This window comes from Agrobacterium sp. 16-172Ci, from assembly GCF_053522725.1.
Map to the genome: position 1 here is coordinate 114536 of NZ_JBNWBW010000004.1, position 57671 is coordinate 172206.

A 57671-nucleotide genomic window follows, 5' to 3' on the forward strand; every position below is an offset into this window, starting at 1 on the left:
GGCCATTTGCTGACGGAATCCTGTATCGTCGGAGAAAGCGGCATTTCCGCCCTTGTGACCTCGCTCGACAGTTTTGTGCTGCAGCAGTCCTTCGATCCCGAAACCAATATTCCCCTTCTTCAACCCAGGAACCGCACGGAGCCCGCCGATGAACACGCATAACACTGTCGAATCCGGCTCCATGGGCCGCGTGGCCTATGCCCGCATTGCGCCCAATGAAGACCTCGTGCTCGGCGTCGAGAAACTGTGCCTGGCCGAAGGTTTCCGCAACGCCTTCGTGCGCGGCGCGCTGGGCAGTCTGGTGGATGCGTGCCTCGGCACCCGCACCGGTGCGTTTTTGCAGATAAGCGGTCCTGCCGTTGAAATCGTTTCGATTGCCGGTGAGGTGCGCGCCCAGCCGGATGGCTCCCTGCGCGCCGCGCTGACCGGCGTTGTCGCCGACACCGATGGCGCGGTTTACGGCGGTCCCTTCATCGCCGGCGCCAACCCGGTGTGCATGACCTTCGAGGTGACGCTGGAAGAATGGTTGCCTGCGGAAAAGCCGCAGGCGGCGTGAGGTACGGTAAGGCGGGCGGTGGAGTTGCACGGCGCAACTCATGCCGCCGCCCCCTGTCTTTCGGTCAGAAGCAGCTCGAAAGTGACGCAGACCGGGTTTTTGCCGCGCACCAGCCGCCCGCCGCTGATCTGCGTGGTAAGATCGACCATCGCAATATCCAGCATTGCCCGTTCGCCACCCGTGGCGGCGGGGTGGATGCGGCCATTGCGGATGAGGATTTCGCTGGCATAGGCGGTGAGACTTGTTCCGTCTTCATAATCCGCGCCGATCAGGCTGCCGATACCATTGACCTCGGCCTGCCGCAGGTCGAACTCTCTGCAGGCGGCTTCAAGCGCCGTGCAGATATCGGTATTGGGCCGAACGGTGCACAACAGCGCCCGGAGCCCTGCATCCTTCCGGTTGCGCGGCTGAGCGATGGGCGTGAAGAGGGGGAAATTGGTTTCCTCATCCTTCTGCACGTCCAGAATTGCGCCATCCAGCGCCAGCGCCTCGAGCGGCGTTTCCCCGGCAAATTCGGACTCCAAAGGCAGCAGGTGGCCCATGGAGAGAACGCCTTCGGCACTTTTCCACGAACCGTGGCAGTGCAGGAACGGCTGACCGTCGCGCCGCCCCATATGCAGGCCGGCATCGATGATTGTGCCCCCCGGCATGGAGAAAGTTTCGCTATACCAGGCGGCATGCGCGTCATCGGGTGCCGCTGCGGGCATGACATAGTGCAACCGCTTCATCGGCACATTTTTCAGTCTGACATAACCCCCATAGAAACCCTGTTCGACAAAGGCTTCTGCAATCGCCTCATTGACGCAGACACCGGGTCTGGCATTCAGCCTGACCGGATGGGCGTGGCAACCGACGACTCGGAAGCGTTCGGGTGTTGCCGGCCCCGGATGGACGATGCTGCGCGGAAGCCCCTTCGGGGGCGTTATCGTCATACCGCAAGCCCTGCGGTAATGAAGCCGCCGTCTACGGCCAGCACCTGACCGTTGATGTAGCTCGCGTCGTCCGACACAAGGAAAGCCACGGCAGAGGCAATCTCGTCCGTCCTGCCATAGCGGTGCATGGGAACGCGGCTGTGCCACTGGCTGCGAACATTCTCCGTATGAACCGCCTGGGTGAGGGGGGTATCGACGGGGCCGGGCGCAATCGCATTGACGCGAATGCCCGATTGCCCCAGTTCGTTTGCCATAACCATCGTCAGAAGATTGACGCCGCCTTTTGAAGCGCCATAGGCGCTGCGACCACGATTGCCGCACATGCCGGAAACCGAGCTGATATTGACGATCGAACCGGAAATTGCGCGGTCCAGCCAATAACGCGCGGCGGTGCGGGCCACGGCGAAACTGCCGACGAGATTGACGTCAACGATACGACGGAATTCTTCCACGCTGGTATCGACCGAAAGCTTGTCGATGCCGATGCCGGCGCTGTTGACGACGGCCACCAGATCGGCGCCGTCTGACGTCAAGGCGGCGAAAGCCTCTTCTATCGACGTCTCATCCGCCACGTTGCAGACGATGCCGCGCGAAGCATCGATGCCGAGTTTTTCGCAGGCCGCATCCAGCGCCTCACGCTTGAGATCCAAAAGCCATGGCTGCCAGCCGCGCGCCATCAACAGCTGCGCCGTGGAAAAGCCGATACCCGATGCGCCGCCGGTGATGGCGACAGCGCCTTTCATCTCTCTCGTCTGCTGTGTCATACCGTCTCCTCCCGGTTATGCGTTACGGCCTTCAGCCAGTCAGTTTTTCCTCAAAAACCGGCATCTGGCCGCGCTTTTCCAGCTCCTCGCGGATCATCTTCTTGGTGATCTTGCCATAGGCGGATTTCGGCATGGCATCCCAGAACACAATGGCTTTCGGCAGCTTGTAACGGGCCATCTTGCCGTCGAGATAGGCTTTCAGGTCGATGCCGGCGATATCCGCGCCCTCCCGCGCCACGCAGACGGCGACGCCGACCTCGCCCCACACCGCATCCGGCACGCCCAGAACTGCTGTCTCGCTGATATCCGGATGCATGAGGATTTTTTCCTCGATCTCGCGCGGATAGATGTTCGAGCCGCCGGAAATATACATGTCGGAGGCGCGGCCGGTGATGTAGACGAAACCGTTCTCGTCGCGGTGACCAAGATCGCCGGTGCGGAACCAGCCGTCGCGGAAGGCTTTGGCATTGGCATCGGGATTATCGTAATAACCTGCGAAAACAGCAGGGCCGATAACGCAGATTTCGCCGGTTTCACCGGCCTGAAGCTCCTCGCCCGCATCGTTCTGGATTTGCACTTCCATGCCGGTGCGATCGAAACCGCAGGTGCCGATCCGTGCCTCCGGGCCGTCCTCGGCGTTGTGGAAGGAAGGCGGCAGCACGGTTATGTTGCCGGTCACTTCGCCAAGGCCGAAATATTGCACCAGCACCGGGCCGAGCTTGGCGAGCGCCCGTTTTTGATCGGCGCGATACATGGGCGCACCGGCATAGATGACGTAGCGCAACGAGGAATGATCGAAACGATCCACGGAAGGGTCTTCGATCAGCATTTTCAGAATGGTCGGCACGGTAAAGGCATTGGTGACGCGCCATTTCTCGATCAGCGCCCACACCGCTGGCACATCGAGTTTTTCCGCAGCCGGAAGCACCGTTTTTGCCCCATGCGCCACCTGCACGAGCTGGTGAATGCCCGCGCCGTGCGAAAGCGGCGCAACGACGATGGAAGCGTCGCCCGGTCCGGTGCCGGGCATCAGATCGCAAAGATGGTTGGTGATGACGAAGGCCATCTGGCCATGGGTCAGCACCGCAGCCTTGGGCCGACCCGTCGTGCCGGAGGTGAAGAAGAACCAGCAGGGATCGTCCCGATCCACCGCCTCGCTTTTTACTTTCTGGCCCAGATGGCGGGCCACGATAGTATCGTAGTCCTCGCCAAATTCGGCCGGGCCAATGGCGATGGTGAAATCGATCGCGGTTGCTTCGCGGCTCGCCCTTGCATGCTCGGGAAAAGCGCTGGCGCAGATCATGCCGCGTGCGCCGCTGGCTTTTGCCAGATAAGCCACCTCATCGGGCGACTGGCGATAATTGGTCGGCACCCACACCGCGCCCACGCGGAAGCAGGCGAACATGGATTCGAACATCTGGTTGTTGTTGGAAGACTGCACCAGAATGCGGTCACCTTTCCTGACGCCGAATTCGGTTACCAGCGCCTGCGCCATGGCATCGACGCGGGCGTCCATTTCAGCCCATGTCCAGCTCTTGTCACCCCATACGAAGCCGATGTCGGCGGGGTTGCGGCGCGCTGCCTGGGTCAGGAAATGCGAGAGATTCATGACCCGCGTGGTCGAAGGCGCAACCCCGCCCGGAGGATGTATCGTCATTTCACGCGCTCCATGATCGAGACATAGTTGGCAACCGCAGTTCCCCCCATGTTGAAAACACCGGCGAGCGAGGCACCGGGAATCTGCATGTCGCCCGCTTCGCCCATCAATTGCATCGCCGCCATGACATGCATGGAGACCCCGGTTGCCCCAACCGGATGCCCCTTGGATTTCAGCCCGCCGGAGGGGTTGATCGGCAGGCGACCGGTTTTCAGGGCCGTGCCTTCGCGCACCACCCGGTGCCCTTCACCGGGCTTCGCCAATCCCATCGCCTCATATTCGATGAGTTCGGCAATGGTGAAGCAATCATGGGTTTCGACGAAGGAGAGGTCGTCGAGCGTCGCGCCTGCGAGTTCCAGCGAACCTGCCCAGGCGCGGCGCGCGCCCTCGAAGGCCAGCGGATCGCGGCGGCTGAGCGCCAGAATGTCATTGACATGCTTGCGGCCCCGGAAACCGATGGCCCGGTTGAGTGTCGCTGCGGTTTCCTCATCGGCCAGAATGATGGCGGCGGCGCCATCGGAAATCAGCGAGCAGTCGGTGCGGCGCAGCGGGCCTGCGACGTAAGGGTTCTTATCCGATACCGTGTTGCAGAAATCGAAGCCGAAATCCTTGCGCATATGGGCGTAGGGATTGACCGCGCCATTGGCGTGGTTCTTGGCGGCGATCATCGCCAGTTCTTCCGAGCGATCGCCATAGCGCTGGAAATAAGCCTGGGCGATACGTCCGAACTGGCCGGCAAAGCCGCCGGAAATATCGGCTTCTTCGGCACGGTAGCAGGCGGATAGCAGGATTTCACCCACCTCGGCGGTTGGCAGCGCCGTCATTTTTTCGGCGCCGACAACGAGCGCGATGCGCCCACGCCCGGCCTCGATGAAATCCATGGCGCTGTAAAGGGCGGCCGATCCTGTCGAGCAGGCATTCTCGAAACGCACGGCGGGCGTGTAGGCGAGGCGCTCATCGCCCATGGCCACCAGCGCGCCCTGAAAATCCTGTTTCGAGAAACCGTTATTCATCACGCCGACGAAAATGCCGTCTATATCGCCGACATCGACGCCCGCATGGTCTATGGCTGGCGCCACGACCGAAGCCATCAGTTGTTCGGTATTTTCAAGGGCCGATTTGCCGAAAGGCGAATGCGCCCAGCCGACGATCTGCGCTTTGCTCATTTGCTCGTTCTCCTTGTTTGCCGTTTCGCGTCGCCTTCGCCGCGCGTGCGGGCGCGGCTGGCCATCATTTCCGCAATGCGTGTCTCGATGCGGGTCACTTCCTCGCGCAGCACCGCCGCCAGTTCCGGTTGGCGCTCCGGCCGCATGCGGCTGTCGACGGCGGCAATGCTCAACGCCCCCGCCACTGCGCCATCCGGTGTCCGGATGGCAACGCCGATACCCCAGGAATTCGAGAGGATCAGACCCGGATTGAGCGAATAACCATTGGTTCGCGTCAATTCGACATCGCGGCGCAGTCCGTCCAGCGTGATGCCGGGATAGTTCGCGGCAATCAGCCCGCTATTGGCGGCAATGACGCTTTCCACCTCGGCATCGGGCAGCGCCGCCAGCATGGCGAGCGATCCCGCGCCAATGCCCAGTGGGTGCTCGAAACCGGCCTGAAGCGCGTGGGTGCGCACCGGCCAGGTGCCTTCTTCGCGATAGAGGCATAATGCGAACGTGTCGCGACGCACGGAAAGGAAGCTCGAATCCTCTGTCCGGCGGGAAATGCGCGTCAGACTGTCCTGGGCCATCTGCAGCAAGCCGAAACGGCGCGATGACAGGCTGCCGAGCACATAGGCTTCCTCGCCCAGATAATAACGCCGCGTTTCCTCATCCTGCTCCACCAGGCCTGCGCGGATCAGCGCCAGCAGCAGGCGTCGGGCCGTGGGCTTGTTCAGCCCGCTTTCGGTGACGATGACCGAAAGCGCCACACCGCGTTCGGCATGACGCCCCACCATGGAGAGCAGCCCTAGCGCCCGGTCTACCGCGCGTGCGCCTGTCAGGTCGTTTTCCATCGGGATCATCGTGGCCATATCAGGAAAACGCTCCCACCGCACAGCTTTGCCCGCCATCGACCGGCAGGCAGATTCCGGTGATGAACTTGGCTTCATCGGACGCCAGAAAGACTGCCGCGCGGGCGATATCGAAGGCATCGCCCATGCGGCCTACCGGGACTGCAGCATTGCGCGCCGCCACCATATCCTCGACGGAGGCATATTGATTGCTGATCTGTTTGTAGATCAGCGGCGTGTTTATCATTCCGGGCAGAACGCAATTGGCGCGAATGCCCTGGCGGGCATATTGCATGGCCAACGCCACCGTTGCCTGGTTTACGGCGGCTTTCATGGCGTAATAGGCAAAATAGGGATAGCCGGTCCAGCGAATGGAGGCGAGAGAGGAGATGTTGACGATGGCCCCGCCGCCCTGCGCCAGCATCACCGGCAGCACCGCCTTGGCGGTGCGATAAACGGAGCCGATATTGAGATCGACCGAGGCTCGAAAGCATTCCTCATCCAGCTCGACCGGGCCGCCCATATGGGTCACGCCGACATTGTTGTGCAGAATATCGATGCCGCCGAAGACCTCGCAGGTCCGTGCAACCGTGGCAGATACGGAATCGAGTTCCGTGACATCGGCAGCAACCGCAATCGCCTCGAAACCTTCGCCGCGAATGATCTGCGCGGTTTCCTCGGCCGCGTCAGCGGAGAGGTCGACACAGGCCACGCGTGCGCCTTCGCGGGCAAATTGCACGGCCGCAGCCTTGCCATTGCCAAAACCCGGACCAGATGATCCTGCGCCAAAAACTATGGCGCGTTTTCCCGTCAGGCGACCTGTCAAAACAGTCTCCATTACAATCGTCAGAAATAGTCGGGTCGGCCCCGCTAGAGTGTTTCCACTTTTCCTGGAAATGCTCTCAAAGCGGGGCCAATTATTCAGCGGACCGGTCAGGTCAGGCTGGCGCCAACGGCCTTTTCGAGAATGGCCCAGGCTTCATCGCCATATTTGCCCTTCCATTCGGAATAGAAACCGGCTTCCTTGAGGGTTGCACGGAAGAGTGAGGCGTCGGTGTCGTTGAAGGTCATGCCCTTGGCAATCAGGTCTTCCTTCACCGAGGCATTGAGCTTCGCCACATCGGCCCGCTCCTCCTTGCCGGCTTGATTGAGGTTTTTGGCAACGATGGCGCGCAGGTCATCCGGCAGGCGCTCCCAGGCGCGCTTGTTCGCCAGGAACCAGAAGCCGTCCCACATATGGTTGGTGACCGAGCAGAATTTCTGCACTTCGAACAGCTTGGCGGTGGAAATGATCGCCAGCGGGTTTTCCTGGCCATCGACAACGCCGGTCTGCAAGGCGGTGTAGACTTCAGCGAAATTGATCGAGGCTGGGGCCGACTTGAAGGCCTTGAACATCGAGGTCCAGAGCGGGCTTACCGGCACGCGGATCTTGAAGCTTTCGAGATCGGCCGGCGTGGCGATGGGCTTGGACGCGCTGGTGATCTGGCGGAAACCGTTATCCCAGATGGTGTCCATGGCAACGAGGTTCTGTTTGGCGATTTCGCCGCGCACATATTTGCCGAGATCGCCATCCATGGCCGCCCAAACCGAATCGTAGTTCGGGAAGGCGAAGCCGATGCCGCTGATGGATGCATTCGGCACTAGCGTCGACAGGATCAGTGGCGAAAGCGTAAAGAATTCAACGCCGCCAGAGCGTACCTGGCTCAACACGTCGGTATCAGCGCCCAACTGGCTGCTGGGGAAGATGTTGATATTCACCTGGCCGTCGGTTTCCTTGGCGATACGGTCAGCCGCTTCCTTGGCGCGGATGTTCATGGGGTGCGCGGCGGGCAGGTTGTTGGCATATTTATAATTGAATTGCGCAGCGCGGGCGCGCGACACAAAAGCGGTGGCAAGAACGGCAGAACCGGCGCCGGCCAACACGGTACGTCTGTTGATATTCATTGCTTTCTCCTCCCAAAATAAAAGCATGTGTCATTCATCGGCGTGGCGGGTGGACCCGCCACGGTCTCAGAGCAGAATTGTCGAGAAGCCCGGAACTGCTGCAATCAGCAGCAGACCGATGACCATGGCTGCAAGATAGGGCCAGATGGCGCCCATGGCCTCATCAGGCGAAACATTGCCTATCTTGCAGGCGATATAGAAACCGATGCCGATGGGCGGCGCCATCAGGCCGATATTCATCGCGACAACCACCACCATCGAATAATGGATGTCGTTGATGCCAAGCGTGCGGGCGATGGGGAACATGATCGGTGCGAGCAATACGATAGCCGGCAGGCCTTCCAGCACGCAGCCGAGGATCATGAAAATCAGGATCGATACGACCATATACGTCATCCATCCGCCCGGCAGATCGGTGATCATCGCGGTCAGCTGGAAGGCAAAGCCGCTCTGCGTCAGGCCCCAGGCCATGGCCGAGGCGCAGCCGAGGATCAGCAGGATCGCCCCGGAAAGGGCTGCCGTCTCCACCAGCATGGAATAGAGCTTTTTGAGGCTGATGCCGCCATAAAGCACCGCACCGATAATCATCGCATAAAGCACGGCAATGGTGGAAACCTCGGTTGCCGTCGCCACGCCGCCGCCGACGAGGCTGCGGATGAGGAAGGGCAGAACCAGCGCTGGTGCGGCAATCAGCGCCGCCTTGCCGACCAGCGGCCACGGGGTGCGTTTTGCGCCTTCCATGTTTTCATGCCGCGCCTTCCAGCGGGCGAGCACGGCCAGTACCAGAAGCAGCACCATGGCGATCATGAAGCCGGAAGTGAACAGGCCGGCAATCGACACGCCCGCCGCCGAACCGAGAACGATCAGCACGATGGAGGGCGGAACCGTATCGGCCATGGCGGCGCCGGTGGCGAGCAGCGCAATCATTTCCTTGGGCTTGTGGCCACGGCGCTTCATTTCCGGAAACAGCGCCGGTGCAACCGTTGCCATGTCCGAAACCTTGGAGCCGGAAATGCCCGAGACCAGAAACAGCGAGCCGAGCAGCACATAGGACATGCCGGCGCGAATATGCCCGAACATCGAGGATAGCAGCTCGACAATCGCCCTGCCCATGCCGGTGGCATCGAGCACACAGCCCAGCAGCACGAAAACCGGAACCGACAGCAGAATGATGCCCGACATGCCCTCGTCAATGCGCCCGATCATCACGATGGTCGGAACCCAGGTGGTAAAGGTCAGGTAGGCGAGGGTTCCAAGGCCAAAACAGAAGGCGATCGGTACGCCCAGCACCAGAAACACCGCCACGAACAGGCCGAGGAAGATCGCCAGATTGAAATTGCCGAAAGTTTCGAGCGTCGGCGATGCCAGATAGAGCAGGCCGGAGACGACCGCGACGGTGACAACGGCTGCGATGATGTCCCGCAGATTTTCCCTGCGGAAGAGATTGTTGAGGACCAGCAGCAGCATCAGACAGGCGCCAACCGGCAAGGCCGCGGCGCGGAAGGACATTGGAATATTCAGCGCCGCCGAGGTAACGACCCATTCCTCAATGGCATATTCTATCGCCGGCTTGATAATCGCCGCAAGAAATGTCGCCACCAGCACCAAAGCGAGTGAATTGACATAACCCAGAATGCGCTGCGGAAACATGTTGAGAAACAGCGTCAGTCGCAGGTGTTCGCTACGATCGATGGCAATTGCCGCACCCAGCATGGCAAACCAAAGGAAGCTCAACGACGCCGTTTCATCGATCCAGACGATTGGCAAATGCAGGGCATAGCGCGATGTCACGCCCAGCAGAAGCAGGCCGATCATCACCGCCAGCAGCACGGCCGCCACGGCCTCAATGGGTCGCATGAACCATGAGCCTGTTACCGGCCCGGTATGCAAAAGCTCTCCATCGAGTACAAATACGTCGTCATTCGCGTTTGCGGTCATGGTCATCGGGGCCTCCTCTCCCACAGAACAACCTTCGCAACGGACTGCGGCAGACAAAGAGAATTATCCGCGCCGAGGCCAATATCATGACCGACGCATCAGGATATATCTGTCATTGCCAGACCGGCCAGACCCCTCCAAAAAGCCTGAAACTAGCGGTATATTGCCTCCACAATATGGACCGTTAAAAAACTATGCATTCGGGATACACAGGAAAAGTGCCAAAATCAACTGTATAAATGCAGTATTGCGCGGTTTTCATCGCATACTTATAGGTCCACATAGTGGATCATACTATAATTGGTTGAAATTTATCTGTGATGTAACGAGCGCGCAGCAATTTCCGGGGCTTTCCGGAAGCCCATCGAGACGAAAGCGCTTATGATGCCGGGCGATCCGGATGGTCTGGCGCTATGCGCTGAAGAAGTCGGAGAGCAAATCCGCTGCCTATTGCGGCAATGACGGTCTAAAGTCGTCAGGTTGCACGACTTGAGCGGATAAGGCTGCCCGTGGTGGACATGCTTCCACTCAGGCGATGCACAATCAAAACGGTGGAGAATTATCAGTCGGGTAAAATGAAAGACGATTGGGTCCGGGTGACGGAATACGGACGATCTTGCTTTATCAAACGAAGCAGCCGCCCTTTAAGGCGGCTGCTGTTTATCTGATGTTCTCTGTCAGCCTCAGGCTGCCTTTTCGAGTTCCTGCTTCCAGTTACCCTTGGCGGCGAGGCTGTTCATCGCGGCGCGGTGCGTGAAGGCGCGCTGGCCGGCGGCGACATTTTCCTGCTTGCCGCCCCATGTCTTGAGGGCCGTATCCTGAAGCGCGCGGCCATAGGAATAGGTCAGAGACCAGGGCAGGTCGTAGCCGGCATTCATGGCGGAGAGATGGGCGGTCGCCTCTTCGGAGGACTGGCCGCCGGAAAGGAAGGCTATGCCAGGAACGGCGGAAGGCACGGTCGCCTTCAGAACCTTCACGGTCTTTTCCGCCACTTCCTCGACGGAAGCCTTGCGGGCCTTCTTGCCGTCGATGATCATATTCGGCTTGAGGATCATGCCTTCAAGGTTCACACGGGCGTCGAACAGGTCCGCGAAGACGGTCTGGAGAACCCATTGCGTGACTTCCGCACAGCGGTCGATGTCATGCGTGCCCGGTTCGCCGTCCATCAGCACTTCCGGCTCCACGATCGGCACGATATCCGCCTGCTGGCAGAGGGCGGCGTAGCGGGCGAGCGACTGGGAGTTTGCCTTGATAGAACCCCAGCTCGGACGCTGCTCGCCGATGGTGATGACGCCGCGCCACTTGGCGAAACGCGCGCCGGCCTCATGATACTTGCGCAGGCGCTCGTAAAGACCGTCGAGGCCTTCGGTAATGAATTCATGCGGGTGGAAAGCCATCGGCTTGGCGCCGATATCCACCTTGATGCCCGGCAGGCTGCCGGCCGCCTTGATGATATCCACGAAAGGCGTGCCGTCGGCGGCCTTCTGGAAAAGGGTCTCTTCATAAAGGATGACGCCGGAGATGTATTTCTTCATGGCGTCGTCGGAACGGAACAGCATCTCGCGATAATCGCGGCGGGCGGTCTCGGTGGACTCCAGATTGATGCTGTCGAAACGCTTTTTGATCGTTCCCGTGGATTCGTCGGCGGCGAGCAGGCCCTTGCCGTCGGCGACCATTTTGATTGCGATGTCTTCGAGACGTTCGGTCATTTGCTATTCTCCCAAGGCACAATAAATTTCCGATAACAGAAGTTCCAGGGCAGGGAAATGGCACGCTAACTCATTGAAACGATTGAAATGATTTCAATCGTTTGAAACTTTTCCTCCCGGTGCCGCTTACCAAAAAGCAAGGCCGGACAAGCATGGCTTGTCCGGCCTCGTGTCAGGCAAGTAGGGTGAGTTTACTTGGCGGCGGTCAGGATGGCAACGCCCGGCAATTCCTTGCCTTCCATCCATTCGAGGAAGGCGCCGCCGGCCGTCGAAACATAGGAGAAATCCTCGGAAACGCCGGCGTGGTTGAGCGCGGCAACGGTATCGCCGCCGCCGGCGACGGAGACGAGCTTGCCGGCCTTGGTGCATTCCGCCGCGTGTTTTGCGGCAGCCACGGTCGCCGCGTCGAAGGGCTCGATTTCGAAGGCGCCGAGCGGGCCGTTCCAGACCAGCGTTTCGGCGCGGGAAATCCAGGCCTTGATGCTTTCAACCGATTTTGGGCCGACATCGAGAACCATGGCATCAGCGGGAATGGCGTTGATGTCGACGATTTCATTGGCCGCACCGGCCTTGAATTCGCGAGCGACGACGCCGTCCTCCGGCAGCACGATGGCGCAGCCGGATGTCGCAGCCTCGATCATGATCTGCTTTGCGGTCTCGGCGAGATCATGCTCGCACAGCGATTTGCCGACCTGCGCGCCGCGGGCGGCGAGGAAGGTGTTGGCCATGCCGCCGCCGATGACGAGGGCGTCGACCTTCTTGACGAGGTTCATCAGCAGATCGATCTTGCTCGAAACCTTGGCGCCACCGACGATGGCGACGACCGGACGGACTGGCTGGCCGAGGCCCTTTTCCAGAGCCTCAAGCTCGGCCTGCATGGTGCGGCCGGCATAGGCGGGCAGGTGGCGCGCCAGGCCCTCGGTGGAGGCATGGGCGCGGTGGGCGGCGGAGAAGGCGTCGTTCACATAGATATCGCCATTGGCTGCCAGAGCTTCGACGAAGGCCGGATCGTTCTTTTCTTCGCCCTTGTGGAAACGGGTATTTTCCAGAAGCAGGATATCGCCATCGTTCAGTTTAGCGACGGCGTCCGCCGCCGGTGCGCCGATGCAGTCGGTCGCGAAGGAAACGGCGTGATCCAATACTTCCTCGACGGCGGGTACGATCTGGGAAAGCGACATGTCGGCCACCGGTTCGCCCTTCGGACGGCCGAAATGGGCAAGCAGAATGACTTTTGCGCCCTTGGAGGACAGTTCCAGAATGGTCGGCGCAACGCGTTCGATACGGGTTGCGTCCGTCACCTTGCCATCTGCGACCGGCACGTTGAGATCAACGCGGACGAGAACGCGCTTTCCGGCAATGTCGTTGAGGTCGTCGAGGGTCTTGAAAGCGGGCATAGGTCGATCCTGATTTGTTGCGAGTTCGGCACGGACCATACTATGCCTGATTGACGACGCAAGCCGGTCAGGCCTCATTTTCTCTTACTGTATTCGCAGCGGCGGGGGCGCTTTCTTCAACGCTGGCGGAGCGTGGCTGGCGCTTCTCTGCCAGATGGTTGCGCACACGATTGAGGATTTCCGAAAAGCTGATGAAGATCGGCAGGCTGGTCGCCGGTTCCACCGGCTCGAGGGAGATGCCCACACCGGTTATCGCCTCGTGTTCGTCCAATGTGCGAACGATCAGGACGATGGAGCCGAGGCGCACGCGGTCGGCATAATCGGCCTTTCCGGCAAGGCGCGCTTCGATGAGTTCTGCGACGCTCATCGCCTGTTCGGCGGGCGAAAGCAGGCCGGGACCATAGGCTGCGTCCAGCTCCTTTGCCGGACGGGCGGGCAAGATCGCGAAGGTGCCGAAGAAATCGGCGTCGTCATCGGCAACCGGCAGGGCGCTGGCGAACAGTCGGTCGATAAGGCGGGAATAGCCGGGCGCGATGAAGAGGTAGACGAGATCGTTCTCCCGCAGCCGCCCGGCATATTGATAGCGGATCGATTTGCCGTCGCGCACCACCAGCGAGGGCATGGCCCAGCGCGGAATACGTTCGCCCTGCATGATGGCGCTGCCCTTGGCGACCCGGTAGGAGATCAGTTCATGATTGGCGGTGCCGGGCAGGTCGACTTCCAGCTTGTCCACCTCACCCATGCGCGGCGGCACGATCAGCCCGAGCCTTGTCGCCACCGGCTTGATGGTCCAGCCCTGCACCAGCAGCGACACCAGCACGATGATGAAGGCGGCGTTGAAATAAATCTGCGCATCGTCAAGCCCGCCGAGAATGGGCATGATGGCGAGCAGGATGGAAACCGCGCCGCGCAGGCCCACCCATGCCACGAAGGAGGTTTCCTGCTGGGTATAGTTGAAGGGCATCAGGCTCAGCCACACTGCAAGCGGGCGGGCGACGAAGATCAGGAAAAGCGCGAGCAGCACGGCCGGAATGGCGATTGCCGGAAACTGCGACGGGGTGGCGAGCAGGCCGAGCATCAGGAACATGATGATCTGGGCAAGCCAGGTCAGCCCCTCATGGAAACGGCGGATGGTTTCCTTGGCGAAGATCCGGCGGTTGCCGGCAACAATGCCTGCCACATAGACCGCCAGAAAACCGCTGCCGCCAATTGTGCCGGTGAAGGAAAAGACGAGCAGCGCCAGCGCCAGCACGAAGATGGGCGCAAGCCCCCGGTCGGCGGCGAAACGGTTGACGACGGTGGCGATCATGACACCGCCGAGCAGGCCGAAAATCACGCCAAGGCCCATCTGCTCGATGAAAAGCAGCAGAAAGCCGCTATCGATGCCGGCCAGCCCCTGGCCCTTGGCGATGATTTCGACCAGGGCAATGGTGAGGAAGATCGCCATCGGATCGTTGGTGCCGGATTCGACTTCCAGCGTCGAGCGCACCTGATCGCGGATATGGATGCCGCCGATGCGCAGCAGGAAGAACACGGCCGCCGCATCGGTGGAAGCGACGATGGCGCCGAGTAGCAGGCCTTCCAGCCAGGAAAGCCCGAGCAGGAGAGCTGCCGCGCCGGCAAAAAAGACGGATGTGAGGATGACGCCGATTGTGGCGAGAGCGACGGCGGGTGCCGCCGAAAGCCGGAAGGACTGGATGGACGTGCCGAACCCGGAATCGAACAGGATGACGGCAAGCACCAGCGAGCCGAGCATATAGGCCAGCGGATTGTTGGTGAATTCGATGCCGAGGCCGTCCACACCGGCCCCAAGGCCGATCATCAGGAAAAGCAGCAGCAGCGGCGCGCCGAAGCGGAAGGCGATAAGGCTCGAAAAGGCGGCGACGAGAACGAGAACGGTTGCGACCAGCAACAGAAGATAAAATGATTCCACGTCCACCGCCTCATTCAAACCGCGTTGATAGACCGCAACCCGTGGCGCAATGAATGCTCTGCGCGTCTGCAGTCAATGCCCCACGGGTTGCGGTCTGTCAGCGCTGTTTCGGGTGGCGTTGAAAGGCGACGCAAGGCGGGGTGTATCGAATGATACGGCAGGGCCGAAGTGCATTGCGCACGACCGTTATCCCTGTGTTTCTTGTCCGTCCCAAAGTGGACCAGACAAAGGCAGGAAATTGAAAACTTGGAGGCACCTGATAGGAAAATCGAAATAAAAAATCCGGCGAGATTGCTCCCGCCGGACCTGCATCCATTAATGCGTCTTCGTTAGATGGTCTTCGCGAAGGCGACGGCCGTGTCCGACATGCGGTTGGAGAAGCCCCACTCGTTGTCGTACCAGGACAGGACGCGCACGAAATTGCCTTCCATGACCTTGGTCTGGTCGTTGGCGAAGATCGACGAATGGCTGTCGTGGTTGAAATCGCGGGAAACAAGCGGCTCGTCCGTGTAGCCGAGGATGCCCTTCAGCTTGCCATTGGCGGCAGACTTGATCGCTTCGTTGATTTCCTCAACCGTGGTGGCGCGCTTGGCAATGAACTTGAAGTCCACGACCGAAACGTTCGGGGTCGGAACGCGGATCGACGTGCCGTCCAGCTTGCCCTTGAGGTGCGGCAGAACGAGGCCAACGGCCTTGGCAGCGCCTGTCGAGGTCGGGATCATGGACAGGGCTGCGGCGCGGGCGCGGTACAGGTCCTTGTGCATGGTGTCCAGCGTCGGCTGGTCGCCCGTGTAGGAGTGGATCGTCGTCATGAAGCCATGGTCGATGCCAACGACGTCATCGAGAACCTTCACGACCGGCACGAGGCAGTTGGTGGTGCAGGACGCGTTGGAAATGACCAGATGGTCCTTCGTCAGCTGGTCGTCGTTGACGCCGAAGACGACGGTGAGGTCAGCGCCGTCAGCCGGAGCCGAAACGATGACGCGCTTTGCGCCGGCCGTCAGGTGAGCGGCAGCCTTGTCGCGGGCGGTGAAGATGCCTGTGCATTCCAGGGCGATGTCAACGCCGAGTTCCTTGTGCGGCAGTGTTGCCGGATCGCGAACGGCCGTCACCTTGATCGGCTTGCCGCCGCCAACGATGATCGTGTCACCTTCTACCTTCACATCGGCCGGGAACTTGCCGTGGATCGAATCGTAACGCAGCAGGTGGGCGTTGGTCTCCACCGGGCCGAGGTCGTTGATGGCAACGACTTCGATATCGGTGCGGCCGGATTCGACGATGGCGCGCAGGACGTTGCGGCCGATGCGGCCGAAGCCGTTAATGGCAACTTTTACAGTCATTTACAGTCTCCCGAACAAGAATGGGCGTGGTCTTTGCTGAATGGTGAGGGCCTGGGAAGCCCTCACGCAAGTTTTGCCTCGACTGCGGCGACGACGGCTTCCGCCGTGATGCCGAAGTGCTTGAAGAGATCCTTCGCCGGTGCGGACGCTCCAAAGGAGTGCATGCCGACGAATGCGCCGTCGGAGCCGATGAAATAATCCCAGCCCTGGCGGATGGCGGCTTCGACCGCGATCTTCACCGGAGCCTTGCCGATGATGGCGTTGCGATAGGTTTCCGGCTGTTCCTTGAAGAGCTCGAAGCAGGGAACGGAAACGACGCGGGCGGAAACGCCCTTGTCCTTCAGCGTTGCGGCGGCCTTCAGCGCCACTTCGACTTCCGAACCGGAGGCGAAGATCGAAACCTTGGCGTCGCTGGCGGAGACGAGTTCGTAGGCACCGTAAGCAGAGAGGTTCTTCTCTTCATATTCCTTGCGTGAGGGCGCAAGGTTCTGGCGGGTAAGCGCCAGTGCGGAAGGACGATGCTTCTGTTCCAGCGCGAGCTGCCAGCATTCCGCCGTCTCGGTTTCATCCGCGGGGCGGAAGACGAGCAGGTTCGGAATGGCGCGCAGGGCTGCGATCTGCTCCACCGGCTGGTGGGTCGGGCCGTCTTCGCCGACGCCGATGGAATCATGCGTCAGAACGTGGACGACACGGATGCCCATGAGCGCTGCAAGGCGGATCGACGGACGGCAATAATCCGAGAAGATCAGGAAGCCGCCGGCATAAGGAATGAGACCGCCATGCAGAGCGATGCCGTTCATGGCTGCTGCCATGCCGTGTTCGCGGATGCCGTAATGCAGGTAACGGCCGGAGAAGTCCGTCGGCGTGATGGACTTCATCTGGCTGGTCTTGGTGTTGTTGGACGGCGTCAGGTCAGCCGAACCGCCGACCATTTCCGGCAGGACGCCGTTGATGACTTCGAGCGAATCTTCCGAAGCCTTGCGGGTGGCGACCGTCGGGTTGTTCTCGATTATCTTCTTCTTGAAGGCATCGATGGCGCTGTCGAAATTGCCGGGCAGGTCGCCGGCGAAGCGACGCTTGAATTCGGCCTTCTTGCCGGCTTCAGCGGCTTCAAGGCGGGCTTCCCAGTCCTGGCGGGTCTTGGTGGAGCGCAGGCCGGCGAGACGCCATGCATCGAGCACATCTTCCGGAACGACGAAGGCTTCGGCTTCCCAGTTCAGGTGCTTGCGGGTGGCGGCGATTTCTTCGGCGCCGAGCGGGTTGCCGTGAACCTTGTGGGTGCCCTGCTTGTTGGGCGCGCCGAAGCCTATCACGGTCTTGCAGGCGATGAAGGTCGGGCGGTCGGACTTCTGCGCAGCTTCGATGGCGGCGGCAATCGCGTCCGGATCATGGCCGTCGACGCGGATGGTGTTCCAGTGAACGGCCTGGAAGCGGGCGATCTGGTCGGTGCTGTCGGAGAGGCCGACTTCGCCGTCGATGGTGATGTTGTTGTCATCCCAGAACAGAACGAGCTTGTTGAGCTTCAGGTGGCCGGCAAGCGCGATGGCTTCGTGGCTGATGCCTTCCATGAGGCAGCCGTCACCGCACAGGACATAGGTGAAGTGGCTCTGCAGGTCGGAGCCGAATTCCTCTTCCAGCTTGCGCTCGGCAATCGCCATGCCGACGGCGTTGGCGATGCCCTGGCCGAGCGGGCCGGTTGTGGTTTCGATGCCGGTCGCGTGGCCATATTCGGGGTGGCCGGCGGTCTTGGAACCGAACTGACGGAAGCGCTTGATCTCGTCGATCGTCATGTCCTCGTAGCCCGTCAAATAGAGCAGCGAGTAAAGAAGCATCGAGCCATGACCTGCCGACAGCACGAAGCGGTCGCGATCCGCCCAGAGCGGCGCCTTGGGATCGAATTTCAGGTAACGGGTGAAGAGAACGGTGGCGACATCAGCGGCGCCCATCGGCAGACCGGGATGGCCGGAATTGGCCTTCTCCACTGCATCCATGGCAAGAAATCGGATCGCATTTGCCATCCGGTTGTGTTTGTCGCGAGAAATCATGGCTTTTCCGTCTGTTTCCGGGTGAAAGGAGATAGTTTTACGCAACTATCCAAAAAGCGGGTTGATCCATAGCAGGTGAGGCCGGCAAGTCAATAAATCCACGGGCGTTTGCGGTTCGCTGAGGGAGAAAAAATCGTTTAGAAAATCGGGCATCCTGACAAAATCCGTGCGATAGGCGTTGCCGCCTCTTCGTTCATCCACAGAGCAAAACGTCTCAATGCACTGGTTTGATTGACGGGATGGTAAATCGGGTAATAACCTCGTGATTGTTGAAAAGGCCTGAAACCGGACGATTCGGCCGGTGGCGTGCGAGTTGGAAAAAACGATGTCGGCTGACAAGACCGTACAATCTGCGCTGACGGAGCTGAATGCTGCCATCACAAATCTCGAAAATGCCATCGATATGCGTATCGAGCGGCAAAGGGAGACGGGCGAGATCGATAACGAGGTCAAGCGGGTCCATGTCGACCGCGCAAGGCTCGCGCATGAGCTGGATCAGGCCGAGTTTCGCGCCAATCGTCTTGAAGAAGTCAATCGCGAGGTTTCCCGCCGGCTGGTGACGGCGATGGAGACGATCCGCGCGGTGCTGGATCGATAGGAGCGGGCTCATGGCGCAAGTCACAGTTATGATCGACGGCAAGGCCTATCGCATGGCGTGCGAGGCGGGGCAGGAAGACCATCTGACCGATCTCGCAACGAGGTTCGACCGGTATGTCGGGCACCTCAAGAGCCAGTTCGGCGAAATCGGCGATCTTCGCCTGACCGTTATGGCGGGCATCATGGTGATGGACGAGCTTTCCGAACTCAATCGCAAGATCGAGAAGCTGGAAGGAGAGGTCGCCTCCCTTTCCCGCAACCGCGACGGCATGGCCGAGCACCGGGCGAAATCAGACGAGATGGTGGCGCTCGCCATCGGCGATCTGGCCGACCGCCTGAACGGGATTACCGAAAAACTGCTGGCGCGGCCGAAGCCCGCCGCGCATTGATGGCCTGAAGGGTTCTGAGGCGGCAAAATTTCGCGCGCTGCCCTCTGGCGGTTTTCTCCGATCCGTCCTATATCTTCTATGCGTTCTGCGCTTCCCGACAGGAACCACAATCCCTGGGGCCATACTCGATCCAAAGGGAGCTGTCCCTGGCCAGTCCCGTGGGGCTGGACACACGGTGCCCACCTACTTTTGTAGGCGCCCAGGATCGTAAATCTCCATCGGTCGCCGTGGATCGCGCTTGAAGTTTCGGATCAACCTCCGGGGCTTCCCTGTATCCTTGATATATTCGACAGTCATTTTTCATAACTGCCGGACGCGGCTTTTTTATATTGCCGTCATTGCAATGGCGGAACAATTCCCTATTATCCGGATTGGTATGTCTGTCATGCCCTTTAAAAAAGGGCGCTGCGGTCAAAACCGCGACGTGCCGTTCAACAGCCCAAAGAGCTAAACTTGTTTACTGAAATTATGATCGTGGTCCTGCTCACCGTATTGAACGGTGTGCTTGCCATGTCCGAGCTTGCCGTTGTCTCCTCCAGACCGGCGAGGCTCAAAGTGCTTGCCACACAAGGCAGCAAGGGCGCCACAATGGCGCTCAGCCTTTCCGAAAATCCCGGACGCTTTCTTTCCACGGTGCAGATCGGCATCACGCTGGTCGGCGTCCTTTCCGGCGCTTTTTCCGGCGCCACGCTCGGCGCCCGCTTCACGGCGTGGCTTCTGGAGCAGGGCGTTCCCGACCGTGCCGCCGATGCGCTCGGCGTCGGCTCGGTGGTCGTGGCCATCACCTATCTGTCGCTGATCGTCGGCGAACTGGTGCCCAAGCAGATTGCGCTGCGCGATCCCGAAAAGGTCGCCGCCCGCGTCGCCCCCACCATGATGCTGCTGTCCAAGGTCGGCGCGCCGCTGGTGTGGCTGCTCGACCGGTCGGGCAAGGCCGTTCTGGCGCTTCTCGGCCATAGCGGTGAATCCAACGCTTCGGTCACCGACGATGAAATCCGCACGGTTCTGGCCGAAGCTCACAGCGCCGGTGTGATCGAGACCGAGGAATCGGCGATGATCACCAGCGTCATGCGCCTTGCCGACCGCAATGCGCGCGGCCTGATGACGCCGCGACGCGATGTGGAAGTGGTCGATATCGAAGACAGCGCCGAAGAAATCCGCGAGCAGCTTCGCCAGACGCAGCGTTCGCGCCTGCCGGTGCGCAACGGCGCCTCGGATGAAATTCTCGGCGTGCTTTTCGCCAAGGACGCTTTCGATGCGCTGGCTTCCGGCAAGGAACTCAACATTCGCGAGCTTCTGCGGGAAGTGCCGGTCGTATCGGATCTGACGAGCGCGGTGGACGTCATCCAGTCGCTGCGCCGTTCCACCGTGCATATGGTGCTGGTCTACGACGAATACGGCCATTTCGAAGGCATCATCAGCTCCGGCGACGTGCTGGAAGCCATCACCGGTGCGTTCCAGGAAGATGACGATGAGGAGCCGGCCATGGTCGAGCGCGAGGACGGTTCGTTCCTCGTCGCCGGCTGGATGCCCGCCGATGAGTTCGCTTATCGCATGGGTTTCCAGATTGACGAGGATGCCGAGTTCGAGACCGTTGCCGGTCTGGTTCTGGACGAGTTCCGCCGCCTGCCGGAACTGGGCGAACATGTCACCCGCAATGGCTGGCGTTTCGAGGTCATCGATCTCGATGGCCACCGCATCGACAAGGTTCTCGTGAGCCGGGCCGCCTGATGCCCGGTGACGTTGCCGAAAAAGCAAGGCTGCGCGGCGAAAGGCTCGCCGCGCGCGATGCGCTGACGCTGGCGGAGCGCCAGCAGAAGAGCCAGTCCATAACGGCCCATGGCGCCTCCGATATCCCCTTTGCACCGGGCACCGTAATTTCCGGCTTTATGCCGATCCGCTCCGAGGCCGATACCCGGCCGCTGATGGAGGCGTTGCGGACAAGGGGCGGGCGTCTTGTCCTGCCCGTTGTGCTGGATCGTGAAACCATCGTCTTCCGCGCCTTTGAGCCGGATACGCCGCTGGTGAAGACCGGCTTTGGCACGACCGGCCCGGGTGAGGATGCGGAGGTTCTCGATCCGGATATTCTGCTCGTGCCTCTCTCCGTCTTCGATGGCAAAGGTCAGCGGGTCGGTTATGGCGCAGGCCATTATGACCGCGCCATTGCGCGATTGCACGCCAGGGGTCGTCAGCCCGTGCTCGTCGGCGTCGCCTTCGATTGTCAGGAAGTGCCGTCCGTGCCGGCGGAGCCGCATGATGTGTCGCTTCACGCCATTCTGACCGAAAGCGGCCTGCGCTGGTTTTCCGCCCCATTGTCGATCTCCGATAGTGGGCAAAAGGCGCTTTAGCACTTTTTAAAAGATGGATTTCCGGTTAGAGGGTCTCCACTTTTCCTTGAATGGCGAAGACCCCTAACTCTTTGTTTCGTCGCATTTGCGGACGGGAAACCGGGTTCCACTTTTCCTGGAAATGCACTAGAGGGGACGAAATATAGAAACATGCGCAAGATCGGGGCGGGTGAATGAGGCTTCTTTTTCTCGGAGATATGGTTGGCAAGACCGGACGCACGGCTGTCTGGGAGCGGTTGCCGGGGCTGATTTCCGACCTGAAGCTGGATTTCGTCATCGTCAACGGTGAAAACGCTGCCGGCGGTTTTGGGATCACCGAGGATATCTATCTCGAGACCATCAATGCCGGCGCCGATGTGGTGACGACCGGCAACCACGTCTGGGACCAGAAGGAAGCGGTTTCCTTCTGCGAGCGTCATGACCAGTTCCTCCGGCCCGCCAATTATCCGGATGGTACGCCGGGCAAAGGCTCGGGCATTTTTTATGCCCGCAACGGCGCGCGCATACTGGTTGCCAACATCATGGGCCGGGTCTTCATGCATCCGGAACTGGACGATCCCTTCAAGTCGGCTGAAAACATTCTTGCCGCCTGCCCGCTGAAGGAACAGGCCGACGCCATTATTTTCGATTTCCACGCGGAAGCGACCAGCGAAAAACAGTGTTTCGGCCATTTTGTCGATGGGCGCGCTAGTTTCGTAGTCGGTACCCACACCCATGTTCCGACCGCCGATGCCCAGATATTGAATGGCGGAACCGCTTACATGTCGGATGCTGGCATGTGCGGCGATTATGACAGCTCGCTTGGCATGGAGAAGGAGGAGCCGATCAACCGCTTCATTTCCAAAATGCCGAAGGGCCGTTTCGAGGCCGCCAGCGGACCTGCGACAATCTGCGGCGTCGGCGTGGAGATTTCCGACCGAACCGGACTGGCGGAAAAGATTGCGCCGCTGCGCATCGGGCCGCGGCTTTCGGAAACCCTGCCGTCTTTCTGGGTTTAATCTTCCCCCGAAGCGTTCACAATGACGAGAGGGCGAGCCTTCCGTTGCTCTTGTAACTGGACGCTCGCCAAAACCTGTCCCATCCTCTCAGCTTCGCAAGTTCAGGGGAGTGGCATGATGCTGCGCGTGCTAATGCTTGCAATATCGGGGCTGATCGCCTGTTCGGGAGCGGCCTTCTCCCAGACGGCGAGCCGTCCTCCCGTCAGCCAGTGCCAGGCGATCGCCAGCAACATTCCGGGCGTCATGTTCGCGAGCTTCAATCCGCCGGGTGTTCAGCTGGCGCAGGCGACGGCAAAGGAAGAGGTGAAGATCAGCTTCATCGGCCATTCCACCTATCTCATCGAAAGCCCAGGCGGTGTGACAATCGCCACCGATTATAACGGCGTCTATCGTCCGCCCGTCACGCCGACGGTGGTGACGATGAACCGGGCGCATTCGACGCATTTTACCCTCAGTCCGGACCCGGCCATTCAATATGTGCTGCATGGCTGGAGCGATACGCCGGGAGAAAAGGCCGAGCACAAGGTTCTGGTGGGCGATGTCTATATCCGCAATGTCGCAACCGACATCCGCAACCGCTGGGGCGATTACGAATCCTTTCAGGAGAACGGCAATTCCATCTTCATCTTCGAGGTTGCCGGGCTGTGCATCGGCCATCTCGGGCATCTGCATCACGAGTTGACGGATACGCATTACGCCGAGATCGGCCGTCTGGATGTGTTGATGGTGCCGGTGGATGGCGGGCTGACCATGGGGGCAGACAGCATGAGCCGGGTGGTCAAGCGCCTGCGCTCCGCGCTGATCCTGCCGATGCACCGCACCGGCCCGCCACTGGAGCAGTTTCTGACGATGTTCGGCGAGAGTTTCCGCGTTGCCTATGCGACCGATCCGGTGATCCGGGTTTCGATGAGAAACCTTCCCCGCCAGCCGCAGATACTGGTGCCAAAAGGCATGTAGCATGGCGACGGGCGGGGAAGGCCGGGGGGAGCCATTTATCAGGCAAAAGTGAGGTGCTGGCGGACGCCGACATCAGGCGTCTTGTCATCCGACATGTTCGCCTTGGCGATTTCCCAGCCGAATTTCAGCGTGCTGTCCGTCGAAGCCCAGATATCGGCATCGTCGACATGCAACGCCAGCATGATCAGTTGCGGGTCGCTTTTGCCATGTTCGTACCATGCGGCGGTGACCGAGTTCCAATATTCGTCGATCTTGGTTTTGTCGTCGCGTGCTTCGAGGATGCCTGAAAGGCAGGCGTGGTAGTCATGGTCCTTGCCCACCACGCAGAAATGCGCCCGGGAGCCGGATTTCAGCGATTTCACCAGATCGGTGTCTTTTTTGGAGAAAAACCAGACGGTGTTGGTCTTGGGGTCAGCGTGAGGCGCCATGGGCTGCATGTGGTTGTGCAGTCCTTCGAGACCGAGCATGCCGGCGTGGACGGAATTGATCTCGTCCCAGAGCTGGCGGGCCGGTGCTTCTCGTGCTTCAGTCAGGCTGACCATATGTTTTCTCCTTCGGGTCTCATGTTGCGACGGAGGAAAAATATCCTTTTCCGCCGCGTTCATGATCAGAACGAAGAGCGGATAAATCGGTTCCTTCCGTTGTTGCGGCAAGAGAAAGCGCTTGCGGGGTTGAATGGCGCGGCTATCGCACTTATAAGGCCCGCAATCTCCAAATTACGACAATCAGGTTTTCCATGGCTGGTCATTCACAGTTCAAGAACATCATGCACCGCAAGGGCAAGCAGGACTCCGTGCGGTCCAAAATGTTTTCCAAGCTTGCGCGCGAAATCACCGTTGCGGCAAAGACGGGCATGCCCGACCCGAACATGAACCCGCGCCTGCGTCTGGCAATCCAGAACGCCAAGGCCCAGTCCATGCCGAAGGACAACATCGAGCGTGCGATCAAGAAGGCGTCCGGCGCCGATGGCGAAAACTATGACGAAGTCCGTTACGAAGGTTACGGCCCGGGCGGCGTCGCCGTCATCGTCGAGGCCCTGACGGACAACCGCAACCGCACCGCTTCCAACGTTCGCTCCATTTTCACCAAGGCCGGCGGCGCTCTCGGCGAAACCGGCTCGGTCTCGTTCTCATTCGATCGGGTTGGCGAAATCTCCTACAAGGCTGAAGTCGGCGATGCCGACAAGGTGATGGAAGCCGCCATCGAAGCCGGCGCCGACGACGTCGAATCTTCCGAGGACGGCCACACCATCATCTGCGGTTTCGAAGCGATGAACGAGGTTTCCAAGGCGCTGGAAGGCGTGCTGGGCGAAGCCGAAAGCGTCAAGGCTATCTGGAAGCCGCAGAACACGGTGCCGGTGGATGAAGAAAAGGCGCAGTCGCTGATGAAGCTCATCGACAATCTCGAAGACGATGACGACGTGCAGAACGTCTACTCCAACTTCGAAGTGTCTGAAGAAATTCTCGCCAAGCTTTCCGCCTGACGTCTCATGTTTCAAAGAAAGCCCCGGCAGCGATCCGCTCCGGGGCTTTTTTGTTTAGGCAGCCTTCTTTATGGAGGTTCGCACGTCGGCAAAAATCTCCACGGATCGCAGTCGCTTTTCGATGTCATGGATCGGCATGGAAACGATCAGCTCATCCGCCTGCGTTTCCGCCAGGAAACCGTCGAGATGGCGCTGGATCGTCTCAGGCGAGCCGACGGCCGCAAAACGCAGCGTGTGTTCGACAGAGAAACGTTCCATCTCGTTCCAGTAATCGTCCATGCTGTGCACCGGCTTCGGAAACTGCGTGCGCACGTTGCGGCGCAGGTTGACGAATTGCTGCTGCGACGAGGTGAAGAGATGCTGCGCCTCCTCGTCCGTATCGGCGCCGACCCCCATCACACCCACCATCACATAGGGCTTGTCCAGTACTTCGGAGGGCTGGAAGCGCTCGCGATAGATATGGATCGCTTCCATCAGCATGTCAGGGGCAAAATGCGAGGCGAAGGAATAGGGCAGGCCGAGGGCTGCGGCGAGATGTGCGCTGTAGGTGCTGGAGCCGAGCAGCCAGATCGGCACATTCGAATTCATGCCTGGCACGGCAAGAATCGCCTGATCCTGCTGCGGCGGACCAAGGTAACGCTGGAGTTCGACGATATCGTGCGGGAAGTTTTCCGCGCCGGCATCGAGATTGCGGCGCAGCGCCCGTGCCGTGCGCATGTCGGTTCCGGGCGCACGGCCAAGACCGAGATCGACACGGCCGGGAAGCAGCGCCGCAAGCGTGCCGAACTGCTCGGCGATGACGAGCGGGGAGTGGTTGGGCAACATGATGCCGCCGGAGCCGACGCGGATATGTTTCGTGGCCGCGCCCACATGGGCGATGACGAGCGATGTTGCCGCACTGGCAATGCCCGGCATGCCGTGGTGCTCCGCCAGCCAGATGCGGTTATAGCCGTGTTCTTCGGCCTTTATCGCCATTCGGCGGGAGTTTTCAAGCGCCTCGCTGACGCTCTCGCCTTCGCCGATGGGCGAAAGGTCGAGAATGGAAAAGGGGATCATCCGACGCTCCTGCGAAATTGAAATCTTTAGCTGCGGATGTAAGGCGCGTGTCCCGATTTACCAGTGAAGTCGCGCAGAATTGAAGGATGGTTCAAAAAAATTGGGGCCTCCGAAGAGGCCCCTTTGCTTTTTCAGCCTGCCCGCCGAATTAGTCGGGCGTCGCGATGACCTGCTGCATCCCGGTCGGAAGCCAGCGTGAATTGTCCAAGCCTGCCATCCATTTCACCCGCTTCGGAGGCGAGATTGTGAATGGCGGCCGTCGTTTCTTCTACCATGGCGGCATTCTGCTGGGTCATGGCGTCGAGGCTGGCGACGGTGCTGTTGATTTCCGAGAGCGTGTGCGCTTCCTCGCGGGTGGAGTCCATGATCTCCTCGATGCGCGTGCTGATGGTCTGCACATGCTTGCCGATGCCGGAAAGCGACGTGCCTGCTTTTTCCACCAGCGCCACGCCGGCGGAAACTTCGTCCGTGGAACGTTTCAGCAGGCTGGTGATCTCCTTTGCGGCCGCTGCCGAACGCTGCGCCAGTTCGCGCACCTCCTGCGCCACGACCGCAAAGCCCTTGCCGGCTTCGCCCGCACGGGCTGCCTCAACGCCGGCATTGAGGGCGAGAAGATTGGTCTGAAAGGCGATTTCATCGATGACGCCGATGATCTGGTTGATCTGGCGTGACGAGGTCTGGATCGCCTCCATGGCGGCGATGGTCTGCTCCATGATGCGGCTGGATGCCGTGGCCTCCGCGCTGGCGTCGCGGGCTATCCGCGTTGCCTGTTCGGCGCGTTCGATCTGGTCGCGGACGGCCTCCGTGATCGCCTTGATCGCGCTTGCCGTTTCGGTGATGGAAGCTGCCTGCCGTTCGGTCCGTTCGGCGAGCTGATCGGCGCCCACTCGCATCTCCTCGGAACCGCCACGAACGGCGGCGGAGTTGCCACCGATGGCCTGCATGGTTTCGCTGAGCCGGGAAAGTGCCGTGTTGAAGTTATGGCGCAGGCTTTCGAGATCGTCGGGGAAGACGGTTTCGATACGATAGGCGAGATTGCCGTTCGCCAGCCGATCCAGCCCTTCATCCAGGGAATGCACGACCATCTGCAGGGTGCCGGCCTCGGCCTCCCGTTCCGCAAGATGCGCGCGGCGGGCCGTTTCGGCTTCCTCACGCGTGCGCGATGCGGTTTCTTGCATCTCCCGCTGCAGGATGAGCTTTTCGCGGAAACTGCCAAGCGCCCGCGCCATGCGGCCGATCTCGTCCTTCCGGTCCTGATTGCCGATCTCCGCATCGAGACGGCCTGCGGCCACTTCGCCGGTCAATCCTGCAAGCTTTTCCAGCGGTGCGAACAGGCGTCGCGCAAAGAAGGCCGTCGCCGCGCACATGGCCGCCAGAACGCAAAGGCCGATCACGGCAAGCGTGCCGGCAATCGAAACCGAGCCCGCATTCAATTCGCTGCGCAGCATGCTTTCCACCGCGAGATATTTTTCCCCGGCAAAGGAGAAGGGGCGGGCATAGGCATTGGCCTCGCCATCGGCACGGTCGATCTTGGCAATCGTCATGCCCGTCGTATTCAGCGCTTGTCCATGGAAGCCATAGATTGCCGGATCGAGGCCGACCAGCCTGTTGCCCTCCACGCCGATAACCTTGCCATCGGCGGAAACGATCGCGGACTGTTCGGAACTGCCGGCCGTCACACCCTTTGTGAGGATTTGGCTGAAGACCTCTTCCTTGACCCGGAAGAGGACGATGCCCTTGAAAGCGCCGAACTTGACGACGGGAACGCCGAAATAAATGCCGGCCTCTTTCGTGGCGGCATCGATGCGCAGGCCGGAGAAGCTGGTCTGGGCCACGTCGTTAACGGCCTTTTCGGCATTTGCGGCGCCGCGTGCGAAGGCCGCGCCGAGGCCGCTTTCCGCCCAGGCGCTGCCGGTGACGGTTTCCCCGAAAGCCGATCCTTTCAGGTAAGAGTAATAGACCGTGCCTGCGGGATCGATGAAGAGAACGTCGCTGAACGGCGTTCCCTGCAGATAACCGCCAATATCCGTCTGGGTTTTTTCATGGGTGGAATAATAAAAGCCGCTCGGGCTTTCCGGCTTGATCAGCTTTTCCTTTTCGCCAAAGGGGTTTTCCTTGACGAAGACGCGCTGCAGTTCCGCCTTCGCGTCGCCTGAGTTTTTCTGCACGGTTGCCCAGCCGCTGCGCATGGAAACGACAGCCATCTGCAGGGATTCGATCTTGGCGATGGAATCCGCCTGCGTTTTCAGCTGCTCAAGAAGCTCCTGGAGCATGTCGCCGCGAAAGACGAGAATGCTCTCCATGGATTTCGACGCCTGTTCTTCCAGAACGCCGCTGCTGCTTTGGTAGCCGAGAAGTGTCAGAGCCCCGGTCGAGATCGCCATCAGCGCCAGGAAAATCGCCAGCACTTTGGTGGATATGGAATGAAAACGGTTCAGCATGGCCGATGCAGCCCCCAATGCCGTATCAGTTCCCGCGCCATGCATGTGGCGCCACCGGATGGCTGATATGGCTCAGATATTATGCTGCGGATCATCATGTCCGCAGCTCCCCTTTTTTATTTTGTGGGGGGAACAATGCGGTACGCGGTTTAAGCAGAGGTAAATGCTGCACTGCAAATTTGATGAATGTTGTCGTTTTGTTCACTTATCGCTGGCAGGGTCGCAGCCGGAAAGATAAGGTGCCTCATGCAAAAGACGATTCGAATCATCGGCATTGACCCCGGATTAAGGCGCACCGGCTGGGGGGTGATCGACACCCTCGGTAACAGTCTGCGGTTTGTCGCCTCCGGCACGGTGACGTCGGACGGTGATATGGATCTCGCCTCGCGGCTCTGCCAGCTGCATGACGGGCTGGCGGATATCGTGCACAGCCATCAGCCCGATGAGGCGGCGGTGGAGCAGACCTTCGTGAACAAGGATGCGGTTGCGACGCTGAAACTCGGCCAGGCGCGCGGCATCGCCATGCTGGTTCCGGCGCGCGCAGGATTGCCGGTCTTTGAATATGCGCCGAACGCGGTGAAGAAGGCCGTCATCGGCGTCGGGCACGGCGAAAAGCAGCAAATTCACATGATGCTGAAAATCCTGATGCCGAAGGCCGAATTCAAGGGTAACGATGCGGCGGACGCGCTCGCCATCGCAATCTGCCACGCCCATAATCGCGGCGGTGACAGGATGCGGCGACTGCTGGCGGCCGGTTGAATATTTAAAGTCTCATCACAGCGGGCGGCACCATGATCGGAAAACTGAAAGGCAGCATCGAGGAAATCGGCGCGGACTATGTGCTGGTGGATGTGCACGGCGTCTGTTACGTCGCCTATTGTTCGGCGCGCACGCTGTCGAAAATCGGCTCCGTCGGGGAGGCGGTGGTGCTGTTCATCGAAACCTATGTGCGTGAGGACCAGCTGAAGCTCTTCGGTTTTCTCTCGGCGCTGGAGCGGGAATGGTTCAACCTTCTGCAGAGCGTGCAGGGTGTTGGCTCGAAAGTGGCCTTGGCCGTTCTTTCCACGCTGTCGCCCTCCGAACTGGCAAATGCCATTGCGCTACAGGACAAAACGATGATCTCGCGCGCGCCGGGCGTCGGGCCGAAGGTGGCGGTGCGTCTTGTGACCGAGCTTCGCAACAAGGCTCCGGCCTTTGCGGGAGAGGCTTCCGCCTCAATCGGCCTCAAGCAGGAGCTTGGCGAAGGCGTCGCATCCGCGCCGGTGGCGGATGCCGTCTCCGCGCTCACCAATCTCGGCTATTCGCGCGACCAGGCCGCCAATGCGGTTGCCGCCGCGCTGAAGAACGGCGGGGAGGGCGGCGACAGCGCCAAGCTGATCCGGCTCGGGCTGAAAGAGCTTTCGCGGTAGGCTGGGCGCGGTACACATGCTGGTCGGGCGCGATGTTGAATTTCGTGAAGCGCCTTGGCGTGACAGTCATGATATAGCGGCGAAGACCACCTCATGAATTCGTTTAAAACAATGGAATGCCTTGAATGAGCGGTACGGACAGACTGATTTCGGCGGACAAGCGCGGTGAGGACATCGACACCACCCTGCGCCCGCAGTCGCTGGACGATTTTACCGGCCAGGCGGAGGCCCGCGCCAATCTCAAGGTATTTATCGAGGCGGCCAAGAACCGTGGCGAAGCGCTGGATCACGTGTTGTTCGTCGGCCCGCCCGGTCTCGGCAAGACCACGCTGGCGCAGATCATGGCCAAGGAACTTGGCGTCAACTTCAAATCCACCTCCGGCCCCGTCATCGCCAAGGCGGGCGATCTCGCCGCGCTTCTGACCAATCTCGAGGAGCGCGACGTACTCTTCATCGATGAAATCCACCGTCTCAACCCGGCGGTGGAAGAAATTCTCTACCCGGCAATGGAGGATTTCCAGCTCGACCTCATCATCGGCGAAGGACCGGCGGCACGTTCGGTGAAGATCGATCTTTCCAAATTTACCCTTGTCGCCGCGACGACCCGTCTTGGGCTTTTGACAACGCCGCTGCGCGACCGTTTCGGCATTCCCGTCCGATTGGCTTTTTACACCGTCGACGAACTGGAATTGATCGTCCGACGCGGCGCGCGGCTGATGGGCCTGAACATGACCGATGAGGGTGCACGCGAGGTGGCAAGGCGTGCCCGCGGCACGCCGCGTATCGCCGGACGGCTACTGCGCCGCGTGCGCGATTTCGCCGAGGTGGCGCGGGCGGAAGCGGTCACGCGTGAGATCGCCGATGAGGCTTTGACCCGGCTTCTGGTCGACAAAATGGGTCTCGACCAGCTCGACATGCGGTATCTGACCATGATCGCCGTCAATTTCGGCGGAGGCCCGGTTGGCATCGAAACCATCGCCGCCGGCCTTTCGGAGCCGCGCGACGCGATCGAGGATATTATCGAACCCTATATGATCCAGCAGGGCTTCATCCAGCGCACGCCGCGCGGCCGCATTCTGACCGGCACGGCCTGGAAACATCTGGGCATGCAGCCACCCAAGGATCTTGAGGCGGCGCAGTTCCGGCTGACCCTGGAGGAGGATTGAGGGAACAAGCCCGGCGTGCCGGCATTTGATCGTCTTTGGCACGGAGATGATCATGTCGGTGTATCGCAAGGGCACGAAGGTCCGGTGGAACTGGGGCAGTGGCACCGGTGAAGGTAAAATTGTCGAGACTTTCACGGATGATGTCGAACGCACCATCGCCGGCTCCAGAATAAAGCGGAAGGCGAGCAGGCAGGAGCCTGCCTATCTGATCGAGCAGGAAGACGGCGCCAGGGTTCTGAAAAGCAGATCGGAGCTTGAGCGCGTCGATTGAACGACGCCGCCCTTCGGCGGCAATGGAGGAGCCTTGATGTCTTACGATCCGCTGCGGGTCTTCCGCAAACTCGCGCGCAACAACCGGCTGGCCAATTTTCGGCTGCATCAGGCCTGTCTTCAGCTTTCTCAGGAAGCGTTCGTCGCCTCCCGTGTGAGTTTCTTTCCGACGCTGCGCGCGACGCTGAACCACATCTACACCGTTGACCGTTTTTATATCGATGCCCTGCAAGGCGGCACGCTCGGCCTTGCGGCCTTTGCTGAAGAAGAGCCTTTCGCCACCATGGCGGATTTGCATGTTGCCCAGACGGAGTTGGACGAGGTGCTGATCGCATTTGTCGACAGCCTCGATGAAGACGGCCTTGCCGCTAACGTCAATATTCACCGCGGTGCGCGTATCCAGCATGATCGCTGCGACGATATCCTGTCGCATCTCTTCCAGCACCAGACGCATCATCGCGGGCAGGCGCATGCCATGTTGTCCGGCACCGCGCTCAAGCCGCCGCAACTGGATGAATTCATTGTGGGAGATGACGCAAAGGTGAGAAAAGATGAGATGGATGCGCTAGGGTGGACGGAAACCGATTTGATGTTTCCAGCCCGCAGGTCAGCGCCATGACACACGATACCAAGCAGGACACCCGCATCCGCATCAAGTTCAAGCCGAAGCGCATTTTTCAGATGCGGGTCGCGGGACTGGCGTTTCGCGATGGCCACGTGCTGGTGCACCGGGCGTCGCATGAAAAATTCTGGACCTTTCCGGGCGGCCGCGCCGAAATGGGCGAACGCTCCGAAGAAACGCTGGCGCGCGAAATGGTGGAAGAGCTTGGCGTCGAGGCCAAGATCGGGCGGCTTCTCTGGGCGGTCGAAAATTTCTTCCACTATGAGGGCAAGGACTGGCACGAACTCGGGTTTTATTACCTGATGGACCTGCCGGAGACGCTGGCCTTTCATCCGACCGATATCATTCACCGCGTTCAGGACGGCGATAACGAGCTGGAGTTCCGCTGGGTCGCCGCAACCCGTCAGGCATTGACCGAGCTTGATATTCCGCCCTATTTCATCGCCGACGAAATAGAGCACCTGCCGAAGGCCACGAGACACCTCGTCTGGCATGACGGCGATCTGGACGATAAATGACCTCTGTCCCTGAACGCCACATGATCCGGCTGGACCGGAAGCCGCAGCTTTTCAGCATGCGCGTGGCGGCGCTGATCTTTCAGAACGGCCATGTTCTCGTCCAGCGCGGCACGAAGGACACTTACTGGGCCTTGCCCGGCGGCCGTGCCGAAATCGGCGAAAGCTCGCAGGAAACCATCATCCGCGAGATCGGCGAAGAGCTTGACCGGGATTGTTCGGTCGAACGTCTTCTCTGGTCGGCCGAGAATTTTTTCGCCTATGACGATTTTGCGGCGCATGAGCTCGGATTTTATTATCTCGTTTCGCTTCGCCAGCCCCTGCCGTTCCATGAAAGCGATATCGTGCATCGGGTGCTGGATGGTGTCGAGGTGGAGTTCCGCTGGCTGCCCGCGCAGCCTTCAGCACTTCTGAAGAGCGATCTGAGGCCCCGTTTCATCGCGGAGCGTATCGAAGCGCTGCCGCAACGGCATGAGCATCTTATTGTCCGCGAAGGACGCCGCGATGCAGTTGAAATTCCCAAGGAGATAATATGAGCGAGCTTGTGGTTTCGCTTTCGGGTGAGCTTATCGAACATGGCCACCGCCTGACGCAGCGTGTCTATTACGAGGACACGGATTTCTCCGGCCTCGTTTATCACGCCCGCTACCTGCATTTTCTCGAACGTGGCCGCACCGATTACCTGCGCTGCCTCGGCTGCGAGCAAAGCGCGCTTCTGACCGCTGACGAAGAAGGTCTGGTCTTCGTCGTGCATCGCATGGAGATCGATTTCAAAAGCCCGGCGCGGATGGATGACGTCTTGACGATCACGACTATCACCGAGAAGGCCGGCGGCGCGAAAATGGTGCTCAATCAGGAAATCCGGCGCGGCGAAACACTGCTGGTCGCCGCCAAGGTCATCATCGCCGTCATCAACGCCAATGGTCGCCCAAGGCGTCTTCCGGAGACAGTGGCGGAAAAATTCCTGAAGTAATTGGCGGTTCCATCCAGTAAATCCATCTGGCGTGGCCCGGTTGTAACACTCCTTTAACCATAATGGTGTCTTACTTTAGCAACTGGCATTTGTGCGGCGCACGCCTTCCTTTCACCAAATTTATTGGCAAGTAAGGCTTACTGGCAAGTATCGGGGTATGGCTAAGGGGTTGGCGGCTGTTGCCGCAGGACTTCGAGCGTTAACACGCGTTTGAATCGCCCGGTCCCGTACCGGGCGTTTGGATTCGGGGATTGGATATTTATGGAACAGGCAGGTTTGGCAGCGGCGACGCACGATGTAAGTCTCTGGGCACTGTTTATGCAGGCGGGCCTCATCGTGAAGCTCGTGATGATCGGACTTATCGCCGCCTCGGTCTGGACGTGGGCGATCGTCTTTGACAAATATGTGAGCTTCGGCAAGGCAAGACGCCAGTTCGACCAGTTCGAACAGGTCTTCTGGTCGGGCCAGTCGCTCGAAGAGCTTTATCGCACGCTGGCGGAACGCCAGAACGGCGGTCTTGCGGCGATTTTCGTTTCCGCCATGCGCGAATGGAAGAAATCCTTCGAGCGCGGCGCACGCTCGCCCATCGGTCTGCAGATGCGCATCGACCGGGCGATGGACGTGACCATGGCGCGTGAAAGCGAACAATACGAGGCGCGCCTCGGTTCGCTCGCCACCATCGGTTCGGCCGGTCCCTTCATCGGTCTCTTCGGTACGGTTGTGGGTATCATGACCTCGTTCCAGGCGATTGCCGGTTCGAAGTCCACCAACCTTGCGGTCGTGGCGCCGGGTATCGCCGAAGCGCTTCTGGCAACGGCCATCGGTCTTGTCGCGGCTATTCCCGCCGTTATCGCCTACAACAAGTTCACGGCCGACGCGCACAAGCTTTCCGCCCGCATGGAAGGTTTCGCCGATGAGTTCTCCGCGATCCTGTCGCGCCAGATCGATGAAAAACTTCAGACGCGGCAGGCCGCCCAGTAAGCGGCCGCATGCTGTGCAGTAATTTGCCGCAAGGCAAAATGGAGTAAATGATATGGGTATGTCAGCAGGTGGCAGCGGCGGCGGTTCCGGTGGACGCCGGGGGCGCGGCGGACGACGCAGGGGCGGCGCGATCAGCGAGATCAACGTGACGCCGCTGGTCGACGTCATGCTCGTGCTGCTCATCATCTTCATGGTGGCAGCGCCGATGATGACGGTCGGCGTGCCGATCGATCTGCCGCAGACATCCGCCAATGCGCTGAACTCGGACACGCAGCCGATCACCATTTCCGTCAACGCCAATGGCCAGATCCATTTGCAGGAAACGGAAATTCAGGCGGCAGAAGTGGCCGACAAGCTGCAGGCAATCGCCACGACAGGTTATAACGAACGCATCTTCGTGCGCGCGGATTCCGTTGCCGCATACGGCGTCGTCGCCGATGTGATGGCGCGCATCCAGGCGGCGGGCTTCAAGAATATCGGCCTTGTGACCCAGCAGAAACAGGACAATTGACGTAAAACGATGAAGGGCAGCCTTACCACATCCGCGATCGTGCATGCGTCGCTTCTGGCTTTCGCCCTCGTTTCCCTGGGCTCGCCGGAGCCGCTTGACGTGTCGCAGGCCGAGGCTCTGCCGGTGGAACTGGTGCCCATCGAGGAGCTGAGCCAGATCCAGCAGGGCGACAAGAACGCGCCGAAAGCGGAAAAGTCGGCCCCCGTTCCGACGACGCGTCCGGATATCGTCGAGAACGCCCAGAACGTCGGCAACAACACGGTCGATCTTGACGCGCCGCCGACCCCGACCACCAAGCCGAACGACAATATCAGCGCCGCCGCTCCGCCAAAGCAGGAAAAGCCGCAACCCGTCGTCGACACCAAGGCGAACGAGGTGAAGGAAATCGTCAAGGAAGAAACCTCGGCTCCGAAGCCGCAGGAAATGGCCGCCTTGCCGCAGACCAAGCCCGAGATCGCGCCGCAGCCGAAGACGGAGCCGCCGCCGCAGGAAACGAAGGCCAAAGAGCCGCCGCCAGCGCAGCAGGAACCGGCCGAAATTCCCGTACCGCAGAACGTGCCGCGTCCAAACTCCCGTCCCGAGCCGCCGAAGCCGGAAGAGCCGAAGCAGGCCGAAACCAAGCCTGCCGAGCAGAAGCCCGCGGAAAAACCGGCCGAGACCAAGCCCGATCAGGCGAAGTCCACCGACAAGCCTTCCGACAAGAAGCCCGGCGAGAAGAAGCAGGAGACTGCGAAATCGGCTTCCTCGAAGGAAAGCGATTTTAACGCCGACGATATCGCCGCGCTTTTGAACAAGCAGGCGCCTTCGGGTGGCGGCGCCAAGCGCTCCACCCAGCAGGCCTCGCTTGGCGGCAAAAAGACGACGGGCGGTTCGACGCTCAGCCAGACGGAAATGGATGCGCTGCGTGGCGCGATCCAGAAGAACTGGCAGATCATTCCCGGCATGGCGGATGCCTCGGACGTTCGCGTCCGGGTCACCATGAAGCTCGACCGTGATGGAACCATCATCGGTCGGCCCGAGATCGAGGCGACCGGCGGTTCCGAAGGAACACGTCGTGCTCTTTCCGGCGGAGCCTATCGCGCCATCATGCGTTCTGCTCCGTTCACCAACCTTCCTGCCGACAAATATGACGCATGGAACGAAGTTGTCGTGAACTTCGATCCCAGTGAATTGCTATGAATGCTGAAAGGCCTGGCAACATGAAGATATTTTCGCCGATCCGGCTGGTGCTCGCTGTCGCGGCCCTCATGTCGGTTTTCTCCGCACCGGCTTTTGCGCGGGTGGAAATCAACATCAACAAGGGCAATGTCGAGCCGCTGCCCATCGCCATCACCGACTTCATGTCGAGCGACGGCATCGGCGCGCAGGTTTCCGCGGTCATTGCCGCCGACCTGCAGCGTTCCGGCCTTTTTGCGCCGGTCAACAAGAACGCCTTCATCGAAAAGATCAGCAATCCGGATCAGCAGCCGCGTTTCGAGGACTGGAAGGTCATCAACGCCCAGGCGCTCGTGACCGGCCGTGTCACGCGTGAAAGCGATGGCCGCCTGCGCGCCGAATTCCGTCTGTGGGATACGTTCGCCAACCAGCAGATGACTGGCCAGCAGTTCTTTACCCAGCCGGAAAACTGGCGCCGCGTCGCCCACATCATCGCCGACGCCATCTATGAGCGGATCACCGGTGAAAAGGGCTACTTCGACACCCGCGTCGTTTTCGTCTCTGAAAGCGGCCCGAAGACGGCCCGCAAGCGCCAGCTGTCGATCATGGACCAGGATGGCTTCAACGTCCGTAACCTCACCAACTCGAACGACATCGTCCTGACGCCGCGTTTCTCGCCGAACCGTCAGGAAGTGACCTACATGTCCTTCGAAGGCCAGCAGCCGCGCGTCTACCTGCTGCAGCTGGAAACCGGACAGCGCGAAGTTGTCGGCAATTTCCCCGGCATGACCTTCTCGCCGCGCTTCTCTCCGGATGGCCAGAAGGTCATCATGAGCCTGCAGCAGGATGGCAACGCCAATATCTACACCATGGACCTGCGCTCTCGCACCACGACGCGGCTGACGAACACGTCGGCGATCGATACGGCGCCGTCCTATTCACCCGACGGTCAGCGCGTCGCCTTCGAAAGCGACCGCGGCGGCCGCCAGCAGATTTACGTCATGAATGCCGATGGTTCCGGCCAGCAGCGCGTTTCCTTCGGCGATGGTTCCTATTCCACGCCGGTCTGGTCGCCGCGCGGCGATCTGATCGCCTTCACCAAGCAGTCGGGCGGCAAGTTCTCGATTGGCGTGATGAAGACCGACGGTTCGGGCGAGCGCATCCTGACCAGCGGTTTCCACAATGAAGGCCCGACCTGGGCGCCGAACGGCCGCGTGCTGATGTTCTTCCGTCAGAACGCCGGTGCGGGCGGTCCGCAGCTCTATTCGATCGACTTGACGGGCTACAACGAGCAGCTCATCAAGACGCCGACTTTCGCTTCGGATCCGGCATGGTCGCCGCTTCTGGACTGATATGACTGCCATGACGGCGCCGGCATGAACCGGCGCCGTCATGTTTTACTTGATACCATGGGGAAGTGCGCCTCTTTCTTGCCGCAAAGTGTTGTGAGGGAGCAAAAAAATGGGACATTTCCTTTCTGTTAACCATAAGCGTTTGCCGGCTATTAACCGCGATCAGTTAGTGTCCGGCAACGTTATTGAAATCCTAAGGAGAGACCGGCGATGAGCCGTACACACATTTCGGCACTCAGCCCCATGCAGAAACTGGCCCGTAACCCGGCTGTCATCGCCATGACGCTCGCGCTCGCCCTCGCAGGTTGCGCGAACAAGAAGAACATGCCGAACAGCGCCGGTGAACTTGGCCTTGGTGGCGCGGGCTCCGCAACGCCGGGCTCCCAGCAGGACTTCACGGTCAATGTCGGCGACCGCATCTTCTTCGACACCGACTCGACCTCTATCCGCGCTGACGCCCAGCAGACCCTGCAGCGCCAGGCTCAGTGGCTCGCCCGTTACCCGAACTACGCCATCACCGTTGAAGGCCATGCCGACGAACGCGGCACGCGCGAATACAACCTGGCGCTCGGCGCCCGTCGTGCGGCTGCAACCCGCGACTTCCTGGCTTCCCAGGGTGTTCCGGCCAACCGCATGAAGACGATCTCCTACGGCAAGGAAAAGCCGGTCGCCGTTTGCGACGACATCTCCTGCTGGTCGCAGAACCGCCGCGCCGTGACGGTTCTCGGTGGCGCGGGCATGTGATTGCCTGACGTTATTGTGATCTTGAATGAAAGGCGGTCTTTGGGCCGCCTTTTGTTTTTTTCATAGTTTGGCCGAAGTTAAGTTGCTTTTTCGGTTGATATGGAAAAAATCCGGCTTGCGCCATTCCGGTGCAAATCAGTTAAGGCAGGACGAATGAGATGAAGAAACTTGTCGTGGCGGGAATGCTGGGGCTTGCAGCCTGCACCGGCTTGAGCGGCATCGCCGTTTCGGGTCCGCTGTTCGGTGCGGGGGGTAGCTTCGGCACGATCAACTCTCAGCAGCCCCCGGTCGTCCGGGTTCAGGCCAATGAAGCCTATAGGGTTCAGCAGCTTGAAGAACAGATCCGGCAGCTCAACGGCCGTATCGAGGAAATGAGCTTCCAGCTTCTGCAGATGCAGGAAACGATCCGCAAGGCGCAGGAAGACAATGAGTTCCGCTTCCAGGAACTGGAGAGCGGCAATGCCGGCGGCAAGGGTGCAAGCCCGACCGCTGCGCCGAAAAAGAAGGCGGAAGCCAGTCCGGTCAATCCGGCCTCACCGCCGACCGACGACGTTGCAACGATCATCGAAACGCCACCCGAGGGTGGCGCTTCCGTTTCTCCGTCTGCTCCCTCCACCGCTCCGACAGGCGCACCGGGAGAGACGACGCTCGGCTCCATCGAGCTTGATTCCAAGGGAATGCCGGTTGGCGGCACGTTGAATCAGGGCGCTAATAATTCCTCCGCCAGCCTTCCGGGCGTCAGCACGGGCAATAGCCAGCGCAAGACGGATCCGGTGAATACGGCGGCGCTTACCAGCGAAGGCGATATTTATCAGGCCGCTTACGGCCATGTTCTTTCCGGCGACTACAAGCTGGCGGAACAGGGGTTCCAGCAATATCTGCAGGGTTATCCGAAGGGCACGAAGGCCGCGGATGCGAGCTTCTGGCTGGGCGAGGCGCAATATTCCCAGGGCAAGTTCAATGAGGCCGCAAAGACCTTCCTGAACGGCCATCAGGCCTATGGCAAATCGCCGAAGGCGCCGGAAATGCTGATGAAGCTCGGCATGTCGCTTGCCGCTCTCGACAATACCGAAACCGCCTGCGCCACGCTGCGCGAGGTGCCGAAGCGTTATCCCAATGCTTCCAAGACTGTGCTGAGCAAGGTTGCCAGCGAACAGAAACGGCTGAGCTGCTGATTTTTCCCTGCGATCGCGGGTATTTCCATGCCGGTTGATGCCCGCATTCTGAACGAAAAGACTGTTGCGCCGCTCGCGGCGGCGAGGTCTTTTGTCAAAAATCTCCACACACCAGCCCATATGCTCGTCGCAATCTCCGGAGGCAGTGATTCCACCGGTCTGTTGCTGGCCTTGCATGAGGCAATGGCGGAGACGGATCGGGATGGCTTGCGCCTTTCCGCTGTCACCATAGACCATGCGCTGAGAGCGGAATCCGCCGATGAGGCGCGCAAGGTGGCGATGCTCTGCGCCGAGCTAGGCATCCCCCACGTTACCCGCCGATGGGACGGCATCAAACCGGCCTCGGGCCTTTCCGAAGCCTCCCGGCTTGCCCGCTACCGCCTGATTGCCGAGGTCGCCCGCGAGACGGGCGCCGATCTTGTCGTGACGGGACATACGGTCGGCGACCAGCGCGAAACCGTGGCGATGCGCGCTGCCCGCAGCGGCGGCTCTGACAATCTCGGTCTCTCCGGCATGGCGGATGCGGTCTTATACGATGGCCGCCACTGGATCATGCGGCCGTTCCTGATGTGTGAGAGGCAGGCGATCCGTGGCTATGTGTCCTCCCGCTCGCGCGGTTGGTTTGACGATCCGAGCAATGAAAATACCCGATATGAAAGGGTGCGTGTACGGCAGGCGCTTCCCGTCTCTCCTGTCCGGATCAATGCGGAAACCTCTCTCAAAAGGCAGGCGCTTTCCGAAACAACGGCTGCTTTTCTGCGGGGGCATACACAGGTTTTCCATGCTGCGCTCGCCAGATTGGCCGGCGATGGCGTCAATCCCGATCTTCCCGAGTTCCGGCATGGGTTGGCGGCGCTGATCGCAACCCTTGGGGGAAGGGCATATTTTCCGGCCGCAAGCAGCATGGCGCGCGTTCTGGAGTTTCTTAAAGCGGCTGAAAACGGGCGACTGACGGTCGGTCGCGTCCTGCTCGATCGCCGGCGGGACGGGCTTTATATGTTCCGCGAGCAGCGAAACCTGCCGGAGCTTGATATTGGCGCACATGACCAAGGGCTATGGGACAATCGTTTCCTCGTGAAGAATGGATCGGCTTTTCCAGTCCACGTCAAAGCGCGCAGGGCGAGCGATGCTGCGGAAGCGGCTTCGCTTTTTCCGTCGGTACCGGCCGGGGTGGCGAAACAGGCGATGGCGGGGCTGCCGCAAATTGCCGCAGCGGCCGATGAGCTGGGTTCGCGGGCGGAGGCCGTCACCGTCACGCCCAGGCTCGCACCTTTCGATCTGTTCCTGTCGCGTTTCGACCTTGAGTTGGCGAATGCAATCGCCAATTTATTCGGCCGCCCGGCTTATCCACAGCCCCCGGTTTAAATCCGGCCTCTTTTTCGTGAATTGCCTTGGAATAGTTTTTACACCAAAACGCATCAGATAACGCCGTTCGCCTTGGCAACGGGAGATGTCGTCCTTATGTTAGGGGCACATTATAGCGGGCAGCAAATTTGTCCGTGTGAGTTCGGGGAGTTCGATGAACCCAAATTTCAGAAATTTCGCCTTGTGGGCCGTGATTGCCCTCTTGCTGATCGCATTGTTCAGCATGTTCCAGACGTCGCCGACGCAAACGGGTTCGCGGGAAATTCCGTATTCCCAGTTTCTTCGCGATGTGGATTCCGGGCGAGTTCGCGACGTGACCGTCACCGGTAACCGGGTTCTCGGAACCTATACCGAAAACGGCACGGCCTTTCAGACCTATTCCCCCGTCATCGATGACAGTCTGATGGAGCGCTTGCAGAGCAAGAACGTGACCATCGTGGCGCGTCCCGAAAGCGACGGTTCCTCCGGTTTCCTGAGCTATCTCGGCACGCTTCTGCCGATGTTCCTCATTCTCGGCGTCTGGCTGTTTTTCATGCGGCAGATGCAGGGCGGCTCGCGTGGTGCGATGGGCTTCGGCAAGTCCAAGGCCAAGCTTTTGACGGAAGCCCATGGCCGCGTGACGTTCGATGACGTTGCAGGCGTGGACGAAGCCAAGCAGGACCTCGAGGAAATCGTCGAATTCCTGCGCGATCCGCAGAAGTTCCAGCGTCTCGGCGGTAAAATCCCGCGCGGCGTGCTGCTCGTTGGCCCGCCCGGCACGGGTAAAACCCTTCTGGCGCGTTCCGTCGCCGGCGAAGCCAATGTGCCGTTCTTCACCATTTCCGGTTCGGATTTCGTGGAAATGTTCGTCGGCGTCGGCGCAAGCCGTGTGCGTGACATGTTCGAGCAGGCCAAGAAGAATGCGCCCTGCATCATCTTCATCGATGAAATCGACGCCGTCGGCCGCCATCGTGGCGCCGGTCTAGGCGGCGGTAACGACGAACGCGAGCAGACGCTGAACCAGCTGCTGGTCGAAATGGACGGTTTCGAGGCGAATGAAGGCATTATCCTCATCGCCGCCACCAACCGTCCTGATGTTCTTGACCCCGCACTTCTGCGTCCCGGTCGTTTCGACCGTCAGGTCGTCGTGCCAAACCCGGATATTGTCGGCCGCGAGCGCATCCTCAAGGTGCATATCCGCAACGTGCCTCTGGCGCCGAATGTCGACCTTAAGGTTCTGGCTCGTGGTACCCCCGGTTTTTCGGGTGCGGACCTGATGAACCTCGTCAACGAAGCTGCCCTCATGGCTGCCCGCCGCAACAAGCGCGTGGTCACCATGCAGGAATTCGAAGACGCCAAGGACAAGATCATGATGGGTGCGGAGCGCCGCTCTTCCGCCATGACCGAGGCCGAAAAGAAGCTGACCGCCTATCACGAAGCCGGACATGCCATCACCGCACTGAAGGTTGCCGTGGCCGATCCGTTGCATAAGGCGACGATCATCCCGCGCGGCCGCGCTCTCGGCATGGTCATGCAGCTGCCGGAAGGCGACCGCTACTCCATGAGCTACAAGTGGATGGTATCGCGCCTCGTCATCATGATGGGTGGCCGCGTTGCCGAAGAGCTGACCTTCGGCAAGGAAAACATCACCTCCGGCGCGTCTTCGGATATCGAGCAGGCCACCAAGCTTGCCCGCGCCATGGTCACGCAATGGGGCTTCTCCGATGCTCTTGGCCAGGTGTCCTATGGTGAAAACCAGCAGGAAGTCTTCCTCGGCCATTCCGTCTCGCAGTCGAAGAACGTCTCCGAGGCGACGGCCCAGACTATCGACACGGAAGTTCGTCGCCTGATCGACGAGGCTTACGGCGAGGCCCGCCGCATCCTGACGGAAAACCACGATGGTTTCGTTGCGATTGCCGAGGGTCTGCTTGAATACGAAACCCTGACCGGCGACGAGATCAAGGCCCTGCTGAAGGGCGAGAAGCCCGCCCGCGATCTGGGTGACGATTCTCCGGGCAGCCGTGGTTCGGCAGTGCCGAAGGCAGGCACCAAGAAGGATGGTCCGACCGAAGCAAAGGGCGACGGCGAGGCCGAAGGCGGCATGGAGCCGCAGCCGCATTGATCGTTCGCGCAAGCTAAAAATTGTAAAAGGCCATCCGGGTTTCCGGGTGGCCTTTTCATTTTGGTAACAAGATATAAGCCATTTTTGCGCTAATTTACGTGCTGTTTATCGTGGTTTGTGGCATCTAGCCAAAAACGCTTCCGGCTGTTTCAGCTTTTGCCGGAATGCTGGAAAAGATTTGGAGTTCAAATGGCACGCCGTTATTTCGGAACCGATGGTATCCGCGGACAATCGAACGTCTTTCCCATGACGCCTGATCTGGCGATGCGTGTGGGCATTGCGGTCGGGACGATTTTCCGCCGTGGCCATCATCGCCATCGTGTCGTCATCGGCAAGGATACGCGTCTTTCCGGTTATATGCTGGAAAACGCGCTGGTCGCCGGCTTCACCGCCGCCGGCCTCGATGTCTTTTTGCTCGGCCCCATTCCGACGCCCGCCGTCGCCATGCTGACCCGGTCGCTGCGCGCCGATATCGGCGTGATGATCTCGGCCTCGCACAATCCCTTCTCCGATAACGGCATCAAGCTTTTCGGACCGGATGGTTACAAGCTCTCCGACGAGCTGGAACTGGAGATTGAAGACCTTCTCGATAAGGATATCTATGCGCAGCTTGCCAAGCCGAGCGAGATCGGTCGCGCCAAGCGCGTGGATGGCGACATCTATCGTTATATCGAATTCGTCAAGCGCACCCTGCCGCGTGATGTGACGCTGAGCGGACTGCGGATCGCCATCGACTGCGCCAATGGCGCGGCTTACAAGGTGGCGCCCGCTGCGCTCTGGGAACTCGGCGCGGAAGTCGTCACCATCGGCAATGAGCCGAACGGCATCAATATCAATCTGGAATGCGGCTCCACTCACCCGGAAGCGCTGCAAAAAAAGGTGCATGAGGTACGGGCCGATATCGGCATCGCGCTGGATGGTGATGCGGACCGCGTCATCATCGTTGATGAACGCGGTGAGATCGTCGATGGCGACCAGCTGATGGCCGTCATCGCCGATAGCTGGGCTGCCGACAACACGCTGCGCGGTGGCGGTATCGTGGCGACCGTCATGTCGAATCTCGGGCTGGAACGCTTCCTGGGCGACAAGGGCCTCACCCTCGCCCGTACCAAGGTGGGCGACCGTTATGTCGTCGAACACATGCGTAACCACAATTTCAACGTCGGCGGCGAGCAGTCCGGCCATATCGTGCTGTCGGACTACGGTACGACGGGCGATGGTCTTGTCGCGGCCTTGCAGGTTCTCGCCAAGGTCAAGCGCTCCGGCCTCACGGTCAGCGAAGTCTGCCGCAAGTTCGAGCCGGTGCCGCAGCTTTTGAAGAATGTCCGTATCTCCGGCGGCAAGCCGCTGGAAAACCCTGTTGTGCAGCAGGCAATTGCGGATGCGGAAAGCGCATTGGCCAATAATGGCCGCCTCGTCATTCGCCCCTCCGGTACGGAGCCGCTGATCCGCGTCATGGCGGAAGGCGACGACAGTGCGAAGGTGGAGCAGATCGTCAATGATCTCGTCGGCGTCATCGCCAATGCCCGCTCGGCGGCGTGAGCCTTCGAGACAGTAACGCCCAAAAAGCCGGCTCTGCAGCCGGCTTTTTCTTTGAGTATTTCCTAATAAATATAGTGAATGATCGTGGTTAATCGGGACTTAACCATTTTACGTCAATCTCCATGACTGAACAGTTCACTGGCATCTGCTGCCGAAACCGCACGTGCCTCTTCTGGAGTGGAAGTCATGAAAAACGCCCTGGCCGGATTTCTGGCCGTCCTGCTGACCGGTACAAGCGCTATCGCTGCCGATCTTTATCAAGCTGAGCCTGCACCGGCCTATGTCGATGCACCCGAGGTTACTGTTACCCAGGCGAGCGGCTGGTATCTGCGCGGCGATGTCGGTTATTCCTTCAACAAGCTACGCGGTGCTCACTATTATCAGGGCGGCCCCGGCGGCTATCTCGCGGATTTCGAAACTGCGAAGATCAAGGACAGCTACATCATCGGCGCCGGCGTCGGTTATCAGTTCAACAACTATTTCCGTAGTGACCTAACCTTTGACTACATGGGCAAGTCGGATTTCCGTGGCTCTACTCGTGGCTATTGCGGCAACGGTGCTGATTGCGTCTCGACAGACCTGAGTGCGCTGAGGGCTTACACGCTGATGGCAAATGCCTATGTCGATCTTGGCACTTATGGCCGTGTCACGCCTTACGTGGGTGGCGGTATCGGCGCATCCTATGTGAAATGGGACAAGCTGCGTAACACGTCCTGTGCAACGGACGGATCCGGCTACTGCGACCCGACCACGGAGCATGGCGGCAAGGGCAAATGGCGCTTCGCCTATGCTCTGATGGCCGGCGCATCCATCGACGTCACGTGTAATCTGAAGGCCGATATCGGCTATCGTTTCCGCCACATCAACAAGGGCGATATGTTCGCTTATGAGAATGGCGGCGGTCCGGGCCGTGACAAGGGCCTTTATTCGCATGAAGTGCGCGTCGGCGGCCGTTATGTCTTCAACGGCTGCGATACCGCACAATACATGCCGCCCGCCGATATTCCTCTGCAGCCTGCCGTTTATAAATAAACGTCACGCCCCGCTGGTAGTTTCAGACCGTCCGCATCCTCCGGGTGCGGGCGGTTTTGTTTTACCGGCATCTGACGCGGGGCATGACGCATATGGACCAAAATTCTTCTGCGTAGCGACATATTCCGCTTGACTGGGATCGGCGAGAGGAATAGCAACGGCGTCAGGACACCTCTCCCTAACGAGAGGCGCCTATCTGAAAGGGTAGTTAAATGACAGATATCGTGAAGCCGGACGTCCGTCCGGGCAATACGCATTTTTCCTCTGGTCCCTGCTCGAAGCGTCCCGGTTGGTCGCTAGATGCTCTCTCCGATGCGCCGCTCGGTCGCTCGCATCGCGCCAAGGTTGGCAAAGCCAAGCTGAAGCAGGCCATCGATCTCACCCGTGAAGTTTTGAACGTTCCTGCTGATTATCGTATCGGTATCGTTCCCGCATCCGACACCGGTGCCGTTGAAATGGCGCTCTGGTCGCTGCTCGGCGAACGCGGCGTCGATATGCTCGCCTGGGAAAGCTTCGGCGCAGGCTGGGTCACCGACGTCGTCAAGCAGCTGAAGCTGAAGGACGTCCGCAAATTCGAGGCCGATTATGGCCTGCTGCCGAACCTTGCCGAAGTCGATTTCGACCGCGATGTGGTTTTCACCTGGAACGGCACCACCTCCGGCGTTCGCGTTCCCAATGCCGATTTCATCCCGGCTGACCGCAAGGGTCTGACCATCTGCGACGCCACTTCGGCGGCCTTCGCACAGGACATGGATTTTACGAAACTCGACGTCGTCACCTTCTCCTGGCAGAAGGTTCTGGGCGGTGAGGGCGGCCATGGCGTCATCATTCTTTCGCCCCGGGCTGTCGAGCGTCTCTTGAGCTACGCGCCGGCATGGCCTCTGCCGAAAATCTTCCGCATGGTTTCCGGCGGCAAGCTGATCGAAGGCATCTTCACCGGCGAAACCATCAACACGCCGTCCATGCTCTGCGTTGAAGATTACATCGACGCGCTGCTGTGGGCGAAGAATCTCGGCGGCCTCAAGGCGCTGATCGGCCGTGCCGATGCCAATGCCAAGGTCATTTACGACTTCATCGAGAAGAACGACTGGATCGCCAACCTGGCCGTCGAGCCGGAAACCCGCTCCAACACCTCCGTCTGCATGAAGATCGTCGATCCCGAGGTACAGGCGCTGGATGCCGCCGCACAGGCCGATTTCGCCAAGGGCGTCGTCGCCCTGCTCGAAAAGGAAAATGTCGCCCTCGATATCGGCGCTTACCGTGACGCCCCGTCCGGCCTGCGCATCTGGGCCGGCGCCACCATCGAGACGGCGGATATGGAAGCCGTCATGCCCTGGCTCGCCTGGGCCTACCAGACGCAGAAGGCAGCACTTTCCAAGGCTGCCGCCTGATTTTTATACCGGCCCTGCGCTGGTGCAGGGCCGCACATTCCCCGCTTTCAAAACTGCACCGCTTTTCAAGGAGCCCGTGAACCATGGCACCTCGCGTACTCGTATCCGACGAACTGTCGGAAACCGCCGTCCAGATCTTCCGCGATCGTGGCGTCGAAGTCGATTTCCAGCCGAAGCTCGGCAAGGACAAGGACAAGCTTGCCGAAATCATCGGCAACTACGATGGTCTCGCCATCCGCTCCGCCACCAAGGCAACCGAAAAGCTGATCGAGGCTGCGACCAACCTCAAGGTTATCGGCCGCGCCGGCATCGGCGTTGACAATGTTGACATCCCGGCCGCCTCGCGCCGCGGTATCATCGTCATGAACACGCCTTTCGGCAACTCCATCACAACGGCAGAACACGCGATTGCGCTGATGTTCGCAGTTGCGCGCCAGCTTCCGGCCGCTGACAGCTCCACGCAGGCCGGCAAGTGGGAAAAGTCGAAATTCATGGGTGTCGAAATTACCGGCAAGACGCTCGGCGTCATCGGCGCCGGCAATATCGGCTCCATCGTCTGCTCGCGTGCACTCGGCCTCAAGATGCATGTTCTCGCTTATGACCCCTTCCTGTCGCCGGAACGCGCGCAGGAAATGGGCGTCACCAAGGTTGAGCTGGACGAGCTTCTGGCCCAGGCCGATTTCATCACCCTGCATGTGCCGATGACCGACAAGACGCGCGGCATCCTCAATGCAGAGAACCTTGCCAAGACCAAGAAGGGCGTGCGTATCGTCAACTGCGCCCGTGGCGGTCTGGTGGATGAAGCGGCCCTTGCCGATGCCATCAAGTCCGGCCATGTCGCCGGCGCCGGTTTTGACGTGTTCGAAGTCGAGCCCGCCACCGAGAGCCCGCTTTTCGGCCTGCCGAATGTCGTCTGCACGCCGCATCTTGGTGCTTCGACCACGGAAGCGCAGGAAAACGTTGCCCTTCAGGTTGCCGAGCAGATGTCGGATTACCTCGTCAAGGGTGCGGTTTCCAACGCCATCAACATGCCGTCGATCACGGCTGAGGAAGCACCCCGCCTGAAGCCGTTCATCCGTCTGGCGGATGTTCTCGGCTCTTTCGTCGGTCAGGTGCAGGAAAGCGCCACCAAGGAAATCGAAATCCTTTATGACGGTGCAACCGCCAGCATGAACACCAAGGCATTGACCAGCGCCCTGCTGGCCGGCCTGATCCGCAGCCAGGTTGCGGATGTGAACATGGTTTCGGCCCCGGTCATGATCAAGGAAAAGGGCATCATCCTCTCCGAGGTCAAGCGCGACAAGACCGGCGTTTACGACGGCTACATCAAGCTGACGGTCAAGACGGAAAATCAGATCCGCTCGGTTGCCGGCACGGTGTTCTCGGATGGCAAGCCGCGCTTCATCCAGATCAAGAACATCAACATGGATGCCGATGTTGGGTCGCATATGATCTACATCACCAACACCGACGTTCCCGGCATGATCGGCTTCATGGGCACCACGCTCGGCGAGGCTGGCGTCAACATCGCCAACTTCCAGCTCGGCCGTGAAAAGGAAGGCGGCGACGCCATCGCGCTGCTTTATGTCGACGGCCCGGTTTCCGAAGCCGTGCTGGACAAGCTGCGCGCCAACCCGGCGATCCGCCAGGTCAAGCCGCTGACGTTTAACGTCGACTGATCTTATCGTTCCTCCCAAGGGGACAATAAGGCCCGGCGCAGGGGAAACCCTGTGCCGGGTTTTTCGTTTTTCCATTGTCTGTTTCGTCGCAAAACACGGACGACTATCGCATTGGTTGCATATCACAAAAAATTTAAGCCGAGTGGTCTAAAAATGATGATCATGAGTTGCTATATCGCCTGCTGACATGCCGCTCATGGGAGGGCGGCCAACAGGAGATAACGATGTTTGCTGCCTTTAGGCGCTTCAAGGGTTTGTTCGCAGTCGCCGCGCTTGGTATCGCGGTGTCTTTCGTGGCGGTTGATATGGCAGAAGCGCGTCGCGCCAGCGGCGGTTTCGGCAGCCGCGGCACGCGGACCTATTCCGCTCCGCCTTCGACCAGCACGGCCCCCGGCCAGACCGCGCCGATCAACCGCAGCATGACGCCCAACACCAATCAGGCAGCGCCGAGTGCTGCTCAGCCGGCCCGTCCGGGCGCGCAGGCGCCGCAGCAGAATCGCGGCCTGTTCGGCGGCATGATGGGTGGTTTGATGGGCGGCCTGCTGATGGGCGGTCTGTTCGGCATGCTGCTGGGTGGCGGTTTTGGCGGCATGGCCGGTTTCTTCGGCATGTTGCTGCAGGTGGCGCTGATCGGTCTTCTGGTTATGCTCGCCATGCGTTTCTTCGCCTCGCGCCGTCAGGGCCAGCCCGCTTATGGCTCGGCCGGTGGGTCGCAGCGCACGGATCATTCCGGTTCCTCCTATAATGGCGGTTCGCAGGCGGGTTCTGCCGCTTCCTCTTTCAAGATTCCGAAGATCGGCGCGCTGGCCGGCGCTGCGGGCGGTGTGGCCGCCACTGCCGCAACGGCAAAGCCTGTGCCTCATGCTAATGCCATGTCGGAAGGCGATGAAATCGGCATTACCCAGGGCGATCTCGAAACTTTCCAGAAAATGCTGGAAGACGTACAGGCCGCCTATGCCGCCGAGGATTACGGCACCTTGCGCAAGCTGACGACGCCGGAAGCCATGTCTTACCTCGCAGAAGAACTGAGCGACAACGCCACGAGCGGCGTGAAAAACGACGTACGCGATGTGACGCTGCTACAGGGCGATGTTGCCGAAGCATGGCACGAAGAGGGCCAGGACTATGCAACGGTGGCGATGCGCTACTCCGCCATCGACGTGATGCGCGACCGCACCTCCGGCAAGGTAATCGAAGGTGACGAGCACCAGCCTTCTGAAGCGGTGGAAATGTGGACCTTCGTTCGTCGCCCCGGAAACGACAACTGGCAGGTGGCCGCTATTCAGGCCGCTGCCTGACGAATCGGAATGTGTTTAACAGATAGAGGCCCGGCGGTTTGGCGACCGCCGGGCCTTTGTTCGTCTCGCTTCCAGAGGGCATGGTCACGCCGAGGCTCGCTCCGCAAAAGGGGCGGAAAGATGCGGTCAAAAAAACGACTGATAAATCTAACGGGTGATATCTCCACCGCTCATCGGCGGTGAATTCCGTTTCGCCCTGCTATGCAACGCTTTGAGCGCTGCCTGTCGCGGCATGTTGCCCGCGCATGGCTCATTCGCTCCACGGAATTGCCTTTTTTTATTCATCCGGCATTCAGTCCCTGCATCCTAACCAGAATGCATACACGTCAATGTGACTTTTCGTGCCGGTTCTAAACCGCTTTGGAAAGGGAACCTCAGGCGCAAAACAGCGTTGACAATCCAATCCCCGGCCCCTCCCAAGCCGGGCTGGGTGGCTGGGCAATGCAGGCCCTGCGAGAACGGAGAGCTATCGAGATGAAACGCTTTGACCTGATCGACGGGATGCGTGGTTACTTCCTCGTCTTCATGCTGATCAACCATCTGGTGTTTGCCGGCGGTTTCTGGCTGGTGGAAATCAATCACCGGCAGTTTGCCTTTGTCGAGGACGCGCAGGGCTTCGTGTTCCTGTCCGGCCTGCTGATCGGCATGGTCTATGCGCGCAAGATGATGAAATACGGCTATGACGCCGGCAAGCAGATGATCTGGAACCGGGCGCTGGAGCTTTATCGTTACGCGATGGGTCTCGTCATCGCCGTGCTGTTCTTCCGCATGGTCATCCCGCATGCACCCTATATCTGGTACAACTGGCTCGGCATGACGTCGTTCGATGATCCGTTGCGACTGGCGGCGATTGCAACATTCCTGTTCCAGCCGACCTTCATGGATATTCTGCCGCAATATATCGTCTATATGATCTTTGCACCGGTGCTGGTGAAGCTCTGCCTTGATGGCAAGTGGGCCTATGTCATGGCCGGCTCCCTGCTGGTCTGGATGGCCGGTCAGCTCGGCCTGCAGCAGATCGTGACGACCCCGCTCAACGAACTCGTGAAGGGTGCGGACGAGCAGGGCATTCGCGTCAGCTTTAACCTGCTCGGCTGGCAGCTCGTATTCTATTCGGCGCTGGTGATGGGCGCGATGACGGCGCAGAACCGCATTCCGTGGAAGGCGATCTTCTCGCCTGAGCACACGTGGCTGCCGAAAGCGGCGCTCCTCATCTGCCTGTTCTTCATGCCGCTACGCATCGCCACAGCCTGGGGCCTGATGCCGGAATTCATGATGGGCAAATTCTCCACCATGGAAATCCGCGCCGATTTCGGTCCGGTCTATCTCATCAACTTCCTCGCCGTCGGCGTCGGCCTGACCTGGCTGGTGATCGCAGGTCCGAAGCATCATCGTCCGCTCGTGCGCTCCATCGCCGAGGGCGTCATCTGGGTGCTGTCGCTGAAGTTCCTGCAATTGCTCGGCCGCCATTCGCTTCAGGTCTATGTCTGGCACGTGGCCATCGTCTATGGTGTCTATTATCTCGATGGCCGCACAGCGGAATTGTCGCAGCTCAACAAGACCCTGATCGCCTTCACGGCTATCGGATTGCTGGCCCTGCCAGCCCTGTGGCGGGAGCGCGACAAGTGGTTCGGCAGCAGCGGCCAGAAGACGGCCGGCGCCTGAGGGCCGGTCCCAGCCCGAATCTGACGGCTTTGCGGGGCGGTTTTCCGCCCCGTACTTGCGTGCGCGGCCATTCCTTTCTATATGCAGCCCTTAAATCCGCAGGATGACGAGACAGGACAGCCCGATTGACGGCCAGGTTTCTCGCGGCGGATGACCGACAGGCGGCGGGGCCTTTACCCCCGTTATGACTGACGATGGGAAAAAACGTGAATACGCTCGATTTTGACAAGAGGCCGGAAGATACCCGGATCGTTGTCGCCATGTCCGGTGGCGTCGATTCTTCGGTGGTGGCCGGTATCCTCAAGCGCGAGGGCTATGATGTCCTCGGCATTACCCTCCAGCTTTATGACCACGGAGCTGCCGTGCACCGCGCCGGCTCCTGTTGCGCGGGGCAGGATATAGACGATGCGCGCCGGGTCTGCGAAACGCTCGGCATTCCCCATTATGTGCTGGATTACGAAGCGCGGTTCCGCGAAACCGTCATCAACCCCTTTGCCGAAGCCTATGCGATGGGTGAAACGCCGATCCCCTGCGTGGCCTGCAACCAGACGGTAAAATTCGCCGATCTGCTCGCCACGGCGCAGGAACTGGGCGCCGATGCGCTGGCGACCGGCCATTATATTCGTTCGCGTCCCAATCCCGTTTCCGGTCAGCCGGGGCGGCGTGCGCTTTATCGGCCGATCGACAGCGACCGTGACCAGAGCTGGTTCCTGTTTGCAACCACGCAGGAACAGATCGATTATCTGCGCTTTCCACTCGGCGGCCTCTCCAAGGCCGAGACGCGCGCTCTGGCGGAAGATATGGGGCTGGTCGTTGCCAAGAAGGCCGATAGCCAGGACATCTGTTTCGTGCCGCAGGGCAAATATACCGATATTATCAACAAGCTGAAGCCGAATGCGGCATTGGCGGGCGATATCGTCCATCTCGACGGGCGCGTGCTCGGCCGCCACGATGGTATCGTGCATTATACGATCGGCCAGCGCCGCGGCATTGGTGTCGCGACGGGGGAGCCGCTTTATGTCGTGCATCTCGATGCACGCGGCCGCCGGGTCATCGTTGGCCCGCGCGAAGCGCTGGAAACCCGCCGGGTCTATCTGCGTGACATGAACTGGCTGGGTGACGGCGAGCTGGCGAACGATGCAGGGCAGGGCTTTGCCTGTTTCGCCAAGGTGCGCTCCACCCGCCCGCCGACGGAAGCGATGCTGCATGCGGACGAAAACGGTATCTATGTGGACCTGATGACCGGGGAGGCCGGTGTCGCTCCCGGTCAGGCCTGCGTGCTTTATTCCGCACCGGGGGCCGATGCCCGCGTTTACGGCGGCGGTTTCATCGAACGGTCGGAACGCTCGGCGGAAGCCGAGGCGTCGCTGAAGGCGCTTCTGGAAAAGCCGGTTGCCGCCTGAAACCATTCGCTTTTTGCAGCGATGCGGAAAGCGAATTTTTTGCGCATCTTGCGCTTGACACTTTGGGGAGCGGCACCTTATAAGCCGCTCATCCTGATGGAACGGCCGGTCACATGACTGTCACGTTTCCCCTGTGGCGGGGTAGCTCAGGTGGTTAGAGCAGCGGAATCATAATCCGCGTGTCGGGGGTTCAAGTCCCTCTCCCGCTACCACTTTCCTTCATGCGAAAAATCCAAACCGAACGATTATGCGCCCATGTTTCATTGATTTTCCGAGCCGGAGAAACAATGGATCCGATGGTGCCTGCCGGTAACTTATGCCCAAAAAAAGGGAAACCCGCTTACTGCCAAAACGCAGCCAGCGGGCCTCAACCTTTACCCCCTCCCACAAGGGCGGCTGCACAAAAGCACATTGAATGAATTATGGCAAGATCAAGGCGACCATATTGTTGCGGTTGATGGCCCTGTTCGCCAGTTTAGTGGCGGATGGCAGAGCGTGACCTGTTCCGTGTGCCGTTCGTAAGGGGAGCGATAGGACACGATATTTTCGGTGCAGCGCATTTCCGCGGAATTGGAATAGGTATTTTCGATCCGCTGCGGTCGATAATGTGCTTTGTGCGGTGAAACCCGTTCCTCACGATAAACCGTCATATCGGCGGCAGGCGATATGCCGGGTATCGACAAGGTGGCGACTGCGGCAATCAAGAGAATTCTTCCAGGATGTGCGGACATGGCTCTTCCCCGCGTTGAACAACGCAGGAGAACGTGCTGCGCACATAAGCTGTTCCAGGGACATCGGCAAAAAAATGCCCGCTCATCGCGGGCAATCAGAGGGGAACTGAGGTTAGGAGCCTCGGGTCTGAAACGGACATCTTCGGCATAAGTTCCGCTTGCGGAATAATTTCCGTCGCGCCTTGCCGACAAAGGGGCTGCGCAGGCCGAGTTTCAAGCCGCACGACACGGAACGATGCGACACGCGCAAACGGCGATAATTTTATGATGATTCTATCTTTAGGGAAATTTGGAGCGGGCGAAGGGATTTGAACCCTCGACCCCAACCTTGGCAAGGTTGTGCTCTACCCCTGAGCTACACCCGCTCAAATCCACCGGTCCGGGGTAGTTCGCTGAACCGTGGGCCGCCAAGCGGCGACGGGCGCTATATCGCTCAATCGATTTTGGAATGCAACAGGGAAATGACAAAAACGCGAAAATTTCTTTGAGAAATGCGACAAGCGGCGGAAATGATTGAGAATTTTTCATCCCGCTGTTTTTTCCTGCGTTGCCAAGCGTCGGTTGCCCGCTTAATCAGGAAACAAGGATAGTGGAATCGGCAGAGGCAGGCGGCAGGATATGGCGGAAAATTCCCGGAAGACGGCATCGGAGCTGTTCGAGTTTCTCGACGGACTCGGCATTTCCCACACCACGAAGCAACATGAACCGGTGTTTACCGTCGCCGAATCCCAGTCGCTGCGCGATCTCATTCCCGGCGGCCATACAAAGAACCTCTTTGTAAAGGACAAGAAGGATCAGTATTTCGTTCTGACCGTTGAGGAAAATGCGGTCGTCGATCTGAAAAGCGTTCACAAGACCATCGGTGCGGCAAGCCGCGTGTCCTTTGGCAGACCGGAAAAGATGCTTGAATATCTGGGCGTCGCGCCGGGCTCGGTAACGGTGTTCGGAGCCATCAACGACACCGACAGGCAGGTCACCTTCGTGCTTGACAGCGGGCTTCTGGAAAACGAGCTGGTCAATGGCCATCCGCTTTCCAACGACCAGACGACAACGATCGCGTCCACGGATCTCATTCGCTTTCTCGAGGCAACCGGACATGCGCCGCTTGTCTTGAAAGTCACCGAGTGAGATACGATCTTTGCTTCAAATAAGACATATGACAGAGGTTACGGGAGACCGGCATGAGCGGCGAAAATAATCCTTACGGCGGTTCCTATAGCGGGCAGATGACCGCAAGCGCCCATCATAATGGCGAGCTGAACGGTGCGGCCTCCGGCCACATCAAGGACACCACGACGGCGGGTTTCTCCAGGGATGTTCTTGAGGAATCCCGTCGCCAGCCGGTTCTGGTGGATTTCTGGGCGCCCTGGTGCGGCCCGTGCAAGCAGCTGACGCCGGTGCTCGAGAAGGTCATCAACGAGGCGAATGGCCGCGTGAAGCTCGTGAAGCTGAATATTGACGACCACCCGTCGATTCCCGGCCAGCTCGGTATCCAGTCGATTCCGGCAATCGTCGCCTTTGCCGACGGCCGGCCGGTGGATGGCTTCATGGGTGCCGTGCCGGAAAGCCAGATCAAGCAGTTCATCGAGAAGATCGCCGGGCCTGACGCGGGCGATCCCAAGGCCGAGATCGAGGCTGTGCTGACGGAGGCGAAGCAGCTTCTGGCGGATGGCGATTTCAACGGCGCGGCGCAGCTTTTCGGCGCCGTCATGCAGGCCGATCCGGAAAATCCGGCAGCGATTGCCGGTATCGCCGAATGCATGATCGCCGCCGGCCAATATGAGCGGGCGAGCGAACTGCTCTCTTCGCTGCCTGCGGAACTTAACGAGGATGCGGGCATTCAGCTCGTTTCGAAAAAGATCGCGCAATATGAGGAAGCCCGTAAGATCGGCGACCCGGTGGCGCTGGAGCGCGAGCTGGCGCTCGATCCCGATCGTCACGAGGCGCGGGTGAAGCTTGCCAAGGTGCTGAATGCTCAAGGCCGGCGCGATGAGGCCGCGGACCATCTGCTTTACATCATGCGCAAGGACCGGACCTTCGACGATGACGGCGCGCGCCGCCAGCTTCTGGAGTTTTTCGAGGCCTGGGGCTTCAAGGATCCGGCAACCGTTGCCGGCCGCAGGAAGCTTTCGGCGATACTGTTTTCGTAATGCGGGCATATCCCGGCCGTGGCGGTTGATCCGCCGGCCGAGCAGCATTGAACAGGGGGCTTGATTCCCATGCATGTCGGAAATGCGAGATATGTGAAGAACGACGATCTGCCGGAAACCGTGCCGGTCTTTCCATTGCCGGGCGCGCTGCTTCTACCGGAAGGCCATCTTCCACTCAATATTTTCGAGCCTCGATATCTCGCCATGATCGACTGGGCGTTGGCCGGCCATCGTATCATCGGCATGGTGCAGCCCGCCCTGCATGTCATCGAGGCGGGGCTTGAGGGCGGTCCGCTGAGCGCGGTCGGCTGCCTCGGCCGCATCACGTCCTTTTCCGAAACCGGCGATGGCCGTTATATCATTTCGCTCACCGGCGTGTGCCGCTTCCGTCTGCTGGAAGAGGTGGAGGCGGGCAAACCCTATCGCAGCTTCCGGCATGCGCCCTTCATCGCCGATCTTTCCGGCGAATATGACGAGGATGCGGTGGACCGCGAAAATCTGCTCCGGGTGTTCCGCTCGTTTCTGGATGCCAACCAGCTGGAAGCGGATTGGGAAAGCGTGGAAAGGGCGGGCAATCGCGTTCTCGTCAATTCGCTTTCCATGATGTCCCCCTTTGGACCGGCTGAAAAACAGGCGCTGCTGGAAGCGCCGGACCTGAAGACGCGGGCCGAAACATTGATCGCCATCACCGAGATCGTTCTTGCCCAGGGATCGGGCGAGGGCGGCAACGTGCTGCAATAGGACCGCCGCCATGGACGACAGGATGAGCAATGTCGATCCCAAGCTGCTGGAGCTTCTGGTCTGCCCTTTGACGAAAGGGCGTCTTGCCTATGACCGCGCCCGCAATGAACTCATCTCCGAAAGCGCGAGGCTTGCTTATCCGATCCGCGACGGCGTGCCGATCATGCTGATTTCGGAAGCGAGAAAAATAGAAGACTAACCTTCCCGCTTGCCCGCCTTCACACATTGCGTGTCGCGAATTGACGAAGATGCGTTGACAACCATGCGTGGATTTGACCAGAGTCCCGCCCGACATGTCTGTTGCGGGGAGAAAACTGATGTCGTTGCGCGCGCTCGTCCGGATTTCGCTGGTTGCGGTCTCAACCGCCCTGTTTTTTCAGCCAGCCATGGCGGCGGAACCCTCCCGCAAGGTCGTTACGACTCAAAATGGCGATTATTTCGGCTTCGATCTCAGGACGGAGCAAAATGTCTCGCTGGAGCAATGCGGCGAGATTTGCGTCGGCGATACCGCCTGCAAGGCCTTTACCTACAATCCCAAGGTGAAATGGTGCTTCCTCAAATCGGATTTCAATCAGCTGAACGCCTTCCCCGGCGCGGTTGCCGGCAAGATCGTGGAAGTGGCCGCGGAAGCCGATATCGGCGCGCCGCAGCGCCTGTCCTTCGTGATCGACAGCCTGCAGCAGGAAGCGCGCCGGCTGAAATCCGGCCTTGCGGCAAATGAGGGTGAGGGCGAACAGGGCCTGGAAGCCCTCGTGGAGACGGCGCGCCAGCAGGCAGCCGCCGGCAATATTCCCGATGCGGTCACGACCTATAAACAGGCCCTTGCGATCACACCCGACGATGGCGCGCTCTGGGCGGAATTGTCAGAAAAGGCCGCGCGGGTCACCGATAATTATTCGATAGCGGGACAAGCCGCTTCCGCCGCCATCAATGCCTATCAGCTGAGCCGCACGGTCAGCGCCCGCACCGAGGCCCTGAACCAGCTGGCGAAGGCGTTTGAAAAAACCCAGAATTATCGCGCGGCACTCAATGCCTATAAGGAAAGCCTTGCGCTTGCCGACAATGCACAGACCAAGGCGGCCTATGCCGATCTGCGCACGCGGCAGGGTTTCCGCGTCATCAACAATACCGTGGATACCGATAGCATCAGCCCGCGCGCCTGCGTGCAGTTTTCCGAGCCGCTGGTGAAGAACGGCGTCGATTATTCGTCCTTCATCACG

At 60.0% G+C, this 57671-nt stretch carries 53 protein-coding genes, 2 tRNA genes and 1 other RNA gene (2 of these 56 running past the window's edge); 39 read left to right on the top strand and 17 right to left on the bottom strand.

All coding sequences use genetic code 11. From position 1 onward, the window contains the following. Both ACQZ40_RS06985 and ACQZ40_RS06990 read left to right on the top strand, forming a co-directional pair. Positions 1-162: the final stretch of a DNA-binding protein gene (locus ACQZ40_RS06985; protein ID WP_161987912.1), read on the top strand. The gene continues 405 nt to the left of window position 1, outside the view; the window shows 162 of its 567 coding nt (coding positions 406-567); its start codon lies beyond the left edge, outside the window; it ends in the stop codon at positions 160-162. After that, positions 149-556, top strand: coding sequence for a PPC domain-containing DNA-binding protein (locus ACQZ40_RS06990; protein WP_161987911.1), 408 nt, complete (start codon positions 149-151; stop codon positions 554-556). Before ACQZ40_RS06985 ends, ACQZ40_RS06990 begins: the two co-directional genes overlap by 14 nt. Positions 557-594: 38 nt before the next feature. Here ACQZ40_RS06990 and ACQZ40_RS06995 read toward each other — a convergent pair whose 3' ends face one another. From ACQZ40_RS06995 to tkt, 13 genes are all read right to left on the bottom strand, one after another. Continuing rightward, positions 595-1488: a PCC domain-containing protein gene (locus ACQZ40_RS06995; protein ID WP_448747640.1), complete on the bottom strand. Its 894-nt coding sequence runs from the start codon at positions 1486-1488 to the stop codon at positions 595-597. Next, positions 1485-2252, bottom strand: coding sequence for an SDR family NAD(P)-dependent oxidoreductase (locus ACQZ40_RS07000; protein ID WP_065656499.1), 768 nt, complete (start codon positions 2250-2252; stop codon positions 1485-1487). Before ACQZ40_RS07000 ends, ACQZ40_RS06995 begins: the two co-directional genes overlap by 4 nt. Before the next feature lie 31 nt (positions 2253-2283). Continuing rightward, on the bottom strand, positions 2284-3909 hold the full coding sequence (locus tag ACQZ40_RS07005; protein WP_448747641.1) for an acyl-CoA synthetase: 1626 nt from the start codon (positions 3907-3909) through the stop codon (positions 2284-2286). Then, the gene (locus tag ACQZ40_RS07010; RefSeq protein ID WP_065656497.1) at positions 3906-5075 is read right to left on the bottom strand and encodes an acetyl-CoA acetyltransferase; all 1170 of its coding nucleotides are present in this window, start codon (positions 5073-5075) and stop codon (positions 3906-3908) included. Before ACQZ40_RS07010 ends, ACQZ40_RS07005 begins: the two co-directional genes overlap by 4 nt. Further along, complete coding sequence (locus tag ACQZ40_RS07015; RefSeq protein WP_065656496.1) at positions 5072-5929, bottom strand: IclR family transcriptional regulator; 858 nt, start codon at positions 5927-5929, stop codon at positions 5072-5074. The genes ACQZ40_RS07010 and ACQZ40_RS07015 overlap by 4 nt, the downstream gene beginning before the upstream one ends. Position 5930: 1 nt before the next feature. Then, positions 5931-6734 (bottom strand): SDR family NAD(P)-dependent oxidoreductase, encoded by an 804-nt coding sequence (locus tag ACQZ40_RS07020; RefSeq protein ID WP_448747642.1) that lies wholly within the window; start codon positions 6732-6734, stop codon positions 5931-5933. 107 nt (positions 6735-6841) lie between these two features. Beyond that, complete coding sequence (locus tag ACQZ40_RS07025) at positions 6842-7852, bottom strand: TRAP transporter substrate-binding protein (RefSeq protein WP_448747643.1); 1011 nt, start codon at positions 7850-7852, stop codon at positions 6842-6844. Positions 7853-7918: 66 nt separating this feature from the next. After that, complete coding sequence (locus ACQZ40_RS07030; protein WP_448747644.1) at positions 7919-9796, bottom strand: TRAP transporter large permease subunit; 1878 nt, start codon at positions 9794-9796, stop codon at positions 7919-7921. Between the two features lie 677 nt (positions 9797-10473). Then, positions 10474-11499 carry a class I fructose-bisphosphate aldolase gene (locus tag ACQZ40_RS07035; RefSeq protein ID WP_003523197.1) on the bottom strand — a complete coding sequence of 342 codons (1026 nt, stop codon included), beginning with the start codon at positions 11497-11499 and terminating at the stop codon, positions 10474-10476. 191 nt (positions 11500-11690) lie between these two features. Beyond that, positions 11691-12893 (bottom strand): phosphoglycerate kinase, encoded by a 1203-nt coding sequence (locus tag ACQZ40_RS07040; RefSeq protein WP_003523198.1) that lies wholly within the window; start codon positions 12891-12893, stop codon positions 11691-11693. A 67-nt stretch (positions 12894-12960) separates the two neighbouring features. Next, complete coding sequence (locus tag ACQZ40_RS07045; RefSeq protein WP_448747645.1) at positions 12961-14826, bottom strand: potassium/proton antiporter; 1866 nt, start codon at positions 14824-14826, stop codon at positions 12961-12963. Between the two features lie 329 nt (positions 14827-15155). After that, the gene (gap, locus tag ACQZ40_RS07050) at positions 15156-16166 is read right to left on the bottom strand and encodes a type I glyceraldehyde-3-phosphate dehydrogenase (protein ID WP_059755800.1); all 1011 of its coding nucleotides are present in this window, start codon (positions 16164-16166) and stop codon (positions 15156-15158) included. A 62-nt stretch (positions 16167-16228) separates the two neighbouring features. Beyond that, a complete protein-coding gene (gene tkt, locus ACQZ40_RS07055) occupies positions 16229-18211 on the bottom strand; it encodes a transketolase (RefSeq protein ID WP_080857467.1) in 1983 nt (660 codons plus the stop codon). Between the two features lie 325 nt (positions 18212-18536). On the opposite strand from tkt, the gene ACQZ40_RS07060 reads away from it, so the two are divergent. From ACQZ40_RS07060 to ACQZ40_RS07090, 7 genes are all read left to right on the top strand, one after another. After that, complete coding sequence (locus ACQZ40_RS07060) at positions 18537-18809, top strand: DUF4164 domain-containing protein (protein WP_035263131.1); 273 nt, start codon at positions 18537-18539, stop codon at positions 18807-18809. A 10-nt stretch (positions 18810-18819) separates the two neighbouring features. Beyond that, a complete protein-coding gene (locus ACQZ40_RS07065; protein ID WP_003523207.1) occupies positions 18820-19197 on the top strand; it encodes a cell division protein ZapA in 378 nt (125 codons plus the stop codon). A 79-nt stretch (positions 19198-19276) separates the two neighbouring features. Further along, a non-coding RNA gene (ssrS, locus tag ACQZ40_RS07070) (6S RNA) lies at positions 19277-19435 on the top strand. Positions 19436-19665: 230 nt separating this feature from the next. Continuing rightward, positions 19666-20928: a hemolysin family protein gene (locus tag ACQZ40_RS07075; RefSeq protein ID WP_020812224.1), complete on the top strand. Its 1263-nt coding sequence runs from the start codon at positions 19666-19668 to the stop codon at positions 20926-20928. Then, positions 20928-21545, top strand: a complete 618-nt coding sequence (locus ACQZ40_RS07080) for a 5-formyltetrahydrofolate cyclo-ligase (protein ID WP_065656491.1) — start codon at positions 20928-20930, stop codon at positions 21543-21545. The genes ACQZ40_RS07075 and ACQZ40_RS07080 overlap by 1 nt, the downstream gene beginning before the upstream one ends. A gap of 173 nt (positions 21546-21718) precedes the next feature. After that, positions 21719-22543 (top strand): TIGR00282 family metallophosphoesterase, encoded by an 825-nt coding sequence (locus tag ACQZ40_RS07085; RefSeq protein WP_003523211.1) that lies wholly within the window; start codon positions 21719-21721, stop codon positions 22541-22543. 114 nt (positions 22544-22657) lie between these two features. Next, complete coding sequence (locus ACQZ40_RS07090; RefSeq protein WP_448747646.1) at positions 22658-23500, top strand: MBL fold metallo-hydrolase; 843 nt, start codon at positions 22658-22660, stop codon at positions 23498-23500. Positions 23501-23538: 38 nt separating this feature from the next. Here the strand turns inward: ACQZ40_RS07090 and ACQZ40_RS07095 are convergent, their stop codons facing one another. Next, positions 23539-24042 carry a pyridoxamine 5'-phosphate oxidase family protein gene (locus ACQZ40_RS07095; RefSeq protein ID WP_065656489.1) on the bottom strand — a complete coding sequence of 168 codons (504 nt, stop codon included), beginning with the start codon at positions 24040-24042 and terminating at the stop codon, positions 23539-23541. Positions 24043-24236: 194 nt separating this feature from the next. Here ACQZ40_RS07095 and ACQZ40_RS07100 point away from each other — a divergent pair, with 194 nt between their 5' ends. Further along, positions 24237-24983, top strand: coding sequence for a YebC/PmpR family DNA-binding transcriptional regulator (locus ACQZ40_RS07100; RefSeq protein ID WP_003523214.1), 747 nt, complete (start codon positions 24237-24239; stop codon positions 24981-24983). 54 nt (positions 24984-25037) lie between these two features. Here ACQZ40_RS07100 and ACQZ40_RS07105 read toward each other — a convergent pair whose 3' ends face one another. Further along, positions 25038-26039 carry an LLM class flavin-dependent oxidoreductase gene (locus tag ACQZ40_RS07105; protein WP_080819508.1) on the bottom strand — a complete coding sequence of 334 codons (1002 nt, stop codon included), beginning with the start codon at positions 26037-26039 and terminating at the stop codon, positions 25038-25040. Positions 26040-26170: 131 nt separating this feature from the next. Then, complete coding sequence (locus ACQZ40_RS07110) at positions 26171-28480, bottom strand: methyl-accepting chemotaxis protein (protein WP_448747647.1); 2310 nt, start codon at positions 28478-28480, stop codon at positions 26171-26173. A gap of 246 nt (positions 28481-28726) precedes the next feature. On the opposite strand from ACQZ40_RS07110, the gene ruvC reads away from it, so the two are divergent. From ruvC to ACQZ40_RS07230, 24 genes are all read left to right on the top strand, one after another. Further along, complete coding sequence (gene ruvC / locus ACQZ40_RS07115; RefSeq protein WP_003523217.1) at positions 28727-29239, top strand: crossover junction endodeoxyribonuclease RuvC; 513 nt, start codon at positions 28727-28729, stop codon at positions 29237-29239. 32 nt (positions 29240-29271) lie between these two features. Then, a complete protein-coding gene (gene ruvA, locus ACQZ40_RS07120) occupies positions 29272-29889 on the top strand; it encodes a Holliday junction branch migration protein RuvA (RefSeq protein ID WP_003523218.1) in 618 nt (205 codons plus the stop codon). Between the two features lie 125 nt (positions 29890-30014). Beyond that, complete coding sequence (ruvB, locus tag ACQZ40_RS07125) at positions 30015-31055, top strand: Holliday junction branch migration DNA helicase RuvB (RefSeq protein ID WP_448747648.1); 1041 nt, start codon at positions 30015-30017, stop codon at positions 31053-31055. A gap of 52 nt (positions 31056-31107) precedes the next feature. Next, on the top strand, positions 31108-31326 hold the full coding sequence (locus tag ACQZ40_RS07130; RefSeq protein ID WP_080629651.1) for a hypervirulence associated TUDOR domain-containing protein: 219 nt from the start codon (positions 31108-31110) through the stop codon (positions 31324-31326). Positions 31327-31362: 36 nt separating this feature from the next. Further along, positions 31363-31944 carry a DinB family protein gene (locus ACQZ40_RS07135; RefSeq protein WP_433822260.1) on the top strand — a complete coding sequence of 194 codons (582 nt, stop codon included), beginning with the start codon at positions 31363-31365 and terminating at the stop codon, positions 31942-31944. Next, complete coding sequence (locus ACQZ40_RS07140) at positions 31941-32465, top strand: NUDIX hydrolase (RefSeq protein WP_078052024.1); 525 nt, start codon at positions 31941-31943, stop codon at positions 32463-32465. Before ACQZ40_RS07135 ends, ACQZ40_RS07140 begins: the two co-directional genes overlap by 4 nt. After that, entirely contained in the window at positions 32462-32998 is a 537-nt protein-coding gene (locus ACQZ40_RS07145; RefSeq protein WP_433822259.1) for an NUDIX hydrolase, read from the top strand. The genes ACQZ40_RS07140 and ACQZ40_RS07145 overlap by 4 nt, the downstream gene beginning before the upstream one ends. Beyond that, the gene (gene ybgC / locus ACQZ40_RS07150) at positions 32995-33435 is read left to right on the top strand and encodes a tol-pal system-associated acyl-CoA thioesterase (RefSeq protein ID WP_065656478.1); all 441 of its coding nucleotides are present in this window, start codon (positions 32995-32997) and stop codon (positions 33433-33435) included. The genes ACQZ40_RS07145 and ybgC overlap by 4 nt, the downstream gene beginning before the upstream one ends. Positions 33436-33696: 261 nt before the next feature. Then, complete coding sequence (gene tolQ / locus ACQZ40_RS07155) at positions 33697-34416, top strand: protein TolQ (RefSeq protein WP_003523238.1); 720 nt, start codon at positions 33697-33699, stop codon at positions 34414-34416. A gap of 52 nt (positions 34417-34468) precedes the next feature. After that, on the top strand, positions 34469-34927 hold the full coding sequence (gene tolR, locus ACQZ40_RS07160) for a protein TolR (protein ID WP_003523240.1): 459 nt from the start codon (positions 34469-34471) through the stop codon (positions 34925-34927). 9 nt (positions 34928-34936) lie between these two features. Beyond that, positions 34937-36106: a hypothetical protein gene (locus tag ACQZ40_RS07165; RefSeq protein ID WP_448747649.1), complete on the top strand. Its 1170-nt coding sequence runs from the start codon at positions 34937-34939 to the stop codon at positions 36104-36106. Positions 36107-36126: 20 nt separating this feature from the next. Beyond that, positions 36127-37434, top strand: coding sequence for a Tol-Pal system beta propeller repeat protein TolB (tolB, locus tag ACQZ40_RS07170; RefSeq protein WP_003523242.1), 1308 nt, complete (start codon positions 36127-36129; stop codon positions 37432-37434). 210 nt (positions 37435-37644) lie between these two features. Beyond that, the gene (pal, locus tag ACQZ40_RS07175) at positions 37645-38178 is read left to right on the top strand and encodes a peptidoglycan-associated lipoprotein Pal (RefSeq protein WP_003506243.1); all 534 of its coding nucleotides are present in this window, start codon (positions 37645-37647) and stop codon (positions 38176-38178) included. A gap of 158 nt (positions 38179-38336) precedes the next feature. Further along, on the top strand, positions 38337-39353 hold the full coding sequence (gene ybgF / locus ACQZ40_RS07180; protein ID WP_003523244.1) for a tol-pal system protein YbgF: 1017 nt from the start codon (positions 38337-38339) through the stop codon (positions 39351-39353). 27 nt (positions 39354-39380) lie between these two features. Then, positions 39381-40718 (top strand): tRNA lysidine(34) synthetase TilS, encoded by a 1338-nt coding sequence (gene tilS / locus ACQZ40_RS07185; protein ID WP_448747650.1) that lies wholly within the window; start codon positions 39381-39383, stop codon positions 40716-40718. A 154-nt stretch (positions 40719-40872) separates the two neighbouring features. After that, positions 40873-42819, top strand: coding sequence for an ATP-dependent zinc metalloprotease FtsH (ftsH, locus tag ACQZ40_RS07190; protein WP_065656475.1), 1947 nt, complete (start codon positions 40873-40875; stop codon positions 42817-42819). Between the two features lie 189 nt (positions 42820-43008). Beyond that, positions 43009-44361 carry a phosphoglucosamine mutase gene (gene glmM, locus ACQZ40_RS07195; protein ID WP_003523248.1) on the top strand — a complete coding sequence of 451 codons (1353 nt, stop codon included), beginning with the start codon at positions 43009-43011 and terminating at the stop codon, positions 44359-44361. 186 nt (positions 44362-44547) lie between these two features. After that, positions 44548-45393, top strand: a complete 846-nt coding sequence (locus ACQZ40_RS07200) for an outer membrane protein (protein WP_080795081.1) — start codon at positions 44548-44550, stop codon at positions 45391-45393. A 212-nt stretch (positions 45394-45605) separates the two neighbouring features. Continuing rightward, entirely contained in the window at positions 45606-46784 is a 1179-nt protein-coding gene (locus ACQZ40_RS07205) for a phosphoserine transaminase (RefSeq protein ID WP_271045256.1), read from the top strand. Positions 46785-46867: 83 nt separating this feature from the next. Further along, positions 46868-48463 (top strand): phosphoglycerate dehydrogenase, encoded by a 1596-nt coding sequence (gene serA, locus ACQZ40_RS07210; RefSeq protein ID WP_003523252.1) that lies wholly within the window; start codon positions 46868-46870, stop codon positions 48461-48463. A gap of 224 nt (positions 48464-48687) precedes the next feature. Then, positions 48688-49761 carry a Tim44 domain-containing protein gene (locus ACQZ40_RS07215; RefSeq protein ID WP_149742971.1) on the top strand — a complete coding sequence of 358 codons (1074 nt, stop codon included), beginning with the start codon at positions 48688-48690 and terminating at the stop codon, positions 49759-49761. A gap of 474 nt (positions 49762-50235) precedes the next feature. Continuing rightward, on the top strand, positions 50236-51426 hold the full coding sequence (locus tag ACQZ40_RS07220; RefSeq protein ID WP_271045258.1) for an OpgC family protein: 1191 nt from the start codon (positions 50236-50238) through the stop codon (positions 51424-51426). 206 nt (positions 51427-51632) lie between these two features. Then, on the top strand, positions 51633-52829 hold the full coding sequence (mnmA, locus tag ACQZ40_RS07225) for a tRNA 2-thiouridine(34) synthase MnmA (RefSeq protein ID WP_080854270.1): 1197 nt from the start codon (positions 51633-51635) through the stop codon (positions 52827-52829). A 135-nt stretch (positions 52830-52964) separates the two neighbouring features. Further along, positions 52965-53041 (top strand) — tRNA-Met (locus tag ACQZ40_RS07230). An 809-nt stretch (positions 53042-53850) separates the two neighbouring features. Here ACQZ40_RS07230 and ACQZ40_RS07235 read toward each other — a convergent pair. Beyond that, positions 53851-53925: transfer RNA gene (locus ACQZ40_RS07235), tRNA-Gly, on the bottom strand. A 253-nt stretch (positions 53926-54178) separates the two neighbouring features. Between ACQZ40_RS07235 and ACQZ40_RS07240 the strand changes: the two genes are divergently transcribed. The 5 genes from ACQZ40_RS07240 to ACQZ40_RS07260 all read left to right on the top strand — a co-directional run. Beyond that, on the top strand, positions 54179-54688 hold the full coding sequence (locus tag ACQZ40_RS07240) for a prolyl-tRNA synthetase associated domain-containing protein (RefSeq protein WP_078052015.1): 510 nt from the start codon (positions 54179-54181) through the stop codon (positions 54686-54688). Between the two features lie 53 nt (positions 54689-54741). After that, positions 54742-55710 carry a thioredoxin gene (gene trxA, locus ACQZ40_RS07245; RefSeq protein WP_003523262.1) on the top strand — a complete coding sequence of 323 codons (969 nt, stop codon included), beginning with the start codon at positions 54742-54744 and terminating at the stop codon, positions 55708-55710. Positions 55711-55779: 69 nt separating this feature from the next. Next, positions 55780-56451, top strand: coding sequence for an LON peptidase substrate-binding domain-containing protein (locus ACQZ40_RS07250; RefSeq protein WP_003523264.1), 672 nt, complete (start codon positions 55780-55782; stop codon positions 56449-56451). A gap of 10 nt (positions 56452-56461) precedes the next feature. Continuing rightward, entirely contained in the window at positions 56462-56650 is a 189-nt protein-coding gene (locus tag ACQZ40_RS07255; protein ID WP_003523265.1) for a Trm112 family protein, read from the top strand. 118 nt (positions 56651-56768) lie between these two features. Then, positions 56769-57671, top strand: the 5' end (the start) of a protein-coding gene (locus ACQZ40_RS07260) for an alpha-2-macroglobulin family protein (RefSeq protein WP_448747651.1). The gene runs 4554 nt beyond the window's last position; 903 of the gene's 5457 nt are visible here — the first part of the coding sequence; the start codon lies at positions 56769-56771; its stop codon lies beyond the right edge, outside the window.

Bases quoted from the DNA above. Each gene is read 5' to 3' on its own strand.
- glmM (WP_003523248.1), top strand. From the start codon at position 43,009: ATGGCACGCCGTTATTTCGGAACCGATGGTATCCGCGGACAATCGAAC.
- ACQZ40_RS07145 (WP_433822259.1), top strand. From the start codon at position 32,462: ATGACCTCTGTCCCTGAACGCCACATGATCCGGCTGGACCGGAAGCCG.
- ACQZ40_RS07220 (WP_271045258.1), top strand. From the start codon at position 50,236: ATGAAACGCTTTGACCTGATCGACGGGATGCGTGGTTACTTCCTCGTC.
- ACQZ40_RS07060 (WP_035263131.1), top strand. From the start codon at position 18,537: ATGTCGGCTGACAAGACCGTACAATCTGCGCTGACGGAGCTGAATGCT.
- ACQZ40_RS07100 (WP_003523214.1), top strand. From the start codon at position 24,237: ATGGCTGGTCATTCACAGTTCAAGAACATCATGCACCGCAAGGGCAAG.
- ACQZ40_RS07200 (WP_080795081.1), top strand. From the start codon at position 44,548: ATGAAAAACGCCCTGGCCGGATTTCTGGCCGTCCTGCTGACCGGTACA.
- ACQZ40_RS07085 (WP_003523211.1), top strand. From the start codon at position 21,719: ATGAGGCTTCTTTTTCTCGGAGATATGGTTGGCAAGACCGGACGCACG.
- ACQZ40_RS07095 (WP_065656489.1), bottom strand. From the start codon at position 24,042: ATGGTCAGCCTGACTGAAGCACGAGAAGCACCGGCCCGCCAGCTCTGG.
- ruvA (WP_003523218.1), top strand. From the start codon at position 29,272: ATGATCGGAAAACTGAAAGGCAGCATCGAGGAAATCGGCGCGGACTAT.
- ACQZ40_RS07035 (WP_003523197.1), bottom strand. From the start codon at position 11,499: ATGACCGAACGTCTCGAAGACATCGCAATCAAAATGGTCGCCGACGGC.
- ACQZ40_RS07000 (WP_065656499.1), bottom strand. From the start codon at position 2,252: ATGACACAGCAGACGAGAGAGATGAAAGGCGCTGTCGCCATCACCGGC.
- ACQZ40_RS07255 (WP_003523265.1), top strand. From the start codon at position 56,462: ATGGACGACAGGATGAGCAATGTCGATCCCAAGCTGCTGGAGCTTCTG.
- ACQZ40_RS06990 (WP_161987911.1), top strand. From the start codon at position 149: ATGAACACGCATAACACTGTCGAATCCGGCTCCATGGGCCGCGTGGCC.
- ACQZ40_RS07130 (WP_080629651.1), top strand. From the start codon at position 31,108: ATGTCGGTGTATCGCAAGGGCACGAAGGTCCGGTGGAACTGGGGCAGT.
- ACQZ40_RS07215 (WP_149742971.1), top strand. From the start codon at position 48,688: ATGTTTGCTGCCTTTAGGCGCTTCAAGGGTTTGTTCGCAGTCGCCGCG.
- ybgC (WP_065656478.1), top strand. From the start codon at position 32,995: ATGAGCGAGCTTGTGGTTTCGCTTTCGGGTGAGCTTATCGAACATGGC.
- serA (WP_003523252.1), top strand. From the start codon at position 46,868: ATGGCACCTCGCGTACTCGTATCCGACGAACTGTCGGAAACCGCCGTC.
- ACQZ40_RS07140 (WP_078052024.1), top strand. From the start codon at position 31,941: ATGACACACGATACCAAGCAGGACACCCGCATCCGCATCAAGTTCAAG.
- trxA (WP_003523262.1), top strand. From the start codon at position 54,742: ATGAGCGGCGAAAATAATCCTTACGGCGGTTCCTATAGCGGGCAGATG.
- ruvC (WP_003523217.1), top strand. From the start codon at position 28,727: ATGCAAAAGACGATTCGAATCATCGGCATTGACCCCGGATTAAGGCGC.
- ACQZ40_RS07110 (WP_448747647.1), bottom strand. From the start codon at position 28,480: ATGCTGAACCGTTTTCATTCCATATCCACCAAAGTGCTGGCGATTTTC.
- gap (WP_059755800.1), bottom strand. From the start codon at position 16,166: ATGACTGTAAAAGTTGCCATTAACGGCTTCGGCCGCATCGGCCGCAAC.
- tkt (WP_080857467.1), bottom strand. From the start codon at position 18,211: ATGATTTCTCGCGACAAACACAACCGGATGGCAAATGCGATCCGATTT.
- ruvB (WP_448747648.1), top strand. From the start codon at position 30,015: ATGAGCGGTACGGACAGACTGATTTCGGCGGACAAGCGCGGTGAGGAC.
- ACQZ40_RS07240 (WP_078052015.1), top strand. From the start codon at position 54,179: ATGGCGGAAAATTCCCGGAAGACGGCATCGGAGCTGTTCGAGTTTCTC.
- ACQZ40_RS07005 (WP_448747641.1), bottom strand. From the start codon at position 3,909: ATGACGATACATCCTCCGGGCGGGGTTGCGCCTTCGACCACGCGGGTC.
- ACQZ40_RS07065 (WP_003523207.1), top strand. From the start codon at position 18,820: ATGGCGCAAGTCACAGTTATGATCGACGGCAAGGCCTATCGCATGGCG.
- ACQZ40_RS06995 (WP_448747640.1), bottom strand. From the start codon at position 1,488: ATGACGATAACGCCCCCGAAGGGGCTTCCGCGCAGCATCGTCCATCCG.
- ftsH (WP_065656475.1), top strand. From the start codon at position 40,873: ATGAACCCAAATTTCAGAAATTTCGCCTTGTGGGCCGTGATTGCCCTC.
- ACQZ40_RS07135 (WP_433822260.1), top strand. From the start codon at position 31,363: ATGTCTTACGATCCGCTGCGGGTCTTCCGCAAACTCGCGCGCAACAAC.
- ACQZ40_RS07030 (WP_448747644.1), bottom strand. From the start codon at position 9,796: ATGACCATGACCGCAAACGCGAATGACGACGTATTTGTACTCGATGGA.
- ACQZ40_RS07105 (WP_080819508.1), bottom strand. From the start codon at position 26,039: ATGATCCCCTTTTCCATTCTCGACCTTTCGCCCATCGGCGAAGGCGAG.
- pal (WP_003506243.1), top strand. From the start codon at position 37,645: ATGAGCCGTACACACATTTCGGCACTCAGCCCCATGCAGAAACTGGCC.
- ACQZ40_RS07010 (WP_065656497.1), bottom strand. From the start codon at position 5,075: ATGAGCAAAGCGCAGATCGTCGGCTGGGCGCATTCGCCTTTCGGCAAA.
- ACQZ40_RS07075 (WP_020812224.1), top strand. From the start codon at position 19,666: ATGATCGTGGTCCTGCTCACCGTATTGAACGGTGTGCTTGCCATGTCC.
- tolR (WP_003523240.1), top strand. From the start codon at position 34,469: ATGGGTATGTCAGCAGGTGGCAGCGGCGGCGGTTCCGGTGGACGCCGG.
- tolB (WP_003523242.1), top strand. From the start codon at position 36,127: ATGAAGATATTTTCGCCGATCCGGCTGGTGCTCGCTGTCGCGGCCCTC.
- ACQZ40_RS07250 (WP_003523264.1), top strand. From the start codon at position 55,780: ATGCATGTCGGAAATGCGAGATATGTGAAGAACGACGATCTGCCGGAA.
- ACQZ40_RS07015 (WP_065656496.1), bottom strand. From the start codon at position 5,929: ATGGCCACGATGATCCCGATGGAAAACGACCTGACAGGCGCACGCGCG.
- tilS (WP_448747650.1), top strand. From the start codon at position 39,381: ATGCCGGTTGATGCCCGCATTCTGAACGAAAAGACTGTTGCGCCGCTC.
- ACQZ40_RS07090 (WP_448747646.1), top strand. From the start codon at position 22,658: ATGATGCTGCGCGTGCTAATGCTTGCAATATCGGGGCTGATCGCCTGT.
- ACQZ40_RS07165 (WP_448747649.1), top strand. From the start codon at position 34,937: ATGAAGGGCAGCCTTACCACATCCGCGATCGTGCATGCGTCGCTTCTG.
- ybgF (WP_003523244.1), top strand. From the start codon at position 38,337: ATGAAGAAACTTGTCGTGGCGGGAATGCTGGGGCTTGCAGCCTGCACC.
- ACQZ40_RS07205 (WP_271045256.1), top strand. From the start codon at position 45,606: ATGACAGATATCGTGAAGCCGGACGTCCGTCCGGGCAATACGCATTTT.
- ACQZ40_RS07080 (WP_065656491.1), top strand. From the start codon at position 20,928: ATGCCCGGTGACGTTGCCGAAAAAGCAAGGCTGCGCGGCGAAAGGCTC.
- tolQ (WP_003523238.1), top strand. From the start codon at position 33,697: ATGGAACAGGCAGGTTTGGCAGCGGCGACGCACGATGTAAGTCTCTGG.
- ACQZ40_RS07025 (WP_448747643.1), bottom strand. From the start codon at position 7,852: ATGAATATCAACAGACGTACCGTGTTGGCCGGCGCCGGTTCTGCCGTT.
- ACQZ40_RS07040 (WP_003523198.1), bottom strand. From the start codon at position 12,893: ATGCCCGCTTTCAAGACCCTCGACGACCTCAACGACATTGCCGGAAAG.